Raw genomic sequence first — 56,834 nt, 5'->3', positions numbered from 1 at the left:
GAACCGGGCGGCGTTGAGGCGGTTCAGCCGTCGGCCTCCCCACCTCTGGACGGCCGCCCCCGAGTCGGTACGGTGGTCGCCACGCGGCGCCGCCGGGCACCGCTCACGGGCCGGCGAGGGGGATGATGCGCGATGGCCGAGGACAGTCCGCAACAACGCGACGTGGCACCCGAGATCGACAACACCGTGCCGCACTCGGCCCGGATCTGGAACTACTGGCTCGGCGGCAAGGACAACTACCGCGTCGACCAGGAGGCCGGCGACAGATTCGCCGAGACGTTCCCCGGCATCATCGACGCCGCCCGCGGCGCACGGCACTTCCTCGGCCGCGCCGTACGGCATCTGGCGGGGGAGGAGGGCATCCGGCAGTTCCTCGACATCGGCACCGGGCTGCCCACCGTCGACAACACCCACGAGATAGCTCAGCGCGTCGCGCCCGACGCACGCGTCGTCTACGTCGACAACGACCCGCTCGTGCTCTCCCACGCCCGCGCGCTGCTCACCAGCACGCCCGAGGGTGTCACCGACTACGTCGACGCCGACCTGCGCGACCCCGGCCCGATACTCGAAGCGGCCGCCCGCACACTGGACTTCGACCGGCCCGTCGCCCTGATGCTGCTCGGCGTCCTGGGCCACATCCCCGACGACGAGCTGGCGCGGTCGCTCGTACGCCGCCTGCTGGACGCCCTGCCGCCGGGCAGCCATCTGACGCTCAGCGACGGTACGGACACCAGCGCCGCCCGCCGCGACGCGCACGAGCGCTACAACAGCAGCGGCGCCGCCCCGTACCACCTGCGCAGCCCGGCGGGGATCGAGAGCCTGTTCCACGGCCTGGAGCTGCTCGAGCCCGGCGTGGTGCCGGTGACGCAGTGGCGCCCGGATCCGTCGCCGTTCGAGCCGGTGCCGGTCACGACGTACGGCGGCGTCGCCCGCAAGCCGTAGCGGAACGGCGGTGCCGCCGGGAGGGCCCGGCCGGCGCAGGGGGCGCTCCCCGCCGGCCGGGGCCCGACCCGTGCCGCGAGCGGCCCCTTCCGTCAGGCCCGGACCGCGGTGTGCAGTGCGAGCCGGTGCGCGCCCGCGTACACGTTCATGGAGGTGCCGCGCAGGAAGCCGACCAGCGTCAGCCCCGTCTCCGCGGCGAGGTCGACGGCGAGCGACGACGGCGCGGAGACCGCGGCCAGCACGGGGATGCCCGCCATCACCGCCTTCTGCGCCAGTTCGAAGGAGGCGCGGCCCGAGACCATCAGCACGCCGCCGCGCAGCGGGAGTTCGCCGCGCCGCAGCGCCAGGCCCACCAGCTTGTCGACGGCGTTGTGGCGGCCGACGTCCTCCCGTACGTCCAGCAGCTCGCCCTCCGGGGTGAACAGCGCCGCCGCGTGGAGTCCCCCGGTCCGGTCGAATACCCGCTGCGCCGCGCGCAGTCGGTCGGGGAGGCCCGCGAGCACCTCGGGTGCCATCCGGATCCGGACCGGGGTGCCGGTGTCCGCGCGGGCGGCTCCGCCGTCGCCGGCGTCCTCCGTGCCGTCGCCGCGGTCCTCGAGCGGCCAGCGCGCCGTCGTACGCACCGCGTCGAGGCTGGCCTTGCCGCACAGGCCGCACGACGAGGTGGTGTACACGTTCCGCTCCAGGCTGATGTCGGGCACGGGCACGCCCGGGGCCAGCCGTACGTCGACGACGTTGTACGTGTTCCGGCCCCTCTCGTCCGCGCCGCCGCAGTACACGATGTTCGCGACCTCTCGCGCGGAGCCGATCACGCCCTCGCTGGCCAGGAAGCCCGCCGCCAGCGCGAAGTCGTCGCCCGGCGTGCGCATCGTGACGGCCAGCGGCTTGCCGTTCAGCCGGATCTCCAGCGGCTCCTCGGCGACGAGCGTGTCGGGCCGTACGCTCACCGCGCCGTCCCGTACCCGTACGACGCGCCGCCGCTCGGTGACCCGTCCCATGCTGCCCACTTCCCGTCGGTGCTCGTACGTCCCGGTGCTCGTGCGTCCCGGTACTCGTGCGTGTCAGTGCTGCTGGACGTGCTGGTAGCCGAAGCGGCCCTTGATGCACAGGTTGCCGTGCGTCACCGGATTGTCGTGCGGCGAGGAGACCTTGACGATGTCGTTGTCCTGGACGTGCAGCGTGAGGTTGCAGCCGACACCGCAGTACGCGCAGACCGTCGTCGTCTCCGTCTGCCGTTCCTCGTCCCAGGTGCCCGCCTCCCGCATGTCGAACTCCGTCTTGAAGCTGAGCGCGCCCGTCGGGCACACCTCGATGCAGTTCCCGCAGTACACGCAGGCGGAGTCGGTGAGAGGTGCGTCGTGCTCCGTGGAGATACGGGCGTCGAAGCCGCGCCCGGCGACGGCGATGGCGAACGTGTTCTGCCACTGCTCGCCGCAGGCGTCCACGCACTTGTAGCAGAGGATGCACTTGTCGTAGTCCCGGACGTACAGGTCGTTGTCGACCTTCGGCTCCTCCGCGACCGTCGCCGCGTCCTCCCCGAACCGGCCCGGCTCCGCGCCGTACTCCTCGATCCACTCGGCAGCACGCGGGGTCGTCGACAAGTCCGTTGAGGACGCGAGCAGTTCGAGCACGAGCTTGCGGCTGTGCCGCGCGCGCTCGCTGTCCGTACGCACCTCCATCCCCGCCTCGGCGCGCCGCGAGCAGGCGGGCGCGAGCGTACGGGCGCCCTCGACCTCCACCATGCAGACGCGGCAGGCGTTCTTCGGCGTGAGCGTGTCGCCCTGGCACAGGGTCGGCACGTCCTTGCCTGCGGCACGGCAGGCGTCGAGGAGCGTCGAGCCCTCCGGGACGCGTACGGGCTCGCCGTCCAGCGTGAACTCCACGAGGCGGCGCGGGGGCTGAAGGGGGACGGCACTCATGCGTACGCTCCCAGTCGGTCGATGGCGGATTCCACGGCGTTCCACGCGGTCTGGCCCAGCCCGCAGATCGACGCGTCGCGCATGGCGGCGCCCACCTCGCGCAGCAGCGCCACATCGGCGGCGGTGTCGGCGGCCTCGCCGTTACGGCGGTCCAGCAGGCGCGTCAGCGCCTCCTCCTGGCGGACCGTGCCCACGCGGCACGGCACGCACTGGCCGCAGGACTCGTCGCGGAAGAACTCCGCGATGCGCAGCAGTACGCGCGGCAGCGGCACGCTGTCGTCCAGCGCGAGCACCACTCCCGAGCCGAGCGTGGTGCCCGCCTCGCGGGTGCCCTCGAAGGTGAGCGGGATGTCCAGCTCGTCGGGGCGTACGAAGCCCCCGGCGGCGCCGCCGAGCAGCACGGCGCGCAGCCGCTCCGGGTCCGGCTGCCCGGCGAGGCGCAGCAGTTCGCCGAGGGTGGCGCCGAACGGCAGCTCGTACAGGCCGGGTCGGCTGACGCTCCCCGACACGCAGAACAGCTTGGGGCCGGTGGACGCGCCGGTGCCGGTCGCGGCGTACGCCTCGGCGCCCATGGTCAGGACGGGCAGCACGTTGACGAGCGTCTCGACGTTGTTGACGACGGTCGGCTTGCCGAACAGGCCCTTCTCCACCGGGAACGGCGGCTTGCTGCGGGGCTCACCGCGGTACCCCTCCACGGAGTTGAAGATCGCGGTCTCCTCGCCGCAGATGTACGCGCCCGCGCCGCGGCGCACTTCGATGTCGAACGCGTAGCCCTGGCCGAGCACGTCCGGGCCGAGCAGCCCGCGGGTGCGGGCGGCGGCGAGCGCGTGCTCGATGCGGCGGCGGGCGCGCGGGTACTCGCCGCGGAGGTAGAGGTAGCCCCGGTGCGCGCCGGTGGCGTACCCGGCGATGGTCATGGCCTCGATCAGCGCGTACGGATCGCCCTCCATCAGCACCCGGTCCTTGAACGTGCCGGGCTCGCTCTCGTCGGCGTTGCACACGAGGTAGTGCGGGTGGTCCGGCTGCGCGGCGGTGGCCTGCCACTTGCGCCCGGTGGGGAACGCGGCCCCGCCGCGCCCCAGCAGCCCCGAGTCGGTCACCTCGCGGATCACCCCGGCGGGCCCGAGGGTGAACGCGCGGCGGAGGGCGGCGTAGCCGTCGAAGGCGCGGTAGTCGTCGAGGGAGGCGGGATCGACGCGGCCGACACGGTGCAGAAGCGCGAGGCGGTCCCGCCCCGGCCCCCCGGCCTGGGGGACGGCGCCGACCGGCGCCGGCTCCGCCGCCGCGGCCCCGGGGTCGCGTGCGGCCTCGACGAGCGCGTGGGGGGTGGCGGGGGCGACGACGGCGTACGCCCCGCTTTCGGCCGCGACGGCGGGTCGTTCAACGGCGGTCTCCGGCGGTGCCGAACCGGCCGAACCGGCCGAACCGGCCGAACCGGCTGAACCGGCCGAACCGGCCGAACCGGCGGCGTCCGCCGCAGCCGCCACCGCATCCGCGTCCGTGCCCGCGCGGATGACCAGGGCCGCGGGGGCCCGTTCGCACAGGCCCAGGCACGGGCTGCGTTCCCACACCGCGCCGCCCTCCACCGGCGTGTCCGCCGGGCCGAGGCGGGACTCCAGGGACGTGCACAGGTCCGCCGACGGGCCCGCGCACGCGATGTCCGTGCAGACGCGGACGACCGTACGGGGGCGGGGCTTGAGCGAGAACATCGAGTAGAACGTCGCGACCCCGTACGCCTCGGCAGGCGGCACCGTGAGGCGGCGGCACAGGTAGTCGAGGCCGCCCTCGCTGATCCAGCCCACGCGGTCGTTGAGCGCGTGCAGCCCCGGCAGCAGCTGGTCGCGCCGGCCGCGTGCCGTGTGGCCGCCCTTCGCCCAGCGCAGGTCCGTGTCCGTACGGTCGTCGGAGCCCTCCCACGCGGAGTCGGGCGGCCCCAGGAGCGCGTCGACGGCGGCGCGTTCCTCGTCCGTCGGCTTGCTGTCGCCGAAGTGCAGGTCCATCGGGCCTCAACTCCTCACGGATTCCGGTGCGACGGGGGCCGCCAGCTTCTCCACCCGGATCGCCGACGCCTTGAACTCCGCCGTCCCCGCGATCGGGCAGTTCGCCTCGATCGTCAGCTGGTTGGTGTCGACCTCGTCCGGGAAGTGCATCGTCATGAAGGCCAGCCCCGGCCGCAGCCCCGGATCGACCCACACCGGCGCGGTGACGGAGCCGCGCCGCGACGTGACGCGGACCGTCTCGCCGACGGTCACCCCGTACCGTTCTGCGTCCTCGGGGCAGAGCTCGACGTACTCGCCGCGCCGCAGCGGTGACGCGTAACTGCCGCTCTGCACACCGGTGTTGTACGAGTCCAGGCGGCGGCCCGTCGTCAGCCGCAGCGGGTACTGCTCGTCGGTCAGATCGACGGGCGGGTCGTGCTTCACCGGGCCGAAGACCGCGCGCGGCGACGGTCCGTCCGGGCCGTTGTCCGCCCAGAGCCGGCCGTGCAGATACGTGGGCTCCAGCCGGTCCTCGCTCGGGCAGGGCCACTGGATGCCCTGGTGCTCCTCGAGCCGCCCGTACGTCATCCCGGCGTGGTCCGGTGACACCGAGCGCAGCTCGTCCCACACCGCCTGGGCGTCGGCGAACTTCCAGTCGTGGCCGAGGCGTCCCGCGAGGTCGCAGATGATGTCGATGTCCTCGCGGGCCTCGCCGGGCGGGTGTACGGCCTTGCGGACGCGCTGGACGCGGCGTTCGCTGTTGGTGGTGGTGCCGTCGGTCTCGCACCAGGCGGCGGTCGCGGGGAGCACCACGTCGGCGAGTTCGGCGGTCTTGGTGAGGAAGATGTCCTGCACCACCAGGTGGTCGAGGGCCCGCAGGCGTTCGACGGCCTGTTCGCTGTCGGCCTCGGACTGCGCCGGGTTCTCGCCGATGCAGTACACGGCGCGCAGAGCGCCCGACTCCATCGCCTCGAACATGTCGGTGAGGTTCAGCCCGTAGCGCGGCTGGATGGCCGTGCCCCAGGCCGCCTCGAACTTCTCGCGGGTGGCCGGGGTGAGGATGTCCTGGAAGCCGGGCAGCCGGTTCGGGATGGCGCCCATGTCGCCGCCGCCCTGCACGTTGTTCTGGCCGCGCAGCGGCTGGAGGCCGGAGCCGTGGCGGCCGACGTGGCCGGTGAGCAGGGCCAGGTTGATGAGGGCGCGGACGTTGTCGGTGCCGTTGTGGTGCTCGGTGATGCCCAGCGTCCAGCACAGCTGGGCGCGTTCGGCGGTGGCGTAGGCGTGCGCGAGTTCCCGTATGGCCTCCGCGGGCACGCCCGTGACCTTCTCCGCCGCGGTCGGCGTCCAGGGCTCGACCTCGGCGGCGTACGCCTCGTACCCCTCCGTGGCGCGCTCGATGAACGCGCGGTTGGCCAGGCCCGCGTGGATGATCTCGCGGCCGACCGCGTGGGCGAGGGGGATGTCGGTGCCGACGTTCGGGCCGAGCCAGCTGTCGGCCCACTCGGCGGTCGAGGTGCGGCGCGGGTCGACGGCGTACATCCGTGCCCCGTTCCGTATCCCCTTCAGCACGTGGTGGAAGAAGATCGGGTGCGCGAAACGGGCGTTGGAGCCCCACATCACGATGAGGTCGGTCTCCTCGACCTCCGCGTACGAGGACGTGCCGCCGCCGGAGCCGAGCGCCGCGGTCAGGCCGGCGACGCTGGGGGCGTGGCAGGTGCGGTTGCAGGAGTCGACGTTGTTGGTGCCCATCACCACGCGGGTGAACTTCTGCGCCACGTAGTTCATCTCGTTCGTGGCCCGCGCGCAGGAGAACATGCCGAACGCGTCGGGGCCCGACTCGGCGCGCACCCGCCGGAACCCGTCCGCGGCCACGGTGAGGGCCTCTTCCCAGGTGGCGGGCCGCAGTTCGGCGTCCTTGCCGTCCCGTACGAGGGGTTGCGTCAGCCGCGGGTACCGCTTGGGGGAGCGGTCGCGCCGCTCGGCCTTCCCGGCGGGCGCGCCCGCGCCCGTACGCGCGCTCCGCTCCGTACGTGTCGTGCTGTCTGTGCCGGTCTTCATGCCGCGTCGCTCCCGTATGTCGTCTGTGCCAGCAGGTCGGTGACGGCGTGGATCGCGCAGAGCTTCGGCACGGGCGTACGCGTCAGGGCGGCGAGTTCGACGACCGCGGCGAGCAGCACGTCCAGCTCCATCGGACGGCCGCGCTCCAGGTCCTGGAGCGTCGAGGTCTTGTGCTCGCCGACGCGTTCCGCGCCCGCCAGCCGCCGTTCGACGGAGATTTCCGGGCGGCAGCCGACGGCCTCGGCGACGGCGAGGGTCTCGCGCATCATCGTGGCGACGAGCGCCCGGGTGTCCTGGTGGCGGCAGATCTGCGCCATCGTCGCCCGCGACAGCGCGCTGAGCGGGTTGAACGCGATGTTGCCGAGCAGCTTGATCCAGATGTCGTTGCGGAGGTCGGCCTCGACCGGGCACTTGAGGCCGCCCGCGCGCATCGCCTCGCTGAACGCGAGGCAGCGCGCGGAGACGGTCGAGTCCGGCTCGCCGACGGAGAAGCGGGTGCCTTCCAGGTGCCGTACGACGCCGGGGGCTTCGAGTTCGGTGGCGGCGTACACGACGCAGCCGACGGCGCGTTCGGGCGGCAGTACGCGGCTGACCGCGCCGCCGGGGTCGACGCTCTCGACGCACCGCCCCTCGTACGGGCCCTTGAGCGCGTGGAAGTACCACCAGGGGATGCCGTTCTGGGCGGCGACCACGGCGGTGTCCGCGTGCAGCAGGGGGTGTACGAGAGGGCCGCAGGCCGCGTAGGCGTGGGCCTTGAGGCCCAGGAAGACATAGTCGACGGGGCCGATCGCCGACGGGTCGTCGGTGGCGTGCACGTGCGCGGTGAAGTCGCCGCGCGGGCTGAGCACCTGGACTCCGTGCCGCCTCATGGCCGCCAAGTGCGGTCCACGGGCGATGAGATGGACGTCGGCGCCCGCGCGGTCCAGCACGGCTCCGACATAGGCGCCGATCGCTCCGGCGCCGACGACTGCGACTCTCACGTGTAGCTCCTCTCCGGCCGGCTGAGGGAGGCCGGTCGTGGGGTGAGCTCATATGGACGACAGAATACTGTATACAGTCGTCAGGCTGGGGGCGGCAAGAGCCGTGCGCAACCGAAGTTCGCCAGGAGCGCGAGTGAAGTCCGTTCAGCCGGAGAAGAGTTGGGCGGCCTTGCGGATCAGCTCGTACAGGCCGTAGGCCAGGGGCAGTCCGACCCACAGCCAGGCGAAGAGGGTCAGCGCGGTGCGGTCAGGTGTGCTGCTGTCGCGGCTCGTCACCGGCGTCCTCCCGTGTGCTGTCCTGTGCGGTGTCGTTCTCGGGCTCCGGCTCGTTCTCGGGCTCCGGCTCGTTCTCGGGCTCCGGCTCGTTCTCGGGTTCCGGCTCGGGCTCCGGCTCGGGCTCCGCCTCTGGTTCGTGGTACCGCGGATGTACGGGCCGCACCAGCTCGTTGGCGACGAAGCCGACGGCCAGTAGTCCGATCATGATGCCGAGCGAGAGCCCGTACAGCCCAGGCCCGCTGCGCCCGGCCTCCTCCTGGGAGTCGGCCACCCTGTTGACGATCAGCGGCCCGAGGACCCCGGCCGTCGACCAGGCCGTGAGCAGCCGCCCGTGGATGGCGCCCACCTGGTACGTGCCGAACAGGTCCTTGAGGTACGCGGGAACGGTCGCGAACCCGCCGCCGTAGAACGACAGGATCACCAGCGCGCACGCGATGAACAGCGGCTTGGACGCGTCTCCGAGCTGCGCGATGGCGAGGTACATCAGCGCGCCGGCGCCGAGGTACACGCGGTACATGTTCTTGCGCCCGATGAGGTCCGAGGTCGACGACCACAGGATGCGTCCCGCCATGTTGGCGAGCGACAGCAGCGCGACGAAGCCCGCGGCGGCGGAGGCGCTGACGGGCGTGTCCGTGCCGGAGAAGAAGTCGGTGATCATCGGCGCCGCCTTCTCCAGGATGCCGATGCCCGCCGTGACGTTCATGCACAGCACCACCCACAGGCACCAGAACTGCGGCGTGCGCACGGCGTTGCGCGCGGACACCTGCGCCGTGGAGATCAGCGCGCGCGGCTTGCGCTCCAGCACCTCGGCGGGTGGCCGCCAGCCCTCGGGCGGCACGCGTACGAGCAGCACGCCGAGGCTCATGAACACCGCGTACGTCAGTCCGTGGACGAGGAACGCCGCGGCGATGCCGCCGCTGTCCGTGCCGAACGTCTCCAGCATCTGCGCCGACCAGGGCGAGGCGATCAGCGCCCCGCCGCCGAAGCCCATGATGGCGATGCCGGTCGCCATGCCCGGCCGGTCAGGGAACCACTTGATCAGGGTCGAGACGGGCGAGATGTAGCCGATGCCGAGTCCGATACCGCCGACGAAGCCGTAGCCGAAGACCACCAGCCAGTACTGCTCGGTGAAGGCGCCGAGCGCGGCGAGCAGGAAGCCGGACGAGAAGCAGAGCAGCGACACGGCCATCGCCCAGCGCGGACCGCGCCGTTCCACGAGGGTGCCGCCGAACGCCGCGGACAGCCCGAGCATCACGATGCCCAGCTGGAACGGGAGCGCGCTCTGCGTGCCCGACAGGTCGAGCGCCGACTCCAGCGGCGGCTTGAACACGCTCCACGCGTACGCCTGGCCGATCGAGAGGTGTACGGACAGCGCCGCGGGCGGCACCAGCCACCGGCTCCAGCCGGGCGGGGCGACACTGCGGGAGCGGGCGAGTATCCCTGGCGTCATGGTCACGAACCCTAGGCAGCCCCGGCGGCCAACGGGAATACGCTGTACCGGATTTCGTCGACGGTATACAGCGGGCGTCGCGCGTAAGGGAATTGGCGGCGGACGAACTGTGAAGGAAGTCACCTGCCCTGCACGAATACTTCGCGCTGCATTTCGTAGACTGTAGACGATAACCGGGCACCACCGATGCGCGAACCACGCTGAACCCGCACCACCGAGGATGACCGTGCCGTCGAGAGGGTCACAGATGCTGTCCGCAGGGCTGCCACAGGGCGCTGTTCCCAAGCTGGAGCGGCCGGGTCCGCTGCGCGAGAGGGTCTACGAGGCACTGCTGGAACTGATCACGACGCGGGCGCTGCGGCCCGGCCAGCACCTGGTCGAGAGCGAGTTGGCGCAGCATCTGGGCGTCTCTCGGCAGCCGGTGCGCGAGGCGCTGCAGCGGCTGAACACCGACGGCTGGGTCGATCTGCGCCCCGCGCAGGGCGCGTTCGTGCACGAGCCGACCGAGGAGGACGCCGACCAGCTGCTGAGCGTCCGCACCCTCCTCGAGGCCGAGGCGGCACGGCTCGCCGCCGCCAACGCCGACAAGGCGGGGATCAGAGCGCTGGAGAAGCTCTGTGCCGAGGGCGAGGCGGCGGTCGCCGCGGAGGACATCGAGACCGTCGTGGAGACGAACACCAAGTTCCACGCGAAGGTCATGGACCTCGCGGGGAACGCGGTGCTGGCCGAGCTGGCGGCGCATGTCGGCCGCCGCGTGCGGTGGTACTACACGCCGATCGCGCGGCAGCGCGGCGCGCAGTCCTGGATCGAGCACCGGGCGCTGATCGCGGCGATCACTGCGCGGGACGAGGACGAGGCGACGCGGATCATGCGCGAGCACACGGAGCACACCCGCCGCGAGTACCACGAGCGCGAGTCCGACTGACGCCGCACGGGCGTGGTCCGTACGGGCGCCCCTGCGCCGGGCTCTCCAGGGGCGGCCTGTACGCCGGGCCGCCCCTGGGGAGCGGGCGGCCCGGACGCCGTCACATCGCCTCGCGGCTGATCGGGTACGGGTTGGGCTCGATGTCCTTGTTCCGCGGACGGCCCGGCGGGTGCAGGAACAACGCCATGAACCCGGCGAACAGCGAGATGCAGCCCGCGAGCGTGAAGGCACCGGAGTGCCCCCAGGCGCCGACGACCACGGAGCCCATGCCCGCGCCGAGTCCGGAGACGAGCTTGGAGCTGTAGATCATCCCGTAGTTGGTGGCGTTGTTGTTCTCGCCGAAGTAGTCCACCGTCATCGCCGCGAACATCGGGAAGATGGCGCCGCCGCCGAAGCCCGAGATCGCGGAGAAGACCAGGAACAGCGGCAGGCTCTCGATCCCGGCGGACCAGATGATGCCGAACTGGGCGAGGCCCAGGATGACGCAGACGTAGATCAGGCACTGCTTGCGGCCGTAGCGGTCGGAGAGCCAGCCGATGACGCCGCGCCCGGTGCCGTTCACGATCGCCTTGAACGACATCGCGGTGGCCACGATCCCGGCGGAGAAGCCCGCCTCCTTGCCGATGTCGACCTGGAAGGCGATGCCGAAGATGTTCACCCCGGACGTACACGCCAGGCAGAACCACATCAGTGCCACCCGGCCGGTCTTCAACGCCTCCATGGGGCTGTACTGCTTGACGGCCGGCGGGTTCTTCTCCAGCGAGCGGCGGGCCCGCGGGTCGTCCGGCGGGTTCAGCGGGTCGATCGAGGCCGGCCACCAGTTCTTCGGCGGGTCCTTGAAGTAGAAGCCCGCCACAGCCACCACGGCCGCGAGGAAGACGCCCACGGAGACCAGCACCCAGCGGAAGTTGCCGACGTCCATGTACCCGGTGAAGATGAAGACGAACGGGACCGAGCCGTAGGCGAAGCCGCCGTTGACGAAGCCCGTCTTGCCGCCCTTACGCTCCGGGTACCACTTGCCCACCATGTTGACGCAGGTGGCGTACACCATGCCGGCGCCCATGCCGCTGAACATGCCGAAGCCGAGGTAGGCGAAGACGACGTGCGGCGCGTAGGCCAGCGACAGATAGCCCAGCAGCGTGCCCAGCGAGCCGAGCATCATCGCCCAGCGCGCCGGCAGCTTGCCGCTCTCCCGCAGCCGGCCCGCGGGGAAGGCCACCGCGGCCTGGAAGAAGATCCAGACGGTCATCATCCAGAAGATGTGGCCGCTGTTCCAGTGGTGTGCGTTGTGCAGGGTGTCCTCGGCGGAGGCGAACGCGTACTCCGCCGAGGAGATCCCCATCATGCCGATCCAGGGCAGGATCACCATCCACTTGCGTGGCCGGCCCATGATGTCGATGTCGGTCTCACCGAGCCGGTAGACCCGCCCGTTGCGGTCGGTCACCTCCCGGTAGGGAGCCGCCGATGGAGCTTCGGTTGTAGTCATGCGGTGCACCCCTTGCTTCGAAAGAGTCTGGTCAGCGCCCCCTGTCCGGACCTTTTGCGGGTGGTGCGTGCTGCATGTGGTGCGTGTGCCGCGTGCGGTGCGTGTACGTGCCGTGCGCGGCAGCGTGCTGCGTACCGCGGAGTACGGCTAGAGCAGCCCCGCCGCCCGTGCCCAGCGGTACTTCGCGCCGAGCGCCGCGACCGGCTTCTCGGTCGTGTACGGGTACGCGACGACGCCGCGCTCGAAGAGGTAAGCGCACGCCTCCTCGACCTCCGTGTCGCCTGCGAGCGACGCCACGACGGGCTTCTCTATGCCGCGCTCCCGCGCCTCCGCCACCACGCGCGCGGTGAGTTCGGCGAAGACCATCGGCGGGGTGACGATCGTGTGCCAGTAGCCCAGCACCAGCGCGTGGATGCGCGGGTCCTCCAGGCCGAGCCGGATCGTCGCCTCGTACGTGCTCGGCGGCTCGCCGCCGGTGATGTCGACCGGATTGCCCGCGGCCCCGAACGGCGGGATGTAGCGCCGGAAGGCCGCGTCAAGATCCGCCGGAATCTCCATCAGGGACAGGCCGTTGTCGACGATCGCGTCCGACAGCAGCACACCCGAGCCGCCCGCGCCCGTGATGATCACGACGTTGTCGCCCCGCGGAGCGGGCAGCACGGGCAGCGCCCGCGCGTACTCCAGCATCTCGTTCAGACCCGGGGCGCGGATGACCCCGGCCTGCCGCAGTACGTCGTCGTACACCGCGTCGTCCCCGGCGAGCGCGCCCGTGTGTGAACCGGCGGCCTTCGCGCCCGCGCTCGTACGGCCCGCCTTGAGGACCACGACCGGCTTCCTGGGCACGGTCTCGCGCGCCGCCGCCACGAACGCCCGGCCGTCCTTGAGGTCTTCGAGGTGCATGGCGATGCACGTGGTGTGCGGGTCGTCGGCGAAGTACGTGAGGAGGTCGTCCTCGTCGATGTCCGACTTGTTGCCGAGCCCGACGATGGCCGAGACGCCGGTCTTCGTGGTCCGCGCGAAGCCGAGGATGGCCATGCCGATGCCGCCGGACTGAGAGGTCAGCGCCACTCCGCCCTTGACGTCGTAGGGGGTGCAGAAGGTGGCGCACAGGTCGTACCACGTGGAGTAGTAGCCGTAGATGTTCGGCCCGAGCAGCCGCACACCGTGCCGCCCGGCGATCTCCACGATCTCGTCCTGGAGGGCGTGTTCGCCGGTCTCGGCGAAGCCGGACGGGATCAGCACCGCGTTCGGTATGCCCTTCCGGCCCACCTCCTCCAGCGCCGCCGCCACGAACTTGGCGGGGATCGCGAAGACCGCCACGTCCACGTCGCCGGGCACGTCCCGCACGGAGGCGTACGCCTTCCGCCCGAGGATGTCGTCGGCCTTCGGGTTCACCGGGTGGATCTCACCCGGGAAGCCGCCGTCGACGAGGTTCCGCATCACCGAATTGCCGATCTTGCCCTGCTCGTTGGAGGCCCCGATCACCGCGACCGACCGCGGCTGCATCAGCCGGCGCATCGCGGTGCCGATCTCCGTACGGGACCACTGCCGGCGCGGCGCCGGCTGCTCCCCGGCCAGCAGGACGCGGATGTCGGCGGCCACCACGCCGCCGGCGGAGGCGAAGACGGGGTTGAGGTCGACCTCCGCGATCTCCGGGAAGTCGTGCGCGAGCCGCGAGACCGAGACGATCAGCCCGGCCAGCGCCGTACGGTCCACGGCGTCGCCGCCGCGCACCCCCTTCAGCACCTCGGCCGCGCGGATGCCGTCGAGCATCGACAGCGCGTCCTCCTCGGACGCCGGGGCGAGCCGGAAGGTCACGTCCTTCAGCACCTCGACCAGGACGCCGCCCAGCCCGAACGCGACGACCTTGCCGAAGGTGGGGTCGGTGACGGTGCCGACCAGCACCTCCTGCCCGGGCTCCGCCATCCGCTGGACCTGCACGCCGTCGACGCGGGCGTCAGGTGCGTACGTACGGGCGTTGCCGACGATCGCGACGAACGCCTCCCGTACGGCCGCGGCCGAGGACAGCCCCACCCGTACGCCGCCCGCGTCGGTCTTGTGCAGGATGTCCGGCGACACGATCTTCATGGCGACGGGGAAGCCGATCCGGTCGGCCAGCGCCACCGCGCCGTCCGCCGACTCGGCCAGGCCCTCCTCGGGCACGGGGATGCCGTACGCGTCGGCGATCCGCTTGCCCTCGGGCGCGGTCAGCACGGTACGGCCCTCGGCGCGGGCGGCGGCCAGCACTTCACGTACGGCCGTGAGGTCGGGGGAGTTGCCGTTCTCTCCGGTCATCGTTCAGATCACTCCGTCCGTCTTGAGCAGCCGTACTTCCTCGTCGCCGAGCCCGAGTTCGCCGACGTACACCTCCTCGTTGTGCTCGCCGAGCAGCGGCGAGGCGGTGACATCCACGGGGGAGTCGGAGAGCTTCATGGGGGAGCCGACGGTGGTGAAGCTGCCGCGCTCGGGGTGGTCGACCTCGACCACCATCCCGTTCGCCGCCAGCGAGGCGTCCTCGATGATCTCCCTGGTGGAGAGGATCGGGCCGCAGGGGATGTCGTGCGCGTTGAGCGCCTCCAGGACCTCCCACTTGGGGAGCGTCGCGGACCACTCCTCGATGAGCTGGAACATCTTGCCGAGCTTCGGCAGCCGCGCCTCGGGCGTGTTCCAGTCGGGGTCGTCGGCCAGTTCGGGGCGGCCGATCAGCCGGGTCAGCGGGGCCCAGCCGACAGGCTGCACGATGACGTACACGTAGTCGTTGGGGCCGCCGGGCGCGCACTTGACCGCCCAGCCGGGCTGGCCGCCGCCGGAGGCGTTGCCGGAGCGGGGCACCTCGTTCGCGAAGGCCGTGTCCGCGCCGTTTGGGTACTCCGCCAGCGCCCCGTGCGCCAGCCGCTGCTGGTCGCGGAGCTTGACGCGGCACAGGTTCAGCACGGCGTGCTGCATGGCGACGTTCACGCGCTGGCCGCGGCCCGTGCGTTCGCGCTGGTAGAGCGCGGCGAGGATGCCGGCGACCGTGTGCACGCCGGTGCCCGAGTCGCCGATCTGCGCGCCGGTCGCGAGCGGCGGCCCGTCCTCGAAGCCCGTGGTCGACATGGACCCGCCCATCGCCTGGGCGACCACCTCGTACGCCTTGAACCTGGTGTACGGGCCCTCGCCGAAGCCCTTGATGGAGGCGTAGACGAGCCGCGGGTTGATCTCCCGTATGCGCTCCCACGTGAAGCCCATCCGGTCCACGGCGCCGGGCCCGAAGTTCTCCACGAGCACGTCGCTGCGCCGGATCAGCTCGGTGAGCAGCTCCTTCCCGCGCTCTGTCTTGGTGTTGAGGGTGATGCTCCGCTTGTTGCAGTTGAGCATCGTGAAGTACAGCGAGTCGACGTCGGGGAGGTCGCGCAGCTGCCGGCGCGTGATGTCGCCGGCCGGCGCCTCCAGCTTCACGACGTCGGCGCCGAGCCAGGCCAGCAGCTGGGTCGCCGAGGGCCCGGACTGCACGTGGGTCATGTCGAGGACGCGTACGTCCTGAAGTGCCCTGACGGTGCTGCTGCGGTCGGACGTGCTGGTGCGTTCGGACACCGGTTCACCTCACTTGTACATCGTCTGGTTCATGGTTCCTGGGGCGTACGCGTCCGGGTCGATCCAGACGTTGACCAGCGACGGCTTGCCGGACTCGCGGGCGCGCTCCAGCGCCGGGCGGATCTGCCCCGGCTCGCGCACCTCCTCGCCGTGGCCGCCGAGCATCCGCGCGAACTCGTCGTACGGCACGTCCCCGAGCGTGTTGCCGAGCCGCTCGCGCTCCTCGCCGTACTTGGCCTTCTGGCCGTAACGGATCTGGTTCATCGAGGAGTTGTTGCCGACGATCCCGACGAACGGCAGGTCGTAGCGGACGAGCGTCTCGAAGTCCCAGCCGGTGAGCGAGAACGCGCCGTCCCCGAAGAGCGTCACGACCTCCTTGTCGGGCCGCGCCTGCTTCGCCGCCAGCACGAACGGCACCCCGACGCCGAGCGTCCCGAGCGGCCCCGGGTCCATCCAGTGGCCCGGCGAACGGGGCTGGACGACCTGCCCGGAGAAGGTGACGATGTCGCCGCCGTCGCCGATGTAGATCGAGTCCTCGGTCAGGAAGTCGTTGATCTCGCTGACCAGCCGGTACGGGTGGATGGGCGACGCGTCCGAACGCAGCTGCGGCAGCCGCTTCTCCGCCGCCGCGTGCTCCGCCGTGCGCAGCTCCTCGAGCCACGCGGCGCGCTTGTCGGAGCCGCCGTTCAGCCGCCCGGAGGCGGCCTGCGTGACGGCGGCCAGCACCAGGTCGGCGGAGCCGACGATGCCGAGGTCGATGTCGCGGTTCTTGCCCACGGTGCGGTAGTCCAGGTCGATCTGCACCACGGTCGCGTCGGCGGACAGCCGCTTGCCGTAGCCCATCCGGAAGTCGAAGGGCGTGCCGACGATGATGATGAGGTCCGCCTTGTTGAACGCGTACCGGCGGGACAGCTGGAAGTGGTGCGGATCGCCGGGCGGCAGCGTGCCGCGGCCCGCGCCGTTCATGTACGCGGGCACGTTGAGCGTGCGTACGAGCTCCGCCGCCGCGTCGGTCGCGCGGCACGTCCACGTCTGGCTGCCGAGCAGGATGGCGGGCCGTTCCGCCCGTACGAGCAGGTCCGCGAGCTGCTCCACGGCCTCCGGGTCGCCCGCGGCGCGGGTGGAGGCGCGGTAGTGGCCGGGCGCGGGGAGCCGCGCGTCGGCGCGCGGCACCTTGGCGTCCAGGACGTCGCGCGGGATCTCCAGGAACGAGGGCCCAGGCGCGCCGTGGAAGCACTCGCGGAACGCCATGGACACCATGTCGGCGGCGCGCGCCGTGTGCGGCACGGAGGCCGCGAACTTGGTGATCGGCGTCATCATGTCGACGTGCGGCAGGTCCTGGAGTGAGCCCATCTTGTGCTGGCTGTGCGCCCCCTGGCCGCCGATGAGCAGCATCGGGCTCTCGGCGCGGAAGGCGTTGGCGACGCCGGTGACGGCGTCGGTGGTGCCGGGGCCGGCGGTGACCACGGCGCAGCCGGGCCGACCGGTGAGGCGGGCGTAGCCGTCAGCGGCGTGCGCGGCGACCTGTTCGTGGCGGACGTCGACGACCTCGATGCCCTCGTCGGCGCAGCCGTCGTAGATGTCGATGATGTGGCCGCCGCAGAGCGTGTAAATGACGTCCACGCCCTCCGCCTTGAGCGCCTTGGCGACCAGATGACCGCCGGAGATGAGGTCCTGGCTGTTGTCGTCGGGCGAGTCGGGCATGGCGCGATCGCATCCCTTCACACGGGTGGTGAGGCTGGGTCAGAGCAGATTGCATACAGTCGACGAATACTGTATGAACCTTGTTATCCCGCATCACGCCACCGATGTCCAGGGGGCGTGCAGCGATCGTCCTGAGGAGTGCGGATGGATCTGTACGAGCACCAGGCGAGGGAAATCTTCGAGAGCTACGGGGTGTTGGTGCCGGCCGCGGAAGTCGCCGGCACCTCGCGCGCCGCCCGCGACGCCGCACGCCGGCTCGACGCCGACGGGCGCGGCGTGGTGGTCAAGGCGCAGGTGAAGACAGGCGGTCGGGGCAAGGCGGGCGGGGTCAAACGGGCGGCCGACGCGGCCGCCGCCGAACTGATCGCGCGCCAGATGCTCGGCATGGACATCAAGGGCCACACGGTGCGCTCGGTGATGCTCGCCCAACCCGTCGAGGTGGAGCGCGAGTTCTACGTGAGCTACGTGCTGGACCGCACTGACGGCCGTTTCCTCGCCATCGCCTCGGCCCGGGGCGGCATGGAGATCGAGGAGGTGGCCGCCGCCGACCCGCGGGCCGTCGCCCGTGTCCATGTCGACCCGGCCGCCGGGGTCGACGAGGAGACCGCCCGCCGCATCGCCGACGCCGCCGGACTGCCCGCCGGCACCGCGCCCGTACTGCGGCGGCTGTGGGCCGTACTGGAGGGCGAGGACGCGCTGCTCGTCGAGGTCAACCCGCTGGTCCGCACGGCCGACGGGCGTTTCCTCGCCCTCGACGGCAAGGTCACGCTCGACGACAACGCCCGCTTCCGGCAGGCCCGCTGGGGCGGGGAGGACGGCTGGTCCTCGACGGAGCACCGTACGCCGCAGGAGGCCGAGGCGGCGGCGAAGGGCCTGAACTACGTCAAGCTGGACGGCGAGGTCGGCGTCATCGGCAACGGCGCCGGACTCGTCATGTCCACCCTCGACGTCGTCGCGGGCTGCGGCGCGCGCCCCGCCAACTTCCTCGACATCGGGGGCGGCGCGTCCGCCGCCGTGATGGCGGACGGCCTCTCCGTCGTCCTGGGCGACCCGGACGTACGGTCCGTGCTCGTCAACGTCTTCGGCGGCATCACCGCCTGCGACGCCGTCGCCGAGGGGATCGCCCTCGCGCTCGACCGCGTACGGCTCACCAAGCCCCTGGTCGTACGGCTCGACGGGAACAACGCCGAACGGGGCCGCGAGATCCTGCGCGAGCACGCCCACCCGCTGCTGGAGCAGCAGACCACGATGGACGGCGCCGCGGAGCGCGCGGCACGCCTGGCCGGAGGCGGGGCCGCGCGGCCGCCGGACTCGGCCGCCGCCGAGTCCGCCGCCGAGTCCACCGCCACGGCCACGGCCGTCTGAGGCCGGACGGGAGACGGGAGTTCACCATGGCGATATTCCTGACCGCGGAGAGCAAGGTGGTCGTCCAGGGCATGACCGGCGCGGAGGGCCTCAGGCACACCCGCCGGATGATCGCGGCGGGCACCGCCGTCGTCGGCGGCGTCAACCCGCGCAAGGCGGGCCGTGACATCGACGTGGACGGGCGCTCCGTGCCCGTGTTCGGCACGGTGCGCGAGGCGCGCGAGACCACCGGTGCCGACGTGTCGGTGGTGTTCGTGCCACCGCGGTTCGCGCGGGGCGCGGTGGAGGAGGCGGCGGACGCGGGGACACCGCTCGTCGTCGTCATCACCGAGGGCATCCCCGTACACGACGCCGTGGCCCTGCGCGCGTACGCACGCGAGCGCGGCACCCGCGTCATCGGCCCCAACTGCCCGGGGCTGATCAGCCCGGGGCAGTCCGTCGCCGGCATCATCCCCGCCGACATCGCACCGGCCGCGGGGCGCATCGGCCTCGTGTCCAAGTCGGGCACGCTCACGTACCAGCTGATGTACGAGCTGCGCGACACCGGCTTCTCCTCAGCCGTCGGCATCGGCGGCGACCCGGTCGTCGGCACCAGCCACATCGACTGCCTCGCGGCCTTCGAGGCCGACCCCGACACCGGACTTATCGTCATGATCGGCGAGATCGGGGGAGACGCGGAGGAGCGCGCGGCCGAGTACATCGCGGCCGAGGTCAGCAAGCCCGTCATCGGCTACGTCGCCGGGTTCACCGCACCCGAGGGCAAGACCATGGGCCACGCCGGCGCCATCGTCTCCGGCTCCGCCGGCACCGCCGCCGCCAAGCGCGAAGCGCTCGAGGCGGCGGGTGTACGGGTGGGGGCGACGCCGACGGAAACGGCCCGGCTCGTACGGGAGTCGGCCTGACGGGCCGTCCGTACGACCGGCCGTCCCTGCGTCTGACCGTCCGTACGACCGGCCGGCCGTACGCACGCGGCACCCGCCGCGCCGACCCCGCGAGACACGCAGCGCCCCGAGACACGTCCCGATCGGCTCACGAGAGCGGAGAGACACCCATGGCACAACCGAACGGCGCGCCCGCCGCCAGCGGCGGACTCGCCCTCAAACCCGGCACCGCCTGGTCCGACGCGTGGCGGCGCTGCCTCGCCCGCGCGCCCGAAGCCTTCGCCGAGGACCGGGTGCTGAACCTCTGGAACGGCACCTGGCACCGCGACGGCGCCCCCTCACCCGCCGTCAGCCCCGTGGACGGCGGCCCGGTCGCCGGCCCGCCCCGGCTGGACGCGGACGCGGCGCGGCACGCCGTACGGGCCGCGCTCGACCAGCACCGCGGCTGGCGGCACGTACCGCTCGAGGAGCGCCGGGCCCGGGTGGCCGCCGCGCTCGATGCCCTGGCCGAACACCGGCAGCTGCTCGCCCTGCTGCTGGTGTGGGAGATCGGCAAGCCGTGGAAGCTGGCACAGGCGGACGTGGACCGGGCCATCGACGGAGTGCGCTGGTACGCGGACCACGCCGAGCGGATGACGGAGGGCCGCGCGCCGCTGGACGGCCCGGTCTCCAACATCGCCAGCTGGAACTACCCGATGAGCGTCCTCGTCCACGCCATGCTCGTACAGGCGCTGGCCGGGAACGCGGTGATCGCCAAGGCCCCGACCGAGGGCGGCGTGTCCTGTCTGACCCTGGCGAGCGCCCTGTGCGTACGGGAAGGGCTGCCGCTCACGCTGGTCAGCGGCAGCGGCGCCGAACTGTCCGGGGTGCTGGTGCGGTCGGCGGAGGTCGGCTGCGTGTCGTTCGTCGGCGGCCGCGACACCGGCGCGCGGGTGGCCACGGCGGTGGCCGACGTCGGCAAGCGGCACATCCTGGAGCAGGAAGGGCTGAACTGCTGGGGCGTGTGGGAGTACACCGACTGGCCGACGCTGACCCCGCTGATCCGCAGGACCTTCGACTACGCCAAGCAGCGCTGCACCGCCTACCCCCGCTTCGTGGTGCAGCGCACGGCCTTCGCGGAGTTCCTGGCCGCGTACCTGCCCGCCGTACGCTCCCTGCGCTACGGCCACCCGCTGGCCGTCGCCGCCCCCGAAGACCCGCTGCCCGAGCTGGACTTCGGGCCGCTGATCCACGCCGCCAAGGCACGCGAGCTCGCCGGCCTGGCCGCCGAGGCCGTCGACCGGGGCGCCGTGCCGCTGCACCGCGGCAGCCTCGCCGACGGGCACTTCCTGCCCGGGCAGGACACCTCCGCGTACCTCCCGCCGGTCACCCTGCTCGGCCCGCCCGCCTCGTCGCCGCTGCACCACGCGGAGCCGTTCGGGCCGGTGGACACCCTCGTGCTGGTCGACACCGAGGCGGAACTGCTGGCCGCCATGAACGCCAGCAACGGCGCCCTCGTCGCCACCCTCTCCACCGACGACCGCGCCACCTTCGACCGGCTGGCCCCGCAGATCAGGGCGTTCAAGACGGGGCACGGCACGCCCCGTTCCCGCGGCGACCGCGACGAGCTGTTCGGCGGCTACGGGCACTCCTGGCGCGGCGCGTTCGTCGGCGGCGACCTCCTCGTACACGCCGTCACCCAGGGGCCGCCCGGCGAACGGCTCCCCGGCAACTTCCCGGACTACCAGCTCCACCCGGCGGCGGCCTGACCGCGGGGAACGGGAGCACCCGCGGGCGGCGTCACGGCGCGGGCGCGTGCAGGGCGGCGAGCACGCGGTCCACGTCGGCGGCGGTGTGGAACAGGTGCAGGGACACCCGCAGGGCGCCCTCGCGGAACGCGGTGTCGACACCGGCGGCGGTCAGCTGCCGGTGCCGGGCCTCCGTGGCGGCAGTGGCTTCCGTACGGGCGGCGCTGCCCGTACGGGTCGTGCCTTCCGCACCGTCCGCGTTGTCCGCGGCCGCCCGGTCGTCCGCCCTGTCGCGCAGCACGACGAGGGTGGAGCGGCCCGCGCCCCCGGCCGGGCTGACGAGCCGGTACCGGTCGCGGTCCAGGCCCGCGACGAACCGGCCGACCAGCGCTTGGTCCCAGGCGGCCACCTCGTCCACGCCGGCTGCCAGGAGCAGCCGCAGGGACGCCGTCCAGGGCAGCACGTTCAGGAAGTCCGCCGGGCAGAACACGTCGAACGCGCGGACCCCCAGGTCGTCCCGGAGCACGGTGTCGCGCATCCGGTCCAGGCCGCCGTGCCCGTACCGCATCGCCAGCCAGTACGCGTGCTGCGGTGTCAGCCGCTCCAGCAGGTCCGGACGCAACCAGCTGAAGCCCGTACCGTACGGGCCGCACAGCCACTTGTAGCCGCAGGACACCACCGCGTCCACGGGGGTGCGGGAGACATCGAGCGGGCGGGCGCCCAGCGCCTGCGACGTGTTGACGACGAGGAGGACGCCGGAGCGGCGGCAGACCGCGCCCAGCGCGTCCAGGTCGAGCGCACGGCCCGTGAAGGAGTCCACCCACGTGACGGCGGCGACCCGCGTACGCGGCGTGATGGCCGCCTCCAGTTCGGCGGCGGTCAGCAGGCCGCCGGCCGGGCGCAGCGCGGTGGTGCGGACGCCGTACGGGGCGAGGCGCCGCCAGGGCAGCACGGTGGCGGGGTAGTCCCCGGCGAGCACGAGCACCTCGTCACCGTCCTGCCAGCGCAGGCCGTTCGCGATGAGGTGCATCCCGTGCGAGGTGCTGTCGCCCAGCGCGATCTGCTCCGGCGAGCCGCCCACCAGCTCGGCGAGCAGCGCCCGCAGCTCTTCGGGGACCTGCCGGAAGTCCTCGTCGGCGATGCGGTGCGGCACGGCCTTGAGCGCGACGGCGTGCCGTGACGCCTCGACCGCGGAACGCGGCAGCGGGCCCTGGTGCGCGGTGTTGCACCAGACCCGGCCCTCGAAGGGCCCGAACTCGGCCGCCGCCGCGGCGATGCCGGGCGGTGCGGTGTCAGGGTCGGTCATGCCGACCAGTATCGGCGTGCGGCGGCGTTCGCGGCGTCCGCGGCGGAGTCCGCGGGGGCGGCGTCCGGCGGCTCAGCGCAGGTGCGTGAGGAACGCGGTCCACGCGTCGCGGCCGAACCCCAGCACCGGCCCCTCGGGGCGCGCGCTGTCCCGCACGGGCACCACACCGGGCACGCCGTCCGCGACCTCGACGCAGTTGCCCTGCCCGCCGCTGTGGCTGCTGGTGCGCCAGGCCGCGCCCGGCGCGTACGGCACGCCCGGCGTGTACGGCGCGCGCGCCGCCGGGGCCGGGTGGTCCGGCGGTACGGAGCGGTGGTCACGGGTCATGGTCGGAACTCCTTCGCGATGCGGCGGATCAGCGCGACCGATTCGGTCGGCGGCAGCGCATCGGTGCGTGCGTCGTCGAAGAGCGTGCGGTAGTAGGCGACTTCGTGCTCGCGCTCCACCCAGATGTTGCCGGACGGCGTCTCCGTCAGAACCAGGTCGAGTGAGGGAACCCGGGGGAAACCCAGCACCACGTACGGGCCGAACATACCGCTGTGCGCGCCGCGTGAGAACGGCAGCACCTGGACGTACACGTTCGGCAGCGCCGCCTTGTCCGCGAGGTGCTCGAGCTGCGCGCGCATCACCGCCGGTCCGCCCACGTGCTGCCGGAGAACGCCCTCCGCGAGCACGACCCGCAGCTCCAGCGGCTCCTCGCCGACGAGCCGTTCCTGGCGGCCGAGCCGCACCCGTACGAACTGGTCCACCTCGTCCGGCGTCTCCCAGGCCCGCGAGGCGACGGTCACCGCGCGGGCGTACTCCGCCGTCTGCAGCAGGCCCGGCACGAGCTGCACCTCGTACGTCCGCACGCGGTCGCAGATGGCCTCCAGTTCGATCTGGTCGCGGTACGAGTCGGCGAGCACGGAGCCGTACCGGTGCCACCAGCCGTCGCGGCGGCGCCGGTTCGCGCGCTTGGCCAGGGCGGCGAGGCGGTCGAGCACGCCGCGGTCATCGACCTGGTACGCGTGCATGAGCGCGTTCAAGTCGGGGGTGCGGACCGGCACATGGCCGTTCTCGAGGCGGCTGATCTTCCCCTTGGTGCAGTCGAGTACGTCCGCGGCCTCCGCCATGGAAACGCCCGCTGCCTCACGGAACCTCTTGAGCTCATCTCCCAGCTGTCGGCCCAGCACGGTGGACGGTTTCACAGAAGGCATGGGGAACTCCCTATCAGGCGCCGCGGCGGCAGAAGCCCCGGACGACCCGAAAGAGTGAACCGCGCCGACGGAGCATCGTGCAACGTTGCTTCGATGCATATCCTGCGGAGGCTGGATGCGGCGTGCGGCTCAACTCGCCCCGCATCGGGGGGAATTCGAATCCGTCGCGATAGCCAGGGGTCGTCATGGCCGTGCAGCGTGAGCAGCCCGTCACGTACGAGATCACTCACAGCTTCCCCCGAAGCCGTACCAGCGTGCCCAGGGCGCGATCGTTGCTCAACGCGGCACTCGACGACTGGGGCGTCGGCCGCACCGCCTGCGAGACGGCCGAGCTGGTGCTGTCCGAGCTGGTGACCAACGCCGTTCGGGTGCCCGTTCCGTGGGACCGGGAGGTGGACGTGCGCATCGCGCGCCTGGCGGAGCGGGGGCAGGCGGAGCAGCAGGAGCAGGAGCAGGAGCAGGGCCGGGAGCGGGGGTTACTGCGGCTGGAGGTCAGCGACGCCGGGGACGGCAAGCCGGAGGTGCGTATGCCCGGTGACGACGAGACGAACGGCCGCGGCCTGCTGCTGGTCGAGGCGCTGTCCCGCAGCTGGGGCGTGTACAGCCGCGCGTGCGGCACCGGAAAGACCGTGTGGGCGGAGCTGGAGGCACCGGGCTGCCGCACGCCGGAGGCGCCGGGTTGAACGGCACCGTACGGAGCGCTGTTCGGTGGCGGCGCGGGACCGCCGGAAGGAACGCGCAGGCGTACCGAACGCGTACGGGAGCGCGTACGGCCGGGGCCGGCCCGTGCGGTCGGCCCCGGCCGTACGACCGGTGCTGTGTGTCACTCGTCGGGTTACGTGTTCCAGTGCCGGCTCACTTGATCCAGTTCGCGGCCCGCGCGGTCTCCCACGCCCGGACCTCGGCCCGGTCGGCGATGATGTTCAGGCGCACGTCCACCCCGTCGGCCCGGCTGGCGCGTGCCGCGGCGTCCCACGCCTGGCGGGCGGCCTGACGGGCGGTCAGGTCGGCGCCGTCGTAGCCGCGGTCGTTCGTCGGGGCGAAGACGACGAAGCCGCCCGGGCCCATCGCGGGCGTGGCGGAGCCGCTGAGCGTCGCCGCCTCCTGGGAGGAGCGGAACGCGTAGCCTGCCGCCCGCTTGACGTCCTGTGTGGAGTTGGCCTTCTCGGCGTAGTCGGTGGCCAGGTTCGGGGCCTTGCGGCTCCACTCCTTGGCGACCGCGCCGGGCGCGTTGCCCAGGACGGCCTGGGCGCGCTCGGCGGCACGGGCCGCGCGCTTGCCGTGGCACTCGGCGAGTGCCTGCGTGTTCTTGAACGACCACACCTGCTCGTTGATCTCCGCGCAGGTGGCGGTCTGCCCGGCGGGCGCCGGCGCGACGGCCTGTGCGGACCCGGCCGCCACCGTGCCCAGCGCCAGTCCGGAAACGGTCAGTGCGGCCACCGCCACGCCGCGGTACTTGCCAGTTCTTCGCATCTCTTCCTCGTTCCTCAGGGGTGATGTCAACGGCCTCTGCACGGCCGGCGCTCGGATCTTCGGACCGCCGCCGCGGCGACACCAAGGAGCAGCGCCGCCGGGTCGTCCGAACGGCCGCCGACAGCCCCACCGACGGCCGACCGCGGGCGACGCGGTCGGCCGACGGCCGGTCGGGCGCCGGGCACCGGAAGGCCCCCTCGCCCGACCGGCGTAAGCGGTCAGGCGCTCAGCCCTGAGCCGTCAAAGCGTCAACCACCGTCAACTGCCGCCGTGGACGCTCTCCGTGAACGACGTCGTGACCGTGGGGCTGCACAGCACCCCGTCGAACGCCTCCCCGACGGGAGTCGGCATCTCGGCGCTCTGCGAGCGGATGCTGTCCAGCCCGGTGGGCGGACCCTGCCGCAGGCTGGTGAGGGTGACGGCGCCGCCGAGGCCCGCCCCGGCGAGCGCGGCTTCGACGCTCCCGGGCGTGGGCTCGCCGAGGCGCTCCTCGACGACCTCGAAGCCCGCCTCGTGCTCCGGGTCCGGGTGCATCTCCGGAACGTGGTCCGCGGTGTGGGTCAGGGCGAGCGCGCGGTAGCCGTCGCCCAGGGCGCGGTGCAGGTAGTGGCCCATGGGCAGGGCGATCAGTTCGCCGCCGAACGACACGGGCGTCTTCTGGATGTGGTTGTTGTGTGCGTCCAGGACGACGCGGGTGCCCGGCGCGGCACGGTCGAGGTGCCAGTGCAGCGACTGGGCCATGTACGCCTCCCGTACGGAGGTGTCGCCCGGTGCGCCCTCGCCCGCGAACAGGTCCCGCATCGCGCCGAACATGTAGTCCGTGTGCGCGGCCGCTTCCAGATGCCGCAGCGCGGTGTCGTACGCCGCCTGGTCGCTCCGCTCGACGTAGAGCGGCGCCAGGGCGCGGAAGCGCAGCAGCAGCCGCGCCAACGACGCGGTCAGCGCGTCCTGTTCGGCCGCCGTCAGCCGCGCCCAGCGCGGGGCGGCCACCGCGCCGGAGCTTCCGGTGACCCCGTCGGCGACGGCGAGCGCGCTGTCGACACGGGCGACCGCCGCGGGATCGACCTCCCGGAGGTAGCCGGCCAGCGGCTCCAGTGCCGGGCGGAGTTCGCCGGCGGCCGTGGGGAGGTCGACGCCGACGAAGCGCAGGGGGTGCCCGCTGGTGCGGTTGTGCCGACGGAGCCGGCGGACCAGTTCGCCGTTCACCCCGGCGTACGGGGTGCCGCCGAGCGCCGCGAGACCGGCCTCGTCGGCCTCGTCGCCGTCGCGGCCGTCGTCGCTGAGCCAGCGGTCCAGGGCGAAGGCCTCCGCGAACCCGAACTCGAAGGCGAGGACGGTGAATCCGCAGCGCTCCGCGAGGAACCGCAGCACCCGCAGCCGGGCGTGCGTGAACTCGCGTACGAAGTGGGCGCCCTCGCCCACGGCCACGACTCGGGCGTCGCCGACGAGGTCGCGCAGCGGTTCGAGGTCGTCCAGGGGTGCGTCGGGGTCGAGGCCGCTCAGGGCGCTGCTGTGGGCGCGGAACCAGTCATGCATGCTCGTTCGCTCGATTCTCGGTGGGGAGACGGTGTGAGAGTGACCGGGGAGAGGGTGCGGAAGCGTGCCGACAGGCCGCGGCGGATCGGGCGGCGGGGTTCTGCGACCACACGTCACCCGGCCGGAGGAGGGTTCACTCCGGCCGTCGTCCGCACCTCATCGAGAGGAGCGCGTCAGAGGAAGAGACTGCCTGGCGCCATGCGGACGAGCGTAACACCGCCTGGCCTGCGCCGACTTGGCAGCCGGGGACCCGGAGCAACGTGCCCCGTACGGGCGCGGAGCACGACGGCGGCGGGACGCGGACGCCGTTACGCCCGCACCCCGCCGCCGCGTTGGTGCCCGTGTTCCTGATGCTCCTCCGCTCAGCCGGTACGGGTCGTACGGATCGCGTCGAGCCCGGCCAGATAGCCGGTCGCGTCCGCGTCCTTGCCCGTCACGGTCAGCGTGAGCCGGTGCTTGCCCTTTGCCAGCTTCCGGTTGCCCAGGTCGACCCAGTCCGTCTTGCCCACCTTCGGGTCGTACCCGCGGAACGCGTCACCGAGGGCCTCGCCGTCCACCCCGAACGCCGCGTTGCCGTAGTCCGGCGCCTTGGTGAGCACGGTGGCCAAGTCGTACGTGCCGTCCCGCGGCACGCTGAACTCGACCGTGACCTGCTGGTCCGCCTTGGTGGCGCGGAACCACAGCTGCGCGTCGCCGGACCAGACCACGCCGCAGCAGTTGGCCTGCGCCTCCACCGGAGCGTCCGCGCTGACCGGCGGCAGCAGGTCCTCCGCCTCGTGCACGAGCGCGTTCCCGCTGGTGCCCGAGGCCACGGCGGACGCCTTGCCCTTGTGCCCGGCCGCGTCGACGGCCCGCACGCGGTAGTGCCACTTCTCCTCCAGACCCAGTCCGCTGTGGCGGAACGCCAGGTGCCGGGTCTCGCCGAGCAGCGTGCGGGAGTTCACCGGCACGGACGGGTCCTTCGAGGCGTACACCTCGTAGGCTGCCGCGCCCACGTCGTCCCGCGCGGGCGACCACTGCACGTCGACGGCGTTGGTTCCGTCGCCTGCCGCGCGCACGCCGCCGACCTGCTCCGGCGCGGCGCCGTCGGCGAACGGCGGCACGTGCGACGCCACGTCGTAGCGTGCGGCGCTCCAGGCGGGGGAGCCGTCCTCCGGGGTGAGGGTGATCTCCAGCTCCGAACGGCCCTCGGCAAGGGCCGCCGGGATCTCGAAGGTGTCCTCCAGCCAGCGGGACGTGCCGTTGCCGCGGGTGGTCGACCATACGCCCGCCGGCTTGCCGTTCACGGAGACGGCCGCGCGCTGGTAGCCCTCCTTCTGGTCGCCGAGGCGCCGCAGGCGTACGCCCGAGTTGTCGCCGTCGGCGGCGACGCGGAACGACACGGCGCCCTCGGCGGCGGTGACGCCGGAGGTGTAGCTGACGTCGTCGTCATCGCCCTCGAACGTGGAGGTGAGGGACGCCTCCGACTCGCCTTCCGCGCGGTAGCCGTGCGCCTCGCGGCTCTCCGGGTCGGTGACGTCGACGGTGTCGCTCTGGCGCGCGGCCGCGGTCTCCTGGCCGTACCAGTACGCCGTCGAGCTGTAGTCGCCCGGCTCGTTGGAGGCGGGCCCGTGCTCCATGCCGAACTTCAGCCCCGAACCGAAGCTGACGGCGTCGCCGATCTGCAGCCGGTACGTGCCGGTGCAGTCGTACTTGCAGCCGTCGCCGTCCAGCTCGTACGCGGGGTTGCCCGCGACCGGCATGGAGAAGGTGGTGCCGCCCATGAAGTACCAGCCGGACTCGTAATAGTCCTCGCTGCCCGTGCCGTACATGGCCGGGCTGAGCCCGCCGTCGACGTACACGCGCTCGTCGCCCTCCAGGTAGTTCCGCCGGTTCCCGGAGGTGATGAGGCCGCGCATGCTGTGCGTCGCGCCGTAGTAGACGCCGCGGCCGCCGGTCTCGAGGAACGACCAGTCGCGTCCGTCGGTGGTCTCCTTGCGCTTGCCCGTGGCGTGGAAGTAGCCGGAGCCGCCCTGCGGGTCGAGCCGTTCGGGCGCCGACGCGTCCGGCGCGTGCGTGACCTCGGCCGTGCCGCCCTCGATCTTCTGCACGCTGGAGTTCACCAGCTCCACGACGGCGCTCTTCGCGTACGGCATCGGCCACCACGCCGTGTACCAGCCGTCCGGGGCCGTATCCATGGAGAACATCAGCGTCCGCACGTCGTACTCGCCCAGTCCCGAGCCGAAGAACTCGCCGAGCGGTGCGTCCACCGTGCGCCTGCCGTCGAACGTGACGCGCAGCCGCGCGTCCGCCAGCAGCTCGTCGGACGCGGTCAGCTGCTTCTTCTCCTTGTCGGTCAGCGGGTAGCGGCCGTCGCGCGGCCCCTTCCACGTCTCGCCGCTGATGCGGTAGCCGTGTGACTCCTCCTCGCCGGGGCGCCCCTCGCCCAGGTCCAGCACGTCCGTACGGGTCCAGTCGCCGCCGACGCGGCTCGCGGCGTCGTACCGGAACTCGTTCACGTCCCGCTCGGAGGACACGAACTCGTGCTTGACGGTGATCCGGTCCTTGCCCTTGGTCAGCGCGGCCGGGATCTCCAGGGTCTGGTCGGCCCAGCGCCCCTCGGGCTGCGCCTCACCCGTCTTCCACTGGCCGGCCTCCTTGCCGTCGACCAGGACGCGGGAGGTCTGGCCGCCGATCACGGGGTCGTAGCGGCGGGTCAGCCGTACGCCCTCGTTGTCCGGGTCGACGGCCATCCGGAAGGTGCTGCCGCCGCCCTCGCCGAAGGCGCGTCCGTCGTCGCGGTAGCGCGGGGAGCGCAGCACCTGCGGCAGCCGCACCCGGAGCTGGGATATCTCGCCGGGGCCGCGCAGCCGGGCCAGGGTGGCGCTGCCGCCCGCGGGCACGTCCAGCTCCTTGCGGGCCGTGCCGGCGCCCTCGGCCCGCGGCTTGGGGTCCGCGGTGCCGAACGCGCGCATCGTGCGCAGCACGTCCTCCGCCTTGTCGGACGGGTCGAACCGCTCGACGCCGTCGGCGTCCGCGAAGCTGCGGTACGTCACGTGGTGGAACAGCGGGTTCTTCTCGACGGTGACCTTCATCGACTCGCGGTACGGCATCGGCACCTTGATGACCGCGCCGCCGGAGGTGTCGAAGTTGTTGCCGACCAGCGGCCAGCTGAACGGCGCGCCCTTCTTGCCGCTGACGATGTCCTGAAGGTTGCCCTCCAGCACGGTCTCGCCGTCGAGTTCGATCGTGATGTTCCCGGTGTCGCTCACGTCGCCCGGCACGTCGTTGGACAGCCGCGTGAACCAGATCGACTGGAGCTCACCTGCGCCCTCCGACTCGGCGATGACGCAGCCGTCACCGCTCTCGCGCAGGCAGGAGTACGTGCCCACGAAGCCGTCGTCGTTGCCGCCGGACCGGTCGTAGCTGGAGGACTGCCGGATCTGGCCGCCGCGCCGCAGCTGGTCCATGCCGTCCAGCTTCCGGTACGTGTCCCAGCCGACCGGCCCCTTCTCCGAGGCCACCGAGGACACTGTGGACGGCTTCCCGGCGGCGGGGGAGCCGTCGTCGCCGGAGGCGCCGGGTGCCGCCGTCGCGAGCCCCGGCAGTGTGACCAGTAAGGCGGCCGCGAGGAGCGCCGCCAGATGCTGCCGTGCGGCCCGCGGGCCCGGCCGCCGCCCTCTTCGGAACTGCCTTCTTCTCAACTGCATGTGTGATCGACTCCGTTCAGTCCTCGATGATGACCGTGCTGTCCCAGGGCCCGAGTTCCAGGCCCGTTCCGGCAGTTGCCTGCCGGCCGTCGAACAGGTCCCGCCCCGCGACCGGTGGGTCGGCGAGACGGTGTGTGTCGAACGACCAGTTGCTGAGGAACCACAGCCGCCTGCCGTCGCGCGCACGCGCCCGCGTGACGCGTACGGACTCCGGCAGCCCCTCGCCCAGCGGCGCCACCCCGGACGCGCGCAGCACCCAGTCGGCGAGCGCGCGGCTGAAGGCCGCGTCGGGGAGCGTCCCCACGTATGTGACCCGGCCGGCGCCGAACTGCCGCGTCGTCACGGCCGGGTAGCGCCCGAAGTGCGGGTGGTCGTAGTACGCGAGCGGCTGCGCGCCCTCCAGCTCCAGCTCGTCCGCCCAGGCGTGGGCCTGTACGCCGGCGGGCAGGCTGAGGCCGCCGTACGGCTGCCCGGCTCCGTCGGCGGCGCTGACCGGCAGCGGGGTGGCGAGGTTCGAGTACAGTCCGTAGCTCAGCCCGGCCGCCTTGCGCAGCGGGCCGGGGGCGCGGTCGGCCCAGCGGGCGCGGCCGTGCTCGTCCCCGTAGCCGGAACGGAACGTCAGCACCAGGTGCCCGCCACCCTCCGCGTACGCCGTGAGCCGTTCCAGCAGCGCGTCGTCGGCGACGTACAGCATGGGCGCGACCAGCACCGGGAAGCCGTCGAAGTCCTGCGGCGGGTGGACGACCGCGGTCTGCGCACGGGCGTCGAACAGGCCGCGGTAGAACGTGTCGAAGACACGCTGGTAGCAGCCGTGGTCGGGGGCGCCCTGCGGCGTCTTCAGACACGGCTGGAACTCGAACGCGTACCGGCTGTCCTGCGAGTACAGCAGCGCGGCCTCGGCCTCGGGGCGCAGCCCGGTGAGCAGTTCGCCGTGCTCCTTCAGCTCGGCGCCGACGCGGGCGATCTCGTTGTAGCAGCGGTTGGGCCCGAGGTCGTGGTTGAGGATGCCGTGCGAGTACGTCTCGGCGCCGTAGTGGAGGCTGTGCCAGTGCCAGTACGCGACCATCTCGGCGCCGCGCGAGATCGTCGCGTACGCCGCCATCCGCCACTGGCCGTCGTAGCCGGGGAAGGTGTTGTCGGCGCCGCCGACGCTGATGGGGTTCATCTCGGGGATGAAGAAGTTCTCCTGGCGGCCGCTGCGGGCCATGTCGGCGCGCTGGTAGAGCTGTACGGCGCCGGTGCCCGCGCGGTCGCCGGGGAAGGCGACGGTGTGCTCGGGCGCCGGGTGGGCCAGGGCGTCCTGGGAGGCGTGCGGGAAGTTCTCCGCGACGACGTCGACGATCTGGGACACCTGGTGGCGGTCCACATCGGAGCGGCCGTGCCCGCCGACCATGTCCTGGATGACGAACTGGTCCTCGCGTGCGTACTCCCGCACGATCCCCTTCTGCCACCGCAGGAACCCGTTGACCAGGGTGGCCTGGAAGCGGCGCCACTCCAGGTCGTAGCCGGGGTTGGTGTTGCCCGACATGCCGCAGCCGATCGGCACGCGCGGTGCGGGGCGCCACAGATCGGACCAGTCGCCGAGCCGGTGCGACCAGTAGTTCAGCCCCCAGATCTCGTTGAGCCGGTCGACGCTGCCGAACCGCTCCTTGAGCCGGCTGACGAAGCTGTCGAAGACGTCGTCGTTGTCGACGAAGCCGGAGCCGGTCTCGTTGTCCACCTGGAAGCCGATGACCGCCGGATGCCGGGCGTACTCCGACAGCAGGGCGCGGATTACCCGTTCGGCGTGGAAACGGTACGCGGGGTGCGCGATGTTGACGTTCTGCCGGCCGCCGAACGACGCCCGCCGCCCGTCCGTGGCCCGTGCCAGCACCTCGGGGTGGCGCCGCGCCAGCCACGCCGGTATCGCGTACGTGGGCGTGGTCAGCACCACCTCGATGCCGCCCTCGTGGAGGGCGTCCAGCACCGGCCGCAGCCACTCCGTCTCGAAGCGGCCCTCGGACGGCTCGCACAGGGCCCACACCGAGTCGCCGACGCGGGCGTAGTCGATGCCGGCGTCCCGCATCATCGCGACGTCCTCGGCGAGCCGGTCGTAGGGCTGGTACTCGTGGTAGTAGGAGACTCCGAACAGCATGACGCTCCTTGATTTCAGCCGCGGACAGCGCCGGCGACGCCTTCGATGAAGTAGCGCTGCAGCACCAGGAAGACCAGGACGATGGGCAGCAGGCTGATGGTGGAGGCGGCGGCCAGGCCGGACCAGTCGGTCAGGTTCTGGCCCTCGAAGGAGTAGACCCCCACCGCCAGGGTCCGCAGGTCGGGGCGGGCGAGCGTGAGCACCAGCGGGATCAGGAAGCTGTTCCACACCCGCATCAGGGTGAGGATCACCGCGGTGGCGACGGCCGGCTTGGCCAGCGGAAGCATCACCGTCCAGAACGTCCGCAGGAAGCCCGCCCCGTCGATACGGGCGGCCTCCTCCAGCTCCTTGGGCAACTGCCGGAAGTAGCCCGCGAACAGCAGGATGATGATCACGTGGGCGCCGCCCGACTCGGCGAGGACGATGCCCGCGAGCGAGCCGGACAGGCCGAGCTGGTTCACCAGCTCGAAGACCGGGATGATCGTGTAGCCCTCCGGCAGGAACAGCGTGCCCACCAGGCAGACGATCACCAGCTTCTTGCCGGGGAAGGGGTAGCGCCCCAGTACGTAGCCGATCATCGCCGTGGTGACGGTCACGATCGCCACCGTGGCCACCGTGACGATCAGGGTGTTCCAGAAGTACGGGCCGATGTTCGCCTCGTACCAGGCGCGGCTGTAGTTGTCCCACTGGAACTCCTCCGGCAGCAGCGACGTGCTGCCGAAGATCTCGTCGTCGGTCTTCAGAGAGGCGCTGACCATCCACACGAACGGGTAGAGCCACACCAGGCAGACCGGGATCAGGACCAGCGTCACCACGATCTCGCGGGCACGCGGCCGGCGTGGCAGACGTATCCGGCGCGGGCGGTCCGTACGGTCCCCGGGCGCTGTGTGCTCCGTGCGGTCCGTACGCGTACGGGCCGCGGCGGGTGTGCCGACTGCCGTCATGACGCCTCCTCCGGTTCCCGCGCGTCCGCGGCGTCCTTCGCGTCCCGCCGGGTGACGTGCAGCCGGCGGATGCCCCACGCCTGGAGCAGGGTGAGCGCCAGCACGGTGACGCCGAACACGACGGCGACGGCGGACGCGTAGCCCAGCCGCGGCTGGTGCTCGGCGGCGAACGCCAGCCGGTAGATGTAGACCTCGACCAGCTCGGTGGAGAACGCGGGCCCGCCCTGCGTCATCGCCTGCATCAGCGGGAACGTCTGGAGCGCCCCGACGAAGGCGATCAGCGAGATGATCACGCCGAACGGGGCGATCAGCGGCAGCGTGATGTGCCGGTGCGTGTGCCAGCGGCCGGCGCCGTCCACCCGGGCCGCCTCGTAGACGTCCTGCGGGACGGTCTGCAGGGCGACCAGCCAGTAGATCATCGAGATGCCCATCCACTTCCACACGAAGACGCCCGCGACCGACCACATGGCCAGATCCGGGTCCCCGAGGAAGTCCACGGGCGCGTCGATGAGACCCAGGTCGAGGAGGAAGGCGTTCAGCGGGCCGTCGAACGGATTGAGGATCATCGACAGGACCACGCCGACGATCGCCGTCGTGGTGACGACCGGCAGGAAGAAGACCGTACGGAACACCGTACGCAGCCGCAGCGCCTGGTCGTTGACGACGATCGCGATGACCAGGGCCAGCACCAGCATCACCGGCACGGCTGCCGCCGCGAAGGCGAAGGTGCGGCCGAACGCGGCCCAGAAGTACGGGTCCTCGACCACTTCCCGGTAGTTGTCCAGGCCGACGAACTTCCGCTCGGAGTCCAGCCCGGACCACTCCAGGAAGGAGATGTACCAGGAGGACGCCAGCGGATAGAACGTGAACAGCAGGGCCAGCACCAGGGACGGCGCCATGAAGAGGTAGCACCAGCGGGCCTGCCAGATGCGCTGCCGGAGCGAGCCGCCGCCGGTCCCGTCCCGGACCAGCGCGGAGGTCTGTGTGAAGGCACTCATCCGTACGGTCTCCTGTGGTCGTGCAGCGGGCTGGGCGGCGGGCGGTCCGGCGGGCGGTTCGGGCGGTCCGGGCGGTCCGGGCGGTCCGGGCGGGGGAGTTGAGGCGGCGTCACTTCGGCTTGGGCCCGGAGCCGGTGTAGTCGCGGGACGGGTCCCAGTCCGGGAACACGAAGTCCTCGCGGGAGACCTTCACGCCCTCCTTGCGCGCGTCCGCGACGGCCTTGTCGAGCAGCCGGTCGCTGCGGTCGCTGAGCTTGCGCAGCTCGCCCCGTACGTCGTCGGTCTTGCCCAGGAACAGCGCCTGTACGACCTCGCCGAAGCTGGGCGTGACCTGCTTCTGCTTCTCGGCGAGCAGCGTGACCTGGGAGTTGCGGGTGACCGGCTCGGGCCGGGAGCGCATCGCGTCGGCCAGCTTGAGGCACTGCCGCGCCTGCGGGCTCGCGCCCTTCTTGGCGGCCTCGCGGGCCTGTTCGTTGATCGGCGGGTTGCCCGCGCCCACGATCTTGCCCCACGCCTGCTGGCCCGCGAGGCTCCCCAGGTACGACAGCACGTCGCCGACCACCGGCTTGGCCTTGCTCTTGGCGAAGACGACGACGCCGTCCGTGCCGAACATCGGGTAGCTCATCGGATACCCGTCGGGCCCGGCGACCGGGTGGCCGGCCACACCGAAGTCGAAGTCCGGCTTCTCCTCCTGCCACTGCTCGGTGACCCAGGGGCCCGCCGCGACCATGCCCGCGTGCCCGCGCAGCACGCGCGGCCACGCCTCCGGCGCGGTCAGCGAGCTGGAACCGGGGAAGACGCTCCCGTCCTTCTTCAGCGCCAGCAGCAGCTCGATGGCCTCGGCGAAGGCGTCGTCGGTGTACGCGAACTCGCCCTTGCGGGGGTCGATGAAGCCGTGCGGCCGGTAGTTGACGGACGCCGAACGGGCCGAGGAGGCGAGGTAGTGCACGAGGAACTCCAGCCGCTCCGGCTGCGCCACCTCGAGCACGAAGCCGTAGCTGCGCCCGTTCCCCTGCTTCGTGATCTTCTTTGCGGCGGCCCGGAACTGATCCCACGTCAGGGGCTTCGCCTGCGGGTCGTAGCCCGCCTCCTCCATCAGCCGGGTGTTGTAGTGCAGCAGCGCCTGGTGCCGCTGCTCGCTGGCGGGCGGCACGGCGTACAGCTTGCCGTCGAAGACCTGCACGCCCTCGACGAACGTGCCCTCGGGGAAGCCCGCCCGCCACTTCTCGAAGTCGGGGATGAGGTCGTTCACCGGCGCCACCCAGCCCTCGGCGACCGCCTTCGCCAGCGGCATGCTCTGCGGCAGCTGGAGGATGTCGTGCGCGGTGCCGTTCCGGATGCCGAGGGGGGCGACCTCCTCGATGCGGTTCCAGGGGAGCGCGGCGTAGTCGACGGATATGTTGCCGTGCTTCTTCTCGTATGCTGCTGCGAACTCCTCCCAGAACGCGGCCTTCGTGTCGCCGCTGTCCATCACTCTCAGGCTGACGTCGCCCTTGGGGAGTTTGCGCTTCGGGTCGGGGACCTTGATCACGTTGGAGCTCTTGCCCTGTGACGGGTCGGAACAGCCGGTGAGGCCGAACGCGGCGCCCGCCGCCAGGGCGCCGCCCGCGGCGAGGAACGTACGTCGAGTGCTGCCGTCTGCGGACCACGCGTTGCTCATGTCGAGGCTCCTGTCGTTCCGCTTCTGTGTCGCTGCGCGGCTGCCCGTCGATCGCGCGGGCTTGGATAAGTGGTTTGACCTCTGACCGATCCGCAGATCTTAGGAAAGGCCCGTACGGGCGTCAACGGAAAACGATTTCGAAGTCAGAACGGGCGCCACGCGTGCGCCTGCCGCCCCCGGACGCCGGGCCGGATCCGGAACAGCGCGCCGGCCGCCGGCTCCCGCGCCACCTCGTCGTCCGTCATCCCGAACCGCCCGCTGGTCACGTACAGTTCGGCCAGCTCCGGACCGCCGAACGCGCAGCTGGTGACCAGCCGCGCGGGCAGCCGTACGACCTCGTCCAGCCGGCCGTCCGCGGTGTAGCGGCGCACCTCGCCGCCGCGGACGAGCGCCACCCACACCCCGCCCTCCGCGTCGACCGTCAGCCCGTCCGGGCGCCCCGGGGCGTCCCGCAGATCGGCGAACGGGCGGCGTCCGGTGGCCAGTCCGCACTCGGGGTCGTAGTCCAGGACGTCCACGGCGAGGGTCGGGGTGTCGGCGAAGTACAGCCGGGTGCCGTCCGGGCTCCAGTCCAGGCCGTTCGACACGGTGACCCCGGAGATGACCGGAGTCACCCGGTCCGGGCCGTCCAGCCGGTACAGCGCGCAGGCGCCCGGGTCCTTGCGCTCGGTGAGCGTGCCGACGAGGAAGCGTCCGTACGGATCGCACTTTCCGTCGTTCGCCCTGTCCCCGGTGGGCAGCCGGGCCAGCGGGTGCCCGGATCCGTACGGCTGCCGGGCTCCGTCGCCGGGCAGCAGCCGTACGGTGTCGCCGACCGCCGCGAGCAGACCGCCGCCCGCGGCGGGTGCGAGCGCGGCCACCGGCCCGCCGACGCGCTCCGCCGTGTCCCGGCCGGTGCGCGGGTCGAAGCGGTGGATCTCGTGCCGCAGGATGTCCACCCAGCGCAGCACGCCCGCGTCCGCGTCCCACACGGGCGCCTCGCCTAGCAGGGCTCCGCCCGCGACCACGGTCTCGACGTCAGCCGTCATCGCCGTCTGCTCCCTCTGGTCCGTCCGCCGCGGTCGCCGCGTGCGGAACGTGCAACTGTCGTCTGCGATGCGCCCGTTGTGGCTGCCCGGCGCGCCCTGGCCGCGCGCTCCGTACGGTGCGACCGACGCGTTCGGCACCGGCCGTACGAGCCTCCGGCGCGGCCCCGTGGGTGCGCCCTCCGGCGACGCCCGGCACGGCGCCACACAGGGGCCCGAACGATCGCTCCCGCCGCGTCGGCCGCCGGATGCTCCGTCAGCAGCGCGCCCGGAGCCGTCCGCGGGCTGATGGGCGTGCGGAGAGCCACGGTCCTTCCGTCGAGCGGGACGTACGCGGAAGGGGTCGCCGCGCCCGCTTCGACGGCAAGTGGCCGCGCGCTCCGCCCGCGGCTCCGCTCGCGGCTCCGGTCTGGCGGGCGGGGCTACCATTCGGCCGTCCGCCCGTCCGGGTGCCGCCAATCGGGGTCGGGTAGTGTCCAGGCACCGTCGCGGGCGCGTACGGCGGCCTCGTCCACCTCGATGCCGTTGCCCGGCCCGTACGGCACCGGGAGAACGCCGTCGGCGGGTGTCAGCGGAGCGGGATCGGCGAGGTAGTCGCCCATCTCGCCTGCTGGCAGCCCCGCGTAACCGGAGTGGTAGTGCAGTCCGAGCGACTGCTCGTGCAGCGGGACGTTCAGACAGGCCGCCGCCACCTGCAGTGAAGCGGCCAGCGACACCGGGCCGTTGGGGCAGTGCGGCACGACGGCCACGTCGTACGACTCGGCGAGCCGGCAGATGACGGCCAGCTCGTGCAGCCCGGTGAGGGACACGTCCGGCTGGAGCACATCCACCCCGCCCCGCTGGAGCAGCAGGCGGAACTCCCAGCGCGAGGTAAGGCGTTCACCGGTCGCGATCCGCGTCGCGCCGGCCAGCCCCGCCACCTCCGGCAGCAGGTCCTCGTGGCCGGGTGCGAGCGGCTCCTCCACCCACAGCAGGCGGTACTGCTCCAGTTCCGCCAGCAGCGGGCGCAGCGCCGTACGGTGCACCCGGCCGTGGAAGTCCAGAGCGATGTCCAGGCGGTCGCCGAACGCGTCCCGCAGCGCGCCGACCCGTTCCGTCACCGCGTCCACCGCGCGCGCGGTGGGGAGGTGGTCCAGCTCCTCCGTGGCGTTCATCTTCACCGTGCGGAAGCCCTGCGCGAGGCGCGCCCGCGCGTGCTCGACGACGTCGGAGGGGCGGTCGCCGCCGATCCACGCGTAGACCGGGATGTGCTCCCGTACGGTGCCGCCGAGGAGTTCGTGCACCGGCGCGGACAGGGAGCGGCCCTTGATGTCCCACAGCGCCTGGTCGACGGCGGCGGCCGCGGTCGCCAGCACGGGGCCGCCGCGGAAGAACGCGCCGCGCCGCATGCGGTGCCACAGCTCGCCGGCGCGCCCGGCGTCGGCGCCGGTGACGTTCGCGGCGATGTCCTCGACGGCGCCCAGCACGGCGCGGCGGCGCTTCGGCACGATCGCCTCGCCCCAGCCGGTGAGTCCCGCGTCGGTGCGGACGCGGACGAGCATCCAGCGGGGCGGCACGCAGAACACCGACACGTCGGTGATCCGGCCGGCGGCGGTGCGGGACCGTACGGTGCCGCCTTCCGCGGAACGCGCGGAGCCGCGCCCGGGGTCCGTACCGCCCGTCATACGGCGCCCCCTTGGGGTGCGGCCGGGAGCTGCGGGTCCGTACGGCGGCTCAGTCGCCGGCCGCCGTCGACGGCGAGCACCGCGCCCGTGACGTAGGAGGAGCGCGGGGAGCAGAGGAACGCGACCGCCTCCGCCGCTTCCCGCGGCGTGCCGAGGCGGCCGAGGAGCGTGGGCGGCGGCACGTCCTGTCCGGCCCAGAAGCCGTCGCCCAGCTTGGTGTTGAGCGTCTCGCTCTGGACCAGCCCCACGCTCACGGCGTTGACGCGGATGCCGTGCTCGCCCAGCTCGACCGCGAGCGCGCCGGTCATGGCGCTGAGCGCGCCCTTGCTGGTGACGTAGGCGGCGTGGCCGGGCAGCGGCAGGGCCTCCTGCACGCTGCCGACGTTCACGATCGCGCCGGGCCGCTGCCGCCGTATCAGCCCGCGGGCCAGGGAGCGGGCGAGGGCAGCGCCGGCGAGCACGTTGACGCGCAGCACGCGGAGCCAGTCGTCGTCGGTGCTGTCGAGGAGGCCGCCGGGCGGGTACGCGGCGGCGCAGTTGACCAGTACGTCCACGGGCGACGGCGCGGGATGCACGGCGGCTTCGGCGCCTCCGCCGGGAGTGCCTCCGCCGGGAGCGCCCTCGCAGAGCGCGCCGAGCGCGCGCAGGTCGCCCGCGTCGCCGAGGTCGGCGACGCGGGTGTGCAGCGCGCCGCCGTACGCGGACTCCGGTGCGGCGAGCGTGCCGACCTCCGGCGAGAGGTCAACCGCCGTGACGCGTGCGCCCCGTTCGGCGAGGGTCTCCGCGACGGCGCGGCCGATGCCCTGTGCGGCGCCGGTCACCAGCGCGTGGTGACCGGCCAGTTCTCCGGACTCGACGGCCTGGTCTGCTGCTGGAACCGGAACCATGCGACCCTTCTTGTAATCGATTTCGAAGACGTAACAGGGGAATGTGGCACAACAGCCGCAGTCCATCAAGACCTTGGACAGAGCGTTGACGCAGGGGTTCCGGTTACTTACGATCCGAGGACAGAGGTCAGACCACTCGCGCACCGTCGCACGGTTCCACGGATCATCACCGGACCCTCACGAGGAGTGCACCATGGCGTCCGACACCAGCTCCCCACCCGACTTCCTGGCCCACCGCGAGGGCGACAACGTCGCCGTGGCGGTCCGCGACCTTGCCCCCGGGCCGGTCGAGGGCGGCTATCTGCACGGCCCCCGTTCGCACCGCCTCGAGCTGGTCTCGGAGGTGCCGCTGGGGCACAAGTTCGCACTGACGGACATTCCCGAGGGCGAACGCGTCATCGAGTACGGCGTGCACACCGCCGTCGCCACGGCGGCCATCGCGCCCGGCGAGTACGTACACGTCCACAACGTGAGGAGCGCACGGTGGCAGCACCGGACGGCCTGACCGGATACCGGCGGGCGGACGGCTCCGTCGGCATACGCAACCACGTGGTGATCCTGCCCGTGGACGACCTCTCCAACGCCGCCGCCGAGGCGGTGGCCCACGTCGTACCCGGCACCCTCGCCCTCCCGCACGCCTACGGGCGGCTTCAGTTCGGCGCCGACCTGGAGCTGACCTTCCGTACGCTCATCGGCACCGGCCGGAACCCGAACGTGGCCGCCGTCGTCGTGATCGGCATCGAGCCCAACTGGACGGCCCGCGTCGTGGACGGCATCGCCGGCACCGGCAAGCCCGTACACGGCGTGTCCATCGAGGGCCGCGGCGACCTGAAGGTCATCGAGGAGGCGTCCCGCGCCGCGCAGCGCTTCCTGCAGGACGCGAGCGAGCTGGTACGCGAGCCCACCGCACCCGCCGAACTCATGCTCTCCGTCAAGTGCGGCGAGTCCGACACCACTTCGGGCCTCGGCTCCTGCCCCACCACCGCCGAGGTCGTGGACCGCTGGGTGGACGCCGGGGGCACCGTCCTCTTCGGCGAGACCACCGAACTCACCGGCGGCGAGCACCTGATCGCCGAACGCTGCGCCGACGACGGCGTACGCGCCGACTTCCAGCGGCTGTTCGACCGCTACCTCACCGTCATCGAACGCGAGGGCGCCGACCTGCTCGGCTCGCAGCCGACCCAGGGCAACATCGCCGGCGGGCTCTCCACCATCGAGGAGAAGGCGATGGGCAACATCGCCAAGCTCGGCACCCGCCCCGTCGTGGCCGCGCTCGAACCGGCGGAGGCACCCGTACGCCCCGGCCTCAACTTCATGGACACCTCCTCGGCCGCCGCCGAGTGCATCACGCTGATGGCCGCCGCGGGCGCCGTGGTCCATCTGTTCCCCACCGGCCAGGGCAACGTGATCGGCAACCCCGTCGAACCCGTCGTCAAGCTCACCGCGAACCCGAAGACCGCCGAGACCATGTCCGAGCACATCGACCTGGACTGCTCGGGGCTGCTGCGCCGCGAATGCGTACTCAGCGAGGCCGGCGACCAGTTGGCGGACGTCGTCGCACGCACGGTCAACGGGCGGCTGACGGCCGCCGAGTCGCTCGGCCACCGCGAGTTCGTGTTCACCAAGCTGTACCCGAGCGCCTGACCGCGCCCGAGAGGGAGGGAGCAGCAGCCATGGCCGACACCATGGGCACCACCTCCGCCCGCCACGCCGCGCGGGCCCTGTGAGCGGCCGACGGGCGTACGCCGCGCCCGCGTCCGTGCCGCCGCCGGACGTCGCCGTCGTCGAGGACGTGTGGGGCGAGCCGTTCGACGCTCTCGGCACCCGGCTGCGCGTCCGCCGGGAACCGGGCGCGTGGAGCGACCCGCGGCAGCTGTACGAGGCCGCGGCCGGTGCGCGCGCCCTCGTCGTACGGAACCGCACCCGCGTCACCGGCGAACTGCTCGCCGCGCTGCCCCGGTTGGCGCTCGTGGCGCGCGCGGGCGTCGGCCTGGACAACATCGACGTCGCCGCGGCCGACGCCCGGGGCGTCGTCGTGGTCGCCGCGCTCGGCGCCAACGCCACCAGCGTCGCCGAGTACACCCTCGGCGCCGCGCTCGCGCTCGCCCGCCGCACCGTCCCGCTGGACCGGCGCACCCGCGCCGGTGGCTGGGAGCGCGACCCGGTCCGCGAACTGTCCGGCGGCACCTGGGGTCTGCTCGGCCTGGGCGCCACCGGGCTCGCCGTCGCCCGCGCCGCACGCGCGCTGGACATGCGCGTCGTCGCGTACGACCCGTACGTACGCGACGACGACCCGCGGCTCGCCGAGTACGGCGTACGGCTGGCCGCCCTGGACGACACCGCCGCCGCGGCCGACGTCCTCAGCGTCCACCTGCCCGCCACACCCGCCACCCGCGGGATGGTCGGAGCGCGGCTGCTGTCCCTGCTGCCGCCCGGCGCGCTGCTGGTCAGCGCGGGGCGCGGGGCGGCCGTGGACGAGGAAGCGCTCGCCGACGCGCTGGCCGGCGGCCGGCTCGGGGGCGCGGCACTCGACGTGCGGGCCGTCGAACCACCGAGCCGCGGACGGCTCGAGGACCTCGACAACGTGCTGCTCACCCCGCACGTCGCCGGGATCACCGAGCAGAGCCAGCGGCGCATCGCCCGGATACTCGCCGAGGACATCGAACGGGTCCTCACCGGTGGCGCCGCCGCACACGCGGTCGGCGCCGTGGACCGCGGACGGGAGCCCCCGCATGACGGCTGAGGACGAGGCGGCGGAGGACGAGGCGGCTGAGGACGAGGCGGCTAAGGGCGGCGCCGTACGAGGCGGGCGGCGACGGAACGGACGCAGCCCCTCCCCGCGTACGGTCGGCGGCGCACGCGAACTGGCCGCCGCCCTGCTGACGGCGGCGGGCGTGCCCTCCACCGAGGCCGCGCGCACGGCGCACGCCATCGTCCTGGCCGACTGCTGGGGCATCGGCTCCCACGGCCTGCTGCGGCTGCCGTACTACCTGCGGCGGCTGCTCGCCGGCGGCTGCCGGGCCGACGCCCGTCTCGTGACGGTGACCGACACCGGCCCGCTGGTGTCGTACGACGGGCAGCACGGCCTCGGGCACTGGCAGCTCTGGCGGGCCGCGGAACTGGCCGCGGAACGCTGCACGCAGTACGGCGTCGCGGCCGTGACCGTCGGCCGTACGTCGCACTGCGGCGCCCTCGGCATCTACACGCTGCCGCCCGTCGAGGCGGGCCAGGCCGCGCTCGTGCTCTCCAACGGGCCCGCCGTGATGCCCCCGTGGGAAGGGCACCGGCCCGTGGTGTCCACCAGCCCTCTCGCGGCGGGCTTTCCGGGGGCGAGGTCACAGGACGGGCAGGCACCGGGCCGTCCGGCCGTCGTCGACCTCGCCACCAGCGCCGTCGCGCGCGGCCGCATAGCGCAGCGCGCCGCGACCGGCGAACCGCTGCCGCCGGGCTGGGCGTTCGACGCGGCGGGGCGGCCCACCGCCGACGCGTCGGAGGCGCTGCACGGCATGCTGGCGCCGCTGGGCGGCGCGAAGGGCTTCGCGCTGGCGTTCCTGGTCGAGGCGTTCACCGGGGGAGTGGTCGGCCCGTCGCTGTCGACGGGGGTCACCGACATGTTCGCCGCCGAGGACGCCGCGTCGCCCCAGGACATCGCGCACCTGGTGGTGGCGTTCGACGTGGAGCGCGCCGCCGTGGACGGCGCCGCGCGGGAACGGCTCGCGGCGCTGAGCGAGTCCGTACGGCAGGCGGGCGGCCGGGTGCCCGGCGAGGGCCGGACGCCACCCGAGGAGATCGACCCCGCCGGGCCGCTGACCGTCCCGGACGCCCTGGCGGACGAACTTGCCACGTGGGCGCGGCGCCTGGGCGTGGGGTGAAGCCCGTATGCGCCGCGCTGTACCACTCCCGTACGGTGCGTCGCCCCGCCCTTGCGGCGTCAGGAGGCGGGCAGCGCCTCCTGCTCCCGCGCCATCCGCGTCAGCGCCGCCCGGTGCGCGCTGCGGATGTGCGCGCGGGCCGCGCGGCGTGCCCCCGCGGCGTCGCCCGCGGTGAGGGCGTTGAGGATACGGTGGTGCTCACGGCGCGACTTCTCGCGGCGGCCGGAGATGAGCAGCGTGGTCTCCATCCCGGACAGCAGGATGTCGTTCAGCACGTTGCTCGTCTGCTGCAGGAAGCGGTTACCGGCGGCGCCCGCGATCCCCAGGTGGAACTGGGCGTCCAGCCCGGCCAGCCGCGCGAAGTCGGGGTGCTCCTCGTCGAACGCCGTGTCCAGCGACGCCAGCGTCTCCCGCAGCCCCGCGGCCTGCTCCGGGGACATCCGCTCCGCCGCCCAGCCGGCGGCCGGCACCTCCAGCACCTCGCGCATGGCGAACAGCTCGTTGATGCTGATCTCCGCCCGCTCCAGGGCGGCGCGCAGCTCCTGCTCGGAGCCGGGCTGGGCCACGAACACGCCCTGACCGTGCCGGACCACCAGCCGGCCGCGTGCCTCCAGGATCCGTACGGCCTCCCGCAGGGACGGCCGGCTCACCCCGAGCAACTGCGCCATCTCGCGCTCGGGGGGCAGCCGTTGGCCGGGGGCGAGCCGCTCCTCGAGGAGGATCTTCTCGACCTGGGCCACGATGCGTTCCGACAGGCTGCCCGGCTGCGCGACAGGTTGCCACAGCTGGCTCGTCAACTCTTCCTCACCACTCCCGTAGACCCCCGACTCCCTCACCGGACGGCCCCATCATACGGCGGCAGGCGAGGCCAGAGGACTGACCTCCCTGTTTCTCCCGGTGGCCCCGGTGCGCGGATGTCCGATTGAACGGATGAGCGCGGGTACCCGGTCACGACCGGTGCGGGCGCCGCCGTGTGCCACCGGACGACCAGCCTGGAGGACACGATGAACGACCGCGGCAACGGCGGTGACCGCACCGCGCGGAACCCTGCCCACCAGTACCCGGAGCCGGAGTTCCCCCAGCAGGACCAGCCGCACCCGGGCTGGACCGGCGGGATGGAGCCCCGGCCCGACCACGGTGAGCGCACCTACCGCGGCAGCGGCCGGCTGCGCGACAAGTCCTGCGTGGTGACCGGCGGCGACTCGGGCATCGGCCGTGCGGTGGCGCTGGCCTTCGCGCGGGAGGGCGCCGACGTGCTCTTCACGTACCTGGACGAGGAGGCGGAGGACGCCCGCGAGACGCGGCGTCTCGTGGCGGACGAGGGGCGGCGGGCCGTGGCCGTGAGCTGCGACGTACGCGAGGAGGACGAGTGCCGGAGGGTGGTGGACACGGCCGTCGCCGAGTTCGGCCGTGTCGACGTGCTGGTCAACAACGCCGCCTACCAGATGTCGCAGCCGACCGTCCTGGACGGCATCACCACGGAGCAGTTCGACCGCGTGATGCGCACGAACGTGTACGCGCTGTTCTGGATGTGCCGCGCGGCGCTCCCGCACATCCCCGAGGGCGGCGCCATCGTGAACAGCACGTCCGTACAGGCGTACAAACCCAGCCCGCACCTGCTCGACTACGCCGCCTCCAAGGGCGCCATCGCGACGTTCACGCAGGGGCTGGCGCAGGATCTGGCGCGGCGCGGCGTACGGGTCAACGCGGTCGCCCCGGGACCCGTCTGGACGCCGCTGATCCCGGCGACGCTGCCCGACACGGAGTCCTTCGGCAAGCAGTCGCCGCTCGGCCGCGCCGCGCAGCCCGCGGAGATGGCGCCCGCGTACGTGTTCCTCGCCTCCCCGGAGGCCAGCTACATCACCGGCGAGATCCTCAACGCGACGGGCGGCGTGCCGCTGCCCTGACGCGCACGCGCCCGGCTGTTTGAACAGCGCCTTTTCCGCGCACCCGGGAGACGTCCGCGATGAGGTGGTGCCTGATGGAGCCTGCACACGTGTTCGTGCTGGGACTGGACGAGAAGAACACCCGAACGCTGAACGAGATGCCGCACGCGGACCAGTACCGCTTCCTCCGGCTGCTGGAGCCGGCGGAGCTGCAGCGTGGCGAGATCCGGGTCGCCGAGCTGATCGAGAAGGCACGCGCGCAGCTGGCGGCGTACGACGGGCCCGTCGACGCGATCGTCGGCTACTGGGACTTCCCGGTGAGCAGCATGGTGCCGCTCCTGTGCGGCGAGTACGGGCTGCGCGGCGCGAGCCTGGAAGCGGTCGTGAAGTGCGAGCACAAGTTCTGGAGCCGGCTGGAGCAGCGGAAGGTCGTCGACGCGTACCCGCCGTTCGCGCTGCTCGACCTGGCGGACGACGCCGGGCGCGGGCGGCTGCCGGAGAACCTGCGCTACCCGGTCTGGATCAAGCCGGTGAAGTCGTACTCCTCGGAGCTCGCCTACCGCGTCGAGGACGACGAGCAGTTCCGCTCGGCCGTGGCGACGATCAAGGAGGGCATCGGCCGGCTGGGGAAGTCGTTCGACGACATCCTCCAGCTGCTGGACCTGCCCGCGGAAGTGGCCGAGGCAGGCGGCGAGGCGTGCGTCGTGGAGGAGGCGCTGTCCGGAGCGCAGGCCACCGCGGAGGGCTTCAGCCGGAACGGGCAGGTCGAGGTGTACGGGATCGTCGACTCGCTCGTCTATCCCGGCACCTCCAGCTTCATGCGCTACCAGTACCCGTCCGCGCTGCCGGCGCGTACGCAGGGGCGGATGGCGGAGATCTCGAAAAAGGTGATCAAGCAGATCGGGCTGGACGACTCCACGTTCTGCATCGAGTTCTTCTGCCGCCCGGAGACCGGCGACGTCAGCATCCTGGAGATCAACCCGCGCCACTCCCAGTCGCACGCCGAGCTGTTCGAGCACGTCGACGGCGTGCCGAACCACCACTGCATGCTCAGCCTCGCGCTCGGCCGCGACCCGCGCCTGCCGTACCGGGAGGGGCCGTACGCGCTCGCCGCCAAGTGCCATCTGCGGCGCTTCCGGGACGGCGTGGTCCGGCGGCGCGCGAGCGACGCCGAGCTCGAGCGGCTGGCCCGTGACGTGCCGGGCGTGCAGGTCGTGCCCGTCGTCGGCGAGGGCTCGCGGCTCTCCGAGACGACGCAGGCGCACGACAGCTACAGCTACGAGCTCGCCCACGTGTACGTGGCGGCCGACGACGAGGAGGAGCTGGAGCGGAAGTACGAACGAGCCGTGGCGGCACTCGGCTTCCGCTTCGACAACGGGCCGGACGACGGCCCCGGTACCGGGACGGACGACGACCCCCGCGTCGGCCCTCGCACCGACTCCCGCGACGAGGAGGTTTCCTGATGCGCGAAGTGACCTCGCTGCCCTGCGCGACCAGGGAGGACGAACACTTCTGGATCCCGGTCTCCGACGGCACCCGTCTCGCGGCCCGCATGTGGCGCCCGATCTCGTCCGACGACGAACCGGTGCCGGCGATCCTGGAGTTCATCCCGTACCGCAAGCGCGACCTCACCGCCTGGCGCGACTCGATCCACCACCCGTACCTCGCCGGGCACGGCTACGCCTGCGTACGGGTCGACCTGCGGGGCAGCGGCGAGTCCGAGGGCGTGCTGACGGACGAGTACCTCGAACAGGAGCACCGGGACGCGGAGGACATCCTCGCCTGGCTCGCCGAACAGCCGTGGTGCGACGGGACGACCGGCATGATGGGCATCTCGTGGGGCGGCTTCAACGCCCTCCAGGTCGCCGCCCGCCGCCCGCCGAGCCTGGGCGCCATCCTCATCGCCTCCTTCACCGACGACCGGTACGCCGACGACATGCACTTCATGGGCGGCTGCATGCTCTCGGACAACCTCGCCGAGGCGTCCACCATGTTCGCCGCCACCTCCTGCCCGCCCGACCCCACGCTCGTCGGCGAACGGTGGCGCGACATGTGGCTGGAACGGCTGCGGGGCAGCGGCCTCTGGCTGGAGGAGTGGCTGCGGCACCAGCGCCGCGACACGTACTGGGAGCACGGCTCCGTCTGCGAGAACTACGCCGACGTCCAGGTCCCCGTCTTCGGCGTCAGCGGCTGGGCCGACGGCTACTCCAACGCCGTCTTCCGGCTGCTCGAGCATCTGGACGTGCCGCGGATGGGACTCATCGGGCCGTGGTCGCACAAGTACCCGCACCTCGGCGAGCCCGGCCCCGCCATCGGCTTCCTCCAGGAGGCGGTCCGCTGGTGGGACCGCTGGCTGAAGGGCATCGACAACGGCGTCATGGACGAGCCGATGCTGCGCCTCTGGATGCAGGACAGCGTGCCGCCCTCCACCGCGTACTCGGAGCGCCCCGGCCGCTGGGTCGGCGAGCCCTCCTGGCCCTCCCCGCACACCCGCACCGACGTACGGGTGCTGGGCCCGCGGTACGAACTGGGCCCGCCGGGGGAGGAGTGCGAGGAGCACGAGATGGGCGTCGAATCCCCGCTGTCCGTGGGGCAGTTCGCCGGGAAGTGGTGCTCGTACGCCGCGCCGCCGGACCTCCCGTACGACCAGCGCGAGGAGGACGGCGGCTCGCTGGTGTTCGAGACGGAGACGCTGGCGGAGCGCTGCGAGATCCTCGGCGGGCCCGTCGTACGGCTGGCGTTCACCGCCAGCCGGCCGGTGGCGATGGTCGCCGCGCGGCTGTCGGACGTCAATCCGGACGGGCGGGCCACGCGCGTCACGTTCGGCCTGCTCAACTTCACCCACCGGAACGGCGACGCGGAGCCGGAGGTGCTCGTCCCCGGGCAGCGCTACGAGGTGGACGTGCAGCTGAACGGGGTGGCGCAGGCGTTCCCCGCCGGCCACCGCATCCGGCTGTCGCTGTCCACCTCGTACTGGCCGCTGGCGTGGCCGCCGCCGCAGCCCGTACGGCTGGGCGTCCTCACCGGAGCCAGCCGGCTGCTGCTGCCCGTACGGCCCGCGGGCGAACCCGACGAGGTGGAGCCGCGCCCGTTCCAGGAACCGGAGGGCACGCCGCCGATCGCCACCACGGCGGTGGCGCCGAAGGACCAGCAGTGGCGCGTCTCCCGCGACCTCGTCGACTACCGCTCCTCGCTGGAGGTCGTCAAGGACACCGGTGTCATACGCTTCGACGACATCGGCCTCGAGGTCGGCCGCCGCGCGTACCAGCACTACGACTGGGTGGCGGACGACTTCGAGTCCGTACGCGGCGAGGTGGTCTCCACCATGACGTTCCACCGCGACGGCTGGGACGTACGAACCGTCACGCGCACGGTGCTGGCGTGCACGCGGAAGGAGTTCGTGCTGCACGCCGAACTCGACGGCTTCGAGGGGGACAAGCGGGCCTTCTCGCGGAACTGGGACCACGTCGTGCCCCGCGATCACCTGTGAGCGGCGGGCTGCTCGCCTCGGCCCGTTCGGCCCGTTCGGCCCGTTCGGCCCGTTCGGCCCGTCCGGCCCGGTCAGCCCGTCCGGACGTCCTTGATGTCGGTGAAGTCGTCGAAGTCGAAGCCGGGGGCGACGACGCACGTCACCAGGACCGGTTCCGTGCCCGCCGGTTCGGCGGCCTGCCAGAGGCCGCCGGGGATGAGGAACTGCGGCCGCTCGCCGGAGGCCACGCCCGGCCCCAGCACCGTGTCGTCGGCGCCCGACTCGTCCGGGACGGCCCCGTCGCCGCCCAGCCGCAGGCGCAGCGGCCCGCCCAGGTGCCACAGCCAGAGCTCGTCGGAGCGTACGCGGTGCCACCGCGAGGACTCGCCGGGGTGCAGCAGGAAGTAGATGCCGGTGGCGTACGCCCGCGGCCCGGGGTACCCGTCCGGCGCGCCCTGCGCGCCGGTCCGCCACGTCTCGCGGAACCAGCCGCCTTCGACGTGGGGTTGCAGGTCCAGCTGCCGCACGAGTTCAGATGTCTGCGCCATGCGCTCCATCCTGGCGCAGCACGCCCACGTCCCGGCAGGCGGGTCGGTCCGTACGGGCAGCCCGTACGAGCCCGGCCGGGCAGCCCGTTCAGCCGAGCAGCCCGTCCAGCGCCCCGTCCAGGACGCGGCGCACCTCCAGCGCGTCCGCGCCCAGCACCTGGACGAGGGCCGCGGGGCCCGCGAGCGGCGTGAGTGCCGCGTGGTCCCCGAGGAGCCGCGCGGTGGGCGGTCCGTCCGCGAACTCCGGGCGCACCACGACCAGTTGCCCCAGCGCCCGGTGCCCGGCCAGCACGGCCGGGCCGTCCCAGCCGCCGGGCGCGCCGGGGCCGCACGCCAGCTCCTGGTCGAGCAGGACGCGCCCGGCCCGGTGTACGCGCAGCCTGCTGGTGAGCCGTCCGGGCGCGGCGTCGCCCGCGCGGCCCAGCACCTGCTCCTCGCGCAGCACGAGCCGGGCGCGCGGGGCGAGTTCGGCGTACGTGGTGACCGCGAGGTCGCTGCCCTCCGCGGCGATCAGCTGCTCCGGCAGCCAGTGCAGGTCGGCGTCGTCGTCCACCGTGAGCCGTACGCCGTGGCGCGCCGCGTCACCGTGCCGGCCCGGCAGCGCGAGCGTGGCGGCGACGCTGCCGAGCCGCAGCCGCGCACCGGACCGTACAGCCGCCTCCACCGCGAACCGGTCACCGCCGAGCGGCCCGCTCATGGCGCCCACCAGCAGGGCGCGCGCCCACGTGCCGTCGGCGCGTACGCGCCGCAGGGCGAGCGGGCCGTCGCCCGCGAGGACGGGCAGCGCGGTGCCGCCGCGGCCGTCGGGGGCGGCGGTGACGCGGGCGGTGGCCCGTACGCCGCAGGGGGTGGCGGCGCGGGGCGCGTCCGCGCGCGCGGCGGCCGGTGCCTCCGCGCGCGCGGAGGCACCGGCGTCCGTACGGTCGCTGTCGGCCACGGTCACGGGCGCGCGGTCCAGGCCGTGTGCCGCGCGCGTACCCAGTCCGCGACTTCGCGCACCCCGCCGGGCGCGCGGAGCGACTGGAACACCACCGGCAGCGTGCCGCGCTGACCTCGGGCGTCGGCGGCCATCCGCGTCAGGTCGGCGCCGACGAACGGGGCGAGGTCCGTCTTGTTGACCACCAGCAGGTCCGCGGTGGTGACACCCGGGCCACCCTTGCGCGGGATGTCGTCGCCGCCCGCCACGTCGATCACGAAGACCTGCGCGTCGACGAGGCCGCGGGAGAAGGTGGCGGTGAGGTTGTCGCCGCCGGACTCGACGAGCACCAGGTCGAGCGGGCCCGTCTCGTCCTCCAGGTCCTCGACCGCCTCCAGGTTGGCGGAGATGTCGTCGCGGATGGCGGTGTGCGGGCACGCGCCGGTCTCCACGGCGGTGATCCGCTCGGGCGCCAGGACGCCCTCGCGCAGCAGGAATTCGGCGTCCTCGCGGGTGTAGATGTCGTTGGTGACGACGGCGAGGGACAGCTCGCCGCGCAGCGCGCCGCAGAGAGCGGCCACGGTCGCGGTCTTGCCGGAGCCCACCGGTCCGCCGAGGCCGACGCGCAGGGCGCGGCGCGTGCCGTCGGGCCGTACGGCGGAGCGCGCGCCGGACTCCGCGCCGTACGTGTGGCGTTCGCGCGGCTCGGCGGCGTGGCCGAGCGGGTCGAGCGGGTCGAGCGGGTCGAGATGCATGCTGCGCTCCTCGGGTCGTACAGGCGGTTACCGTGTGGGATGCGGTGGTCAGGAGGCGAAGAGGCGGACCGGCCGGCCGGCGTGCGCCTCCGCCCCGATCTCCAGCAGCGGTGCGGACGCGGCGGGCAGCGCGTCGGTGCCCGACTCCAGGGCGCGCCGCGCCGCTTCGGTGGCGTCCGCGCCGAGCCGGTCGACTTCCGGGGCGAGCCGGGCGAGCACGCCGGTGGCGTCGAACGGGTCCAGGCCGAGCAGCCGTACGGCGGCGGAAGCCGGGCCGCCGACGCTCTCGTACGCGGCGCAGTGCGCGGCGTCGGCGGCGCCGAGCCCGGCGGCGCGCGCCGTCAGCCCGAGAACGACGGGCTGGTGCGCGCCGCGGGGGCGGGCGGCGGCGAGCGCGTCGAACTCCGGGTGCGGCCAGGTGGCGCGGGCGACACGGAGCAGCTGGCGGCCGAGCCTGCGGGCGGTGCCGCGCAGGGCGGGGGAGGGTGTACGGGCGTCCGCGGCGTCGTCCAGCGCGAGCGGGTCGGCGCCGAGTGCGGCGGCAGCGGCGAGCGCGGCCGCGACCAGCCCGGCGGTGTGCAGCCGGCCGCGGCAGAACTCCGCGAGGGTCCGCGCGTCCACGACGCGGCCCGCGGCGACGGCGGCCTCCACGCCGCCGGAGTGCGCGTGGCCGCCCGCGGGGAACCGGCCGTCGGCCAGCACGAGCAGCGCCGTACGGGCGCCCTGCCGCACGGGCACCCCCTCTGGCCCCGGCTGCGGCACGGGCTGCGGTGCGTCGAGGGGCGGCATCAGAGGACCGTCAGAAGAGGAAGTAGCGCTGCGCGAGCGGCAGTTCGGCGGCCGGTTCGGGCTCGACGAGCTCCCCGTCGACGGTGACGGCGAAGCTGTCCGGCGTCACCTCGACGCGCGGCAGGGCGTCGTTCTCGCGCATGTCCGCCTTGCCGAGCCCGCGCGTGGAGCGGGCCGCCACCAGGCGGCGGCCGAGCCCGAGCCGTTCGGGCAGCCCGTCCTCCAGCGCCGTCGGGGCCACGAAGCCGAGCGAGACGGCGGCGGGCGCCCGGCCGTATCCGCCGAACATCCGCCGCGCCAGGACGGGTTGCGGCGTCGGGATGGACGCGCTGGCGTCGCCCGCCTGCGCGTACGCGATCTGGCCGCCCTTGAGCACGGCGTACGGCTTCACCCCGAAGAACGCCGGCTCCCACAGCACCAGGTCGGCGAGCTTGCCCGGCTCGACGGAGCCGATCTCGTGGTCGACGCCCTGCGCGACGGCGGGGTTGAGGGTGTACTTCGCGACGTAGCGCCGGATCCGCCGGTTGTCGGCGCGCGTGTCGCCGGGCAGCGGGCCGCGCCTGCGCTTCATCACGTGCGCGGTCTGCCACGTACGCAGCACGACCTCGCCCGCGCGGCCCATCGCCTGCGAGTCGGACGACATCATCGAGATGGCGCCGAGGTCGTGCAGGACGTCCTCGGCGGCGATCGTCGTCGGCCGGATACGGGACTCCGCGAAGGCGAGGTCCTCCGGCACCCCGGGGTTGAGGTGGTGGCAGACCATCAGCATGTCGAGGTGCTCGTCGACGGTGTTGACGGTGTGCGGCCGGGTCGGATTGGTGGAGCTGGGCAGCACGTTGGGCATCGACACCGCCGTGAGCATGTCCGGCGCGTGCCCGCCGCCTGCCCCCTCGACGTGGAACGCGTGCAGCGTACGGCCGCCGACCGCCGCGAAGGTGTCCGCGACGAACCCGGCCTCGTTCAGCGTGTCCGTGTGGACGGACAGCTGGGCGCCGGTCTCCTCGCACACGTCCAGGCAGGCGTCGATGACGGCGGGGGTGGCACCCCAGTCCTCGTGGATCTTGAACCCGAGGGCGCCGGCCCGCAGTTGGGCGTGCAGGGACGCGGCGTTCACGGTGTTGCCCTTGCCGAGGAATCCGACATTCACCGGGCTGGACTCCAGCGCGTCGAACATCCGGGCCAGATGCCACGCGCCCGGCGTGACGGTCGTCGCCTTGCTGCCCTCGGCCGGGCCGGTGCCGCCGCCGATCAGCGTGGTGACACCGGAGGCCAGGGCCTCGTCGATCAGTCCGGGGGAGATGAAGTGGACGTGCGCGTCGATGGCGCCGGCGGTGAGGATGCGGCCGTTGCCCGCGACGACCTCCGTCTCGGGCCCGATGACGAGCCCGGGGCCGACGCCGTCCATGGTGTCCGGGTTGCCGGCCTTGCCGAGCGCGGTGATCCGCCCGTCCCGTATGCCGACGTCGGCCTTCACGACGCCCCAGTGGTCGATCACCACGGCGCCGGTGACGACGGTGTCCGGCGCGCCCTCGGCACGCGTCACGCGGGACTGGCCCATCGACTCGCGGATCACCTTGCCGCCGCCGAACACCGCCTCGTCGCCGGCGCGTCCGGGGCCGCCGCAGCGGTCCTCCTCGATCTCGGCCAGCAGATCGGTGTCGCCGAGCCGGATCCGGTCGCCCGTGGTCGGCCCGAACAGGTCGGCGTACGCGGCGCGGGACAGCTCGGCGCGGGACGGTTCGGCGCGGGACAGGTCAGCGCGGGACGGTTCGGCGCGGGACAGCTCAGCCATCGAGCGCGCCTCCCGTCTCGCCGCGCAGCCCGTGCACCGTACGGCTGCCGGCCAGCGGTACGAGCTCCACCTCGGCGGGAATGCCCGGCTCGAACCGTACGGCGGTGCCGGCCGCGATGTTCAGCCGCAGGCCGTGGGCGGCGGCGCGGTCGAAGCCGAGGCCGGGGTTGGCCTCGGCGAAGTGGTAGTGGGAGCCGACCTGTACGGGCCTGTCGGCGGTGTTGCGTACGGTCAGACGGGTCACCGGGCGGCCCTCGTTGAGCGCCACGGGCGGCTCCGCGTACAGGATCTCTCCGGGAGTCATACGGCCGGTCACGCCGCCTCTCACACGATCGGGTCGTGGACGGTCACGAGCTTCGTGCCGTCCGGGAAGGTGGCTTCGACCTGCACGTCGTGGATCATCTCGGGGACGCCGTCCATGACGTCCTCGCGGGTGAGCACGGTGCGCCCGGAGGCCATCAGCTCGGCGACCGTACGGCCGTCGCGCGCGCCCTCCAGCAGGTGCGCGGTGATGAGCGCCACCGCCTCCGGGTGGTTGAGCCGCAGCCCCCGGTCGCGGCGCCGGGCGGCGACGTCGGCGGCCACGTGGATGAGCAGCCGTTCCTGCTCGTGCGGTGTGAGTTGCACGGCCTCCGCCTCTCCGTTCCCGCCGGCTCGCCCGCACCCGTGCGGGTACCGGTGACGGAGGTGCACGCTAGTAGTGGCGCGTTTCCGGTGGATTTCCGGTGCGTTACCCGGCCGACGCGCCGGGCCGGCCCGCCGCGGGGCGCCGTACGCGACGGAGGTGGCGCGTGAGGGACACCGGACCGGCGGGCGGGCTGCCCGCGACGATGCGGGCCTGGGTGGCGCCCGCCGCCCGCCCCGGCGCGCTGGAGCGCGCCGAACTGCCCGTCCCGCAGCCCGCGCCCGACGAACTGCTCGTACGGGTGCGCGCGTGCGGCGTGTGCCGTACGGACCTGCACGTACGCGACGCCGACCTGCCGCCACGCCTGGAGCGCGTCGTGCCCGGCCACGAGACGGTCGGCGAGGTCGTCGCCGCCGGGCCGCAGGCCCCGGGCCCGCCGGCCGGCACCCGGGTCGGCATCCCGTGGCTGCGCAGGACCTGCGGCACCTGCCGGTACTGCGCGCGCGGCAGCGAGAACCTGTGCCTCTCGTCCGCCTACACGGGCTGGGACGCGCACGGCGGCTACGCGGAGTACGCCACCGTGCCCGCTCCGTACGCGTACGAACTGCCCGCCGCCTACTCCGACGAGGAACTGGCCCCGCTGCTCTGCGCCGGGATCATCGGCTACCGCGCCCTGCGCCGCGCCGACCTCCCCGCCGGCGGCCGGCTCGGCATCTACGGCTTCGGCGCCTCCGCCCACCTCACCGCGCAGGTCGCCCTCGCGGAGGGCGCCGTCGTCCACGTCCTCACCCGCTCCCGCGCCGCCCAGGCGCTCGCGCTCGAACTGGGCGCGGCCTCCGCGGGCGACGCGTACGAGGGGCCGCCCGAACCGCTGGACGCGGCGCTGCTGTTCGCACCGGCGGGCGATCTCGTGCCGGTGGCGCTGGAGGCGCTGGACGGCGGCGGCACCCTGAGCATCGCCGGCATCCACCTCTCCGCCATCCCGCAACTGGACTACCAGCGCCACCTGTTCCGCGAGCGCACCCTCCGCAGCGTCACCGCCAACACCCGCAGGGACGGACGGGAGTTCCTCGCCGCGGCGGGCACGCACCGGCTGCGTACGACGGTCACGCCGTACGACTTCGAGCGCGCCGACGCGGCACTCGACGACCTCGCCGCGGGCCGCGTGAACGGCGCGGCGGTGCTGCGTATGCCGGGCTGAGCGGCGTACGGGCGGGGGCACGGGTCACGCGACGGACGGGCTGCCCGCTGCGGTCGCATCCGACTCGGTCGCGTCTGCCCCGGCCGTAGCTCCGGAGCGCGTGTCCTCCGGCAGCAGTACGCGGGTGCGCGCGAGCAGCCGGTCGACGGTGGCGTCCGGGTCCGTCCGGCGCTCCAGCCGGGCCAGCGCGGCGGGCGCGGCCCGCGTCGTCACGCGCGGCGGCACGAGCAGGGAGCAGCAGTCCTCGTCGTGCAGCCGGGAGATGTCCGCCGTGCCGATCCGCGCCGCCTCCGCCATGATCTCCGCCTTGTCCCAGCCCAGCAGGGGGCGCAGCAGCGGCAGTCGCGCGGCGTCGGCGACGGCCGTGAGATTGGCCAGCGTCTGGCTCGACACCTGCCCCAGGCTGTCGCCCGTCACCAGGGCCTGCGCGCGGAGCCGTTCGGCGAGCCGGTCGGCCGTACGCACCATCAGCCGCCGCTGCGCCACGATCTGCAGCTCACCGGCGCCCGCCGTGCGCAGCGCGCGCTGCGCCTCGCCCATCGGGACGGTGTGCAGCCGCGCGCCGCCCTGGAACCGGCCGAGCTCCCTGGCCAGCGCGTACGCCTTGTACGTGGACGAGGGCCCGGTGAACGGGGCGCCCGTGAAGTGCACGAACTCGCAGTGCAGTCCGCGGCGCATGGCGCGGTAGGCCGCCACGGGCGAGTCGAAGCCGCCGGAGAGCAGCACCAGGGCCCGGCCGCTGGCGCCGACGGGCAGACCGCCCTGCCCGGGCAGCCGCTCCGTGGCGACGAACACCTCGTGCCGGTCGACCTCGACGGTGATCGCCACCCGCGGCCCGCCCAGATCGACGGGCCAGCCCAGCTCCGTACGGACCGACTCGCCGACGTACGCGGCGAGCCGGTCCGAGGTGAGCGGGAACGTCTTGTCGCGCCGCCTGGCCCGTACGGCGAAGCTCGGCGGCGCGGAGGCGGCGGGGCCGCCGAGCGTGCGCGCGAGATGTACGGCCGCCGCGGCGGCGGCCTCGGGCGTCTTGGGCACGCGCAGCGCGGGCTGGACGACGCTGACGCCCATCACGCGCTGGGCGCGCGCCACGATCTCGTCGGGGAGACACGGCGCGTCCGCCGCGTCCGGTACGTCAGCCGGGGCGGGTGCGTCCGGCGCGTCCGGCAGAGCCGGTTCCGGGCAGACGACGAGCACGCCCCGG

46 protein-coding genes and 1 pseudogene (1 of these 47 only partly in view) are annotated in these 56,834 nt (G+C 73.0%); 14 read left to right on the top strand and 33 right to left on the bottom strand.

Annotated features, from left to right (window positions below; genetic code table 11):
• The first annotated feature begins 132 nt into the window (after positions 1-132).
• A complete protein-coding gene (locus DVA86_RS02220; RefSeq protein ID WP_208875306.1) occupies positions 133-942 on the top strand; it encodes an SAM-dependent methyltransferase in 810 nt (269 codons plus the stop codon).
• A gap of 92 nt (positions 943-1,034) precedes the next feature.
• Here DVA86_RS02220 and fdhD read toward each other — a convergent pair whose 3' ends face one another.
• The 7 genes and pseudogenes from fdhD to DVA86_RS02190 all read right to left on the bottom strand — a co-directional run.
• Complete coding sequence (gene fdhD, locus DVA86_RS02215; RefSeq protein ID WP_208875305.1) at positions 1,035-1,940, bottom strand: formate dehydrogenase accessory sulfurtransferase FdhD; 906 nt, start codon at positions 1,938-1,940, stop codon at positions 1,035-1,037.
• Positions 1,941-2,003: 63 nt separating this feature from the next.
• The gene (locus DVA86_RS02210) at positions 2,004-2,861 is read right to left on the bottom strand and encodes a 2Fe-2S iron-sulfur cluster-binding protein (protein ID WP_208875303.1); all 858 of its coding nucleotides are present in this window, start codon (positions 2,859-2,861) and stop codon (positions 2,004-2,006) included.
• A complete protein-coding gene (locus DVA86_RS02205; protein ID WP_208875302.1) occupies positions 2,858-4,861 on the bottom strand; it encodes an NAD(P)H-dependent oxidoreductase subunit E in 2,004 nt (667 codons plus the stop codon). The genes DVA86_RS02210 and DVA86_RS02205 overlap by 4 nt, the downstream gene beginning before the upstream one ends.
• 6 nt (positions 4,862-4,867) lie before the next feature.
• A complete protein-coding gene (locus DVA86_RS02200) occupies positions 4,868-6,898 on the bottom strand; it encodes a molybdopterin oxidoreductase family protein (RefSeq protein ID WP_208875300.1) in 2,031 nt (676 codons plus the stop codon).
• Complete coding sequence (locus tag DVA86_RS02195; protein ID WP_208875298.1) at positions 6,895-7,878, bottom strand: 2-dehydropantoate 2-reductase; 984 nt, start codon at positions 7,876-7,878, stop codon at positions 6,895-6,897. The genes DVA86_RS02200 and DVA86_RS02195 overlap by 4 nt, the downstream gene beginning before the upstream one ends.
• Before the next feature lie 144 nt (positions 7,879-8,022).
• On the bottom strand, positions 8,023-8,154 hold the full coding sequence (locus DVA86_RS35890; protein WP_281279263.1) for an MFS transporter small subunit: 132 nt from the start codon (positions 8,152-8,154) through the stop codon (positions 8,023-8,025).
• 126 nt (positions 8,155-8,280) lie between these two features.
• Positions 8,281-9,604, bottom strand: a pseudogene (locus DVA86_RS02190) (L-lactate MFS transporter); the annotation flags it as partial.
• A gap of 247 nt (positions 9,605-9,851) precedes the next feature.
• On the opposite strand from DVA86_RS02190, the gene DVA86_RS02185 reads away from it, so the two are divergent.
• A complete protein-coding gene (locus tag DVA86_RS02185) occupies positions 9,852-10,529 on the top strand; it encodes a GntR family transcriptional regulator (protein WP_208875294.1) in 678 nt (225 codons plus the stop codon).
• A 100-nt stretch (positions 10,530-10,629) separates the two neighbouring features.
• Here the strand turns inward: DVA86_RS02185 and DVA86_RS02180 are convergent, their stop codons facing one another.
• The 4 genes from DVA86_RS02180 to DVA86_RS02165 form a co-directional block, all read right to left on the bottom strand.
• Entirely contained in the window at positions 10,630-12,015 is a 1,386-nt protein-coding gene (locus DVA86_RS02180; RefSeq protein ID WP_208875292.1) for an OFA family MFS transporter, read from the bottom strand.
• A 147-nt stretch (positions 12,016-12,162) separates the two neighbouring features.
• Positions 12,163-14,310, bottom strand: a complete 2,148-nt coding sequence (locus DVA86_RS02175; protein ID WP_208875290.1) for an acetate--CoA ligase family protein — start codon at positions 14,308-14,310, stop codon at positions 12,163-12,165.
• A gap of 3 nt (positions 14,311-14,313) precedes the next feature.
• Positions 14,314-15,516: a formyl-CoA transferase gene (frc, locus tag DVA86_RS02170; protein ID WP_245997521.1), complete on the bottom strand. Its 1,203-nt coding sequence runs from the start codon at positions 15,514-15,516 to the stop codon at positions 14,314-14,316.
• Positions 15,517-15,597: 81 nt separating this feature from the next.
• On the bottom strand, positions 15,598-17,292 hold the full coding sequence (locus DVA86_RS02165; RefSeq protein ID WP_208875281.1) for a thiamine pyrophosphate-binding protein: 1,695 nt from the start codon (positions 17,290-17,292) through the stop codon (positions 15,598-15,600).
• 144 nt (positions 17,293-17,436) lie between these two features.
• On the opposite strand from DVA86_RS02165, the gene sucC reads away from it, so the two are divergent.
• From sucC to DVA86_RS02150, 3 genes are all read left to right on the top strand, one after another.
• Positions 17,437-18,657 (top strand): ADP-forming succinate--CoA ligase subunit beta, encoded by a 1,221-nt coding sequence (sucC, locus tag DVA86_RS02160; protein ID WP_208875280.1) that lies wholly within the window; start codon positions 17,437-17,439, stop codon positions 18,655-18,657.
• A gap of 26 nt (positions 18,658-18,683) precedes the next feature.
• A complete protein-coding gene (sucD, locus tag DVA86_RS02155; RefSeq protein ID WP_208875279.1) occupies positions 18,684-19,559 on the top strand; it encodes a succinate--CoA ligase subunit alpha in 876 nt (291 codons plus the stop codon).
• A 149-nt stretch (positions 19,560-19,708) separates the two neighbouring features.
• Positions 19,709-21,286: an aldehyde dehydrogenase family protein gene (locus DVA86_RS02150; RefSeq protein WP_208875276.1), complete on the top strand. Its 1,578-nt coding sequence runs from the start codon at positions 19,709-19,711 to the stop codon at positions 21,284-21,286.
• A 31-nt stretch (positions 21,287-21,317) separates the two neighbouring features.
• On the opposite strand, the gene DVA86_RS02145 is transcribed toward DVA86_RS02150, so the two are convergent.
• The 3 genes from DVA86_RS02145 to DVA86_RS02135 form a co-directional block, all read right to left on the bottom strand.
• Positions 21,318-22,571: an aminotransferase class V-fold PLP-dependent enzyme gene (locus DVA86_RS02145; RefSeq protein WP_208875274.1), complete on the bottom strand. Its 1,254-nt coding sequence runs from the start codon at positions 22,569-22,571 to the stop codon at positions 21,318-21,320.
• A 72-nt stretch (positions 22,572-22,643) separates the two neighbouring features.
• Positions 22,644-22,898, bottom strand: coding sequence for a DUF397 domain-containing protein (locus DVA86_RS02140; RefSeq protein WP_208875273.1), 255 nt, complete (start codon positions 22,896-22,898; stop codon positions 22,644-22,646).
• Positions 22,895-23,767: a helix-turn-helix domain-containing protein gene (locus DVA86_RS02135; protein ID WP_208875271.1), complete on the bottom strand. Its 873-nt coding sequence runs from the start codon at positions 23,765-23,767 to the stop codon at positions 22,895-22,897. Before DVA86_RS02135 ends, DVA86_RS02140 begins: the two co-directional genes overlap by 4 nt.
• 185 nt (positions 23,768-23,952) lie before the next feature.
• Here DVA86_RS02135 and DVA86_RS02130 point away from each other — a divergent pair, with 185 nt between their 5' ends.
• Positions 23,953-24,450, top strand: a complete 498-nt coding sequence (locus DVA86_RS02130) for an ATP-binding protein (RefSeq protein ID WP_208875269.1) — start codon at positions 23,953-23,955, stop codon at positions 24,448-24,450.
• Between the two features lie 172 nt (positions 24,451-24,622).
• On the opposite strand, the gene DVA86_RS02125 is transcribed toward DVA86_RS02130, so the two are convergent.
• The 10 genes from DVA86_RS02125 to DVA86_RS02080 all read right to left on the bottom strand — a co-directional run bounded on the left by DVA86_RS02125 (position 24,623) and on the right by DVA86_RS02080 (position 39,777).
• Entirely contained in the window at positions 24,623-25,240 is a 618-nt protein-coding gene (locus DVA86_RS02125) for a hypothetical protein (protein WP_208875267.1), read from the bottom strand.
• Between the two features lie 258 nt (positions 25,241-25,498).
• Positions 25,499-26,776 (bottom strand): erythromycin esterase family protein, encoded by a 1,278-nt coding sequence (locus DVA86_RS02120; protein ID WP_208875265.1) that lies wholly within the window; start codon positions 26,774-26,776, stop codon positions 25,499-25,501.
• A gap of 362 nt (positions 26,777-27,138) precedes the next feature.
• Positions 27,139-30,465 (bottom strand): DUF2961 domain-containing protein, encoded by a 3,327-nt coding sequence (locus tag DVA86_RS02115; protein ID WP_208875264.1) that lies wholly within the window; start codon positions 30,463-30,465, stop codon positions 27,139-27,141.
• A 16-nt stretch (positions 30,466-30,481) separates the two neighbouring features.
• Entirely contained in the window at positions 30,482-32,599 is a 2,118-nt protein-coding gene (locus tag DVA86_RS02110) for a beta-galactosidase (protein WP_208875263.1), read from the bottom strand.
• 14 nt (positions 32,600-32,613) lie between these two features.
• Positions 32,614-33,543 (bottom strand): carbohydrate ABC transporter permease, encoded by a 930-nt coding sequence (locus tag DVA86_RS02105; protein ID WP_208875262.1) that lies wholly within the window; start codon positions 33,541-33,543, stop codon positions 32,614-32,616.
• A complete protein-coding gene (locus tag DVA86_RS02100; RefSeq protein WP_208875261.1) occupies positions 33,540-34,541 on the bottom strand; it encodes a carbohydrate ABC transporter permease in 1,002 nt (333 codons plus the stop codon). Before DVA86_RS02100 ends, DVA86_RS02105 begins: the two co-directional genes overlap by 4 nt.
• 109 nt (positions 34,542-34,650) lie before the next feature.
• The gene (locus tag DVA86_RS02095; RefSeq protein ID WP_208875260.1) at positions 34,651-36,201 is read right to left on the bottom strand and encodes an ABC transporter substrate-binding protein; all 1,551 of its coding nucleotides are present in this window, start codon (positions 36,199-36,201) and stop codon (positions 34,651-34,653) included.
• Between the two features lie 143 nt (positions 36,202-36,344).
• On the bottom strand, positions 36,345-37,229 hold the full coding sequence (locus tag DVA86_RS02090) for an SMP-30/gluconolactonase/LRE family protein (RefSeq protein WP_208875259.1): 885 nt from the start codon (positions 37,227-37,229) through the stop codon (positions 36,345-36,347).
• A gap of 419 nt (positions 37,230-37,648) precedes the next feature.
• A complete protein-coding gene (gene dgoD, locus DVA86_RS02085; RefSeq protein WP_208875258.1) occupies positions 37,649-38,890 on the bottom strand; it encodes a galactonate dehydratase in 1,242 nt (413 codons plus the stop codon).
• Positions 38,887-39,777, bottom strand: coding sequence for an SDR family NAD(P)-dependent oxidoreductase (locus DVA86_RS02080; RefSeq protein WP_208875257.1), 891 nt, complete (start codon positions 39,775-39,777; stop codon positions 38,887-38,889). Before DVA86_RS02080 ends, dgoD begins: the two co-directional genes overlap by 4 nt.
• Positions 39,778-39,970: 193 nt before the next feature.
• On the opposite strand from DVA86_RS02080, the gene DVA86_RS02075 reads away from it, so the two are divergent.
• The 4 genes from DVA86_RS02075 to DVA86_RS02060 all read left to right on the top strand — a co-directional run bounded on the left by DVA86_RS02075 (position 39,971) and on the right by DVA86_RS02060 (position 43,649).
• Positions 39,971-40,282, top strand: coding sequence for a UxaA family hydrolase (locus DVA86_RS02075; protein WP_208875255.1), 312 nt, complete (start codon positions 39,971-39,973; stop codon positions 40,280-40,282).
• The gene (locus DVA86_RS02070) at positions 40,261-41,421 is read left to right on the top strand and encodes a UxaA family hydrolase (RefSeq protein ID WP_208875253.1); all 1,161 of its coding nucleotides are present in this window, start codon (positions 40,261-40,263) and stop codon (positions 41,419-41,421) included. Before DVA86_RS02075 ends, DVA86_RS02070 begins: the two co-directional genes overlap by 22 nt.
• 79 nt (positions 41,422-41,500) lie before the next feature.
• On the top strand, positions 41,501-42,520 hold the full coding sequence (locus tag DVA86_RS02065; RefSeq protein ID WP_222623273.1) for an NAD(P)-dependent oxidoreductase: 1,020 nt from the start codon (positions 41,501-41,503) through the stop codon (positions 42,518-42,520).
• Positions 42,510-43,649 (top strand): Ldh family oxidoreductase, encoded by a 1,140-nt coding sequence (locus tag DVA86_RS02060; RefSeq protein ID WP_208875251.1) that lies wholly within the window; start codon positions 42,510-42,512, stop codon positions 43,647-43,649. The genes DVA86_RS02065 and DVA86_RS02060 overlap by 11 nt, the downstream gene beginning before the upstream one ends.
• A gap of 59 nt (positions 43,650-43,708) precedes the next feature.
• Here the strand turns inward: DVA86_RS02060 and DVA86_RS02055 are convergent, their stop codons facing one another.
• Positions 43,709-44,446, bottom strand: a complete 738-nt coding sequence (locus tag DVA86_RS02055) for a FadR/GntR family transcriptional regulator (RefSeq protein WP_208875249.1) — start codon at positions 44,444-44,446, stop codon at positions 43,709-43,711.
• Positions 44,447-44,653: 207 nt separating this feature from the next.
• On the opposite strand from DVA86_RS02055, the gene DVA86_RS02050 reads away from it, so the two are divergent.
• The 3 genes from DVA86_RS02050 to DVA86_RS02040 all read left to right on the top strand — a co-directional run bounded on the left by DVA86_RS02050 (position 44,654) and on the right by DVA86_RS02040 (position 49,025).
• A complete protein-coding gene (locus DVA86_RS02050; protein WP_208875247.1) occupies positions 44,654-45,556 on the top strand; it encodes a glucose 1-dehydrogenase in 903 nt (300 codons plus the stop codon).
• A gap of 74 nt (positions 45,557-45,630) precedes the next feature.
• Positions 45,631-46,998, top strand: a complete 1,368-nt coding sequence (locus DVA86_RS02045) for an ATP-grasp domain-containing protein (RefSeq protein WP_208875245.1) — start codon at positions 45,631-45,633, stop codon at positions 46,996-46,998.
• Positions 46,998-49,025, top strand: coding sequence for a CocE/NonD family hydrolase (locus tag DVA86_RS02040; protein WP_208875243.1), 2,028 nt, complete (start codon positions 46,998-47,000; stop codon positions 49,023-49,025). The genes DVA86_RS02045 and DVA86_RS02040 overlap by 1 nt, the downstream gene beginning before the upstream one ends.
• 71 nt (positions 49,026-49,096) lie before the next feature.
• Here the strand turns inward: DVA86_RS02040 and DVA86_RS02035 are convergent, their stop codons facing one another.
• From DVA86_RS02035 to DVA86_RS02005, 7 genes are all read right to left on the bottom strand, one after another.
• Entirely contained in the window at positions 49,097-49,552 is a 456-nt protein-coding gene (locus DVA86_RS02035) for a cupin domain-containing protein (RefSeq protein ID WP_208875231.1), read from the bottom strand.
• An 88-nt stretch (positions 49,553-49,640) separates the two neighbouring features.
• The gene (locus tag DVA86_RS02030; RefSeq protein WP_245996266.1) at positions 49,641-50,495 is read right to left on the bottom strand and encodes an urease accessory protein UreD; all 855 of its coding nucleotides are present in this window, start codon (positions 50,493-50,495) and stop codon (positions 49,641-49,643) included.
• Positions 50,492-51,223, bottom strand: a complete 732-nt coding sequence (gene ureG, locus DVA86_RS02025; RefSeq protein ID WP_208875230.1) for an urease accessory protein UreG — start codon at positions 51,221-51,223, stop codon at positions 50,492-50,494. The genes DVA86_RS02030 and ureG overlap by 4 nt, the downstream gene beginning before the upstream one ends.
• Positions 51,224-51,271: 48 nt before the next feature.
• A complete protein-coding gene (locus tag DVA86_RS02020; RefSeq protein WP_208875229.1) occupies positions 51,272-52,012 on the bottom strand; it encodes an urease accessory protein UreF in 741 nt (246 codons plus the stop codon).
• 10 nt (positions 52,013-52,022) lie between these two features.
• Entirely contained in the window at positions 52,023-53,804 is a 1,782-nt protein-coding gene (locus DVA86_RS02015) for an urease subunit alpha (RefSeq protein WP_208875228.1), read from the bottom strand.
• Complete coding sequence (locus tag DVA86_RS02010) at positions 53,797-54,108, bottom strand: urease subunit beta (RefSeq protein WP_208875224.1); 312 nt, start codon at positions 54,106-54,108, stop codon at positions 53,797-53,799. Before DVA86_RS02010 ends, DVA86_RS02015 begins: the two co-directional genes overlap by 8 nt.
• A 20-nt stretch (positions 54,109-54,128) precedes the next feature.
• The gene (locus DVA86_RS02005) at positions 54,129-54,431 is read right to left on the bottom strand and encodes an urease subunit gamma (protein ID WP_208875223.1); all 303 of its coding nucleotides are present in this window, start codon (positions 54,429-54,431) and stop codon (positions 54,129-54,131) included.
• A 203-nt stretch (positions 54,432-54,634) separates the two neighbouring features.
• Here DVA86_RS02005 and DVA86_RS02000 point away from each other — a divergent pair, with 203 nt between their 5' ends.
• Positions 54,635-55,630 carry a zinc-binding alcohol dehydrogenase family protein gene (locus DVA86_RS02000; protein ID WP_208884305.1) on the top strand — a complete coding sequence of 332 codons (996 nt, stop codon included), beginning with the start codon at positions 54,635-54,637 and terminating at the stop codon, positions 55,628-55,630.
• A 24-nt stretch (positions 55,631-55,654) separates the two neighbouring features.
• Here the strand turns inward: DVA86_RS02000 and thiI are convergent, their stop codons facing one another.
• Positions 55,655-56,834, bottom strand: the 3' portion of a protein-coding gene (gene thiI, locus DVA86_RS01995) for a tRNA uracil 4-sulfurtransferase ThiI (RefSeq protein ID WP_208875221.1). 143 nt of this gene lie beyond the right edge of the window; 1,180 of the gene's 1,323 nt are visible here — the last part of the coding sequence; its start codon lies off the right edge, out of view; it ends in the stop codon at positions 55,655-55,657.

The sequence above is a fragment of the Streptomyces armeniacus genome (assembly GCF_003355155.1).
In the GTDB taxonomy this organism is placed as follows: domain Bacteria; phylum Actinomycetota; class Actinomycetes; order Streptomycetales; family Streptomycetaceae; genus Streptomyces; species Streptomyces armeniacus.
This window is presented reverse-complemented; position numbering and strand designations above follow the sequence as displayed.

What these genes read in the sequence shown, in the direction of transcription:
- DVA86_RS02220 (WP_208875306.1), top strand. Translation starts at nt 133, where the DNA reads ATGGCCGAGGACAGTCCGCAACAACGCGACGTGGCACCCGAGATCGAC.
- fdhD (WP_208875305.1), bottom strand. Translation starts at nt 1,940, where the DNA reads ATGGGACGGGTCACCGAGCGGCGGCGCGTCGTACGGGTACGGGACGGC.
- DVA86_RS02210 (WP_208875303.1), bottom strand. Translation starts at nt 2,861, where the DNA reads ATGAGTGCCGTCCCCCTTCAGCCCCCGCGCCGCCTCGTGGAGTTCACG.
- DVA86_RS02205 (WP_208875302.1), bottom strand. Translation starts at nt 4,861, where the DNA reads ATGGACCTGCACTTCGGCGACAGCAAGCCGACGGACGAGGAACGCGCC.
- DVA86_RS02200 (WP_208875300.1), bottom strand. Translation starts at nt 6,898, where the DNA reads ATGAAGACCGGCACAGACAGCACGACACGTACGGAGCGGAGCGCGCGT.
- DVA86_RS02185 (WP_208875294.1), top strand. Translation starts at nt 9,852, where the DNA reads ATGCTGTCCGCAGGGCTGCCACAGGGCGCTGTTCCCAAGCTGGAGCGG.
- DVA86_RS02180 (WP_208875292.1), bottom strand. Translation starts at nt 12,015, where the DNA reads ATGACTACAACCGAAGCTCCATCGGCGGCTCCCTACCGGGAGGTGACC.
- DVA86_RS02175 (WP_208875290.1), bottom strand. Translation starts at nt 14,310, where the DNA reads ATGACCGGAGAGAACGGCAACTCCCCCGACCTCACGGCCGTACGTGAA.
- frc (WP_245997521.1), bottom strand. Translation starts at nt 15,516, where the DNA reads ATGACCCACGTGCAGTCCGGGCCCTCGGCGACCCAGCTGCTGGCCTGG.
- DVA86_RS02165 (WP_208875281.1), bottom strand. Translation starts at nt 17,292, where the DNA reads ATGCCCGACTCGCCCGACGACAACAGCCAGGACCTCATCTCCGGCGGT.
- sucC (WP_208875280.1), top strand. Translation starts at nt 17,437, where the DNA reads ATGGATCTGTACGAGCACCAGGCGAGGGAAATCTTCGAGAGCTACGGG.
- sucD (WP_208875279.1), top strand. Translation starts at nt 18,684, where the DNA reads ATGGCGATATTCCTGACCGCGGAGAGCAAGGTGGTCGTCCAGGGCATG.
- DVA86_RS02150 (WP_208875276.1), top strand. Translation starts at nt 19,709, where the DNA reads ATGGCACAACCGAACGGCGCGCCCGCCGCCAGCGGCGGACTCGCCCTC.
- DVA86_RS02145 (WP_208875274.1), bottom strand. Translation starts at nt 22,571, where the DNA reads ATGACCGACCCTGACACCGCACCGCCCGGCATCGCCGCGGCGGCGGCC.
- DVA86_RS02140 (WP_208875273.1), bottom strand. Translation starts at nt 22,898, where the DNA reads ATGACCCGTGACCACCGCTCCGTACCGCCGGACCACCCGGCCCCGGCG.
- DVA86_RS02135 (WP_208875271.1), bottom strand. Translation starts at nt 23,767, where the DNA reads ATGCCTTCTGTGAAACCGTCCACCGTGCTGGGCCGACAGCTGGGAGAT.
- DVA86_RS02130 (WP_208875269.1), top strand. Translation starts at nt 23,953, where the DNA reads ATGGCCGTGCAGCGTGAGCAGCCCGTCACGTACGAGATCACTCACAGC.
- DVA86_RS02125 (WP_208875267.1), bottom strand. Translation starts at nt 25,240, where the DNA reads ATGCGAAGAACTGGCAAGTACCGCGGCGTGGCGGTGGCCGCACTGACC.
- DVA86_RS02120 (WP_208875265.1), bottom strand. Translation starts at nt 26,776, where the DNA reads ATGCATGACTGGTTCCGCGCCCACAGCAGCGCCCTGAGCGGCCTCGAC.
- DVA86_RS02115 (WP_208875264.1), bottom strand. Translation starts at nt 30,465, where the DNA reads ATGCAGTTGAGAAGAAGGCAGTTCCGAAGAGGGCGGCGGCCGGGCCCG.
- DVA86_RS02110 (WP_208875263.1), bottom strand. Translation starts at nt 32,599, where the DNA reads ATGCTGTTCGGAGTCTCCTACTACCACGAGTACCAGCCCTACGACCGG.
- DVA86_RS02105 (WP_208875262.1), bottom strand. Translation starts at nt 33,543, where the DNA reads ATGACGGCAGTCGGCACACCCGCCGCGGCCCGTACGCGTACGGACCGC.
- DVA86_RS02100 (WP_208875261.1), bottom strand. Translation starts at nt 34,541, where the DNA reads ATGAGTGCCTTCACACAGACCTCCGCGCTGGTCCGGGACGGGACCGGC.
- DVA86_RS02095 (WP_208875260.1), bottom strand. Translation starts at nt 36,201, where the DNA reads ATGAGCAACGCGTGGTCCGCAGACGGCAGCACTCGACGTACGTTCCTC.
- DVA86_RS02090 (WP_208875259.1), bottom strand. Translation starts at nt 37,229, where the DNA reads ATGACGGCTGACGTCGAGACCGTGGTCGCGGGCGGAGCCCTGCTAGGC.
- dgoD (WP_208875258.1), bottom strand. Translation starts at nt 38,890, where the DNA reads ATGACGGGCGGTACGGACCCCGGGCGCGGCTCCGCGCGTTCCGCGGAA.
- DVA86_RS02080 (WP_208875257.1), bottom strand. Translation starts at nt 39,777, where the DNA reads ATGGTTCCGGTTCCAGCAGCAGACCAGGCCGTCGAGTCCGGAGAACTG.
- DVA86_RS02075 (WP_208875255.1), top strand. Translation starts at nt 39,971, where the DNA reads ATGGCGTCCGACACCAGCTCCCCACCCGACTTCCTGGCCCACCGCGAG.
- DVA86_RS02060 (WP_208875251.1), top strand. Translation starts at nt 42,510, where the DNA reads ATGACGGCTGAGGACGAGGCGGCGGAGGACGAGGCGGCTGAGGACGAG.
- DVA86_RS02050 (WP_208875247.1), top strand. Translation starts at nt 44,654, where the DNA reads ATGAACGACCGCGGCAACGGCGGTGACCGCACCGCGCGGAACCCTGCC.
- DVA86_RS02045 (WP_208875245.1), top strand. Translation starts at nt 45,631, where the DNA reads ATGGAGCCTGCACACGTGTTCGTGCTGGGACTGGACGAGAAGAACACC.
- DVA86_RS02040 (WP_208875243.1), top strand. Translation starts at nt 46,998, where the DNA reads ATGCGCGAAGTGACCTCGCTGCCCTGCGCGACCAGGGAGGACGAACAC.
- DVA86_RS02035 (WP_208875231.1), bottom strand. Translation starts at nt 49,552, where the DNA reads ATGGCGCAGACATCTGAACTCGTGCGGCAGCTGGACCTGCAACCCCAC.
- ureG (WP_208875230.1), bottom strand. Translation starts at nt 51,223, where the DNA reads ATGCATCTCGACCCGCTCGACCCGCTCGACCCGCTCGGCCACGCCGCC.
- DVA86_RS02020 (WP_208875229.1), bottom strand. Translation starts at nt 52,012, where the DNA reads ATGCCGCCCCTCGACGCACCGCAGCCCGTGCCGCAGCCGGGGCCAGAG.
- DVA86_RS02015 (WP_208875228.1), bottom strand. Translation starts at nt 53,804, where the DNA reads ATGGCTGAGCTGTCCCGCGCCGAACCGTCCCGCGCTGACCTGTCCCGC.
- DVA86_RS02010 (WP_208875224.1), bottom strand. Translation starts at nt 54,108, where the DNA reads ATGACTCCCGGAGAGATCCTGTACGCGGAGCCGCCCGTGGCGCTCAAC.
- DVA86_RS02000 (WP_208884305.1), top strand. Translation starts at nt 54,635, where the DNA reads ATGCGGGCCTGGGTGGCGCCCGCCGCCCGCCCCGGCGCGCTGGAGCGC.